The following is a 54,260-nucleotide window of genomic DNA, read 5'->3' on the forward strand; positions in this document are numbered from 1 at the left end:
ACAGCGCGTCCACGTACGGCGAGCGCAGCTGCACGGCCCGGCCGAGCACGCGGTGCCCGGCGAGCAGCCGCTCCTGGCCCGTGATCCGGACGATCCAGTCCTTGGTGAGCTCCATCTCCTCGAGCACGAGGTCGGCCAGGTCCTGCCGGTCCCCGAGCGCGAGGTAGCGCTTGGCGATCCGGACGTCGGTCTTCGCCAGCGACATCTCGACGTTGTCGATCATCGTGGCGAACAGCGGCCAGCGCTGGTACGCCTCGCGCAGCCGATCGAGGTCGCCGACGCTCGCGAGCGCGGTGCCCAGCCCGAACCAGCCGGTGAGGTTGATCCGCGCCTGCGTCCACGCGAACACCCACGGGATCGCCCGCAGGTCCTCGAGCGACTCCATCGACAGCCCGCGGCGGGCCGGGCGGGAGCCGATCGCGAGCCATCCCACCTCCTCCTGCGGGGTCACGGTCGCGAACCACTGCGGGAAGCCCTCGGCGCGCACCAGCTGGTAGAACCGCTCGCGCGAGGAGGCATCCATCCGCTCCGCCACGTCGGCGAAGTCGCGAGCGGCACCGGAGTTGCGCTCCGAGATCGTCGGGGTGGCCTGGAGCAGCGTCGCCGCGGCCACCTGCTCGATGTGGCGGGAGGCGATCACCGGGTCGCCGTAGCGGGCGAAGATCACCTCGCCCTGCTCGGTCAGCTTGAAGCGGCCGTCGACCGAGCCCGGAGGCTGCGCCAGCACCGCGCGGTTGGCCGGGCCGCCGCCGCGCCCCAGGGCTCCGCCGCGACCGTGGAAGAGCGTGAGCGTGATGTCGTTGCGCTCGGCCCACTCCGCGATCCGGCTCTGTGCGTCGTACAGGGCGAGCGTGGCCGAGACCGGCCCGACGTCCTTGCTGGAGTCGGAGTAGCCCAGCATCACCTCGAGGCGGCGGTCGGTGGCAGCGAGCCGCTTCTGCACCTGCGGCAGCTCGAGCATGCCGTCGAGGATCGTGACGGAGTTCTGCAGGTCCTCGAAGGTCTCGAAGAGCGGGATCGCGTCGATGACCGGGGCGTCGTCGGCGGACCCGAGCGCCACCTCGGCGAGCCGGAACACGTTCGCGAGGTCCTGGGCCTCCTGCGTGAAGGAGACGATGTAGCGGCGCGCACCCTTGACGCCGTAGCGGCGCTGCACGGTCGCGATGGCGCGGAAGGTCTCGAGGACCTCCTCGCTCATCTCCGAGAGCGGGCCGCCGCCGTCGACCTCGGCGAGTGTCTTGGCGTGGACGGCGGAGTGCTGGCGCACCTCGAGCTCGGCGAGGTGGAAGCCGAAGGTCTCCACCTGCCAGATCAGCGACTGGATGTCGCCGTAGGCCTTGCGCGGGTCGCTGGTGGCGAGCGCGCCCTGCACGACCCGCAGGTCCGCGAGCAGCTCCTCGACGTCCGGGTAGGCCAGGTCGGCGTCCCGACGGCGGGTCGCACCGATGCGCTCGGCGATCGTCAGCATGACGCGCCGGTAGGGCTCGTCGGGAGAGCGCCCGGCGATGTCCGCGGTCAGGGCCTCGGCCAGGCGTCGCTGACGCGCCCACAGCGCGTCGAGCTCGGGCGAGGGCGGTGTGGTGGCGGCCTCGAGGGTGAGCCCACGACCGATCCGGACCGCCGCCCGCTCGAGGCCGAGCAGCACGTGCTCGGAGGCGATGCCTGCGGCCGCCCGGGTGATCGAGGCGGTCACGTTGGGGTTGCCGTCGCGGTCGGCACCGATCCACGAGCCGAGCCGCACGAACGGCGGCACCACCGGCGGGCGCGGCTGCGAGGGGTCGTCGGCGAGCAGGTCGTCGAACGCCCGGTAGACCTTGGGCAGCACCGTGAACAGGGTCTCGTCGAAGACGCCCATGGCGGTGCGTACCTCGTCCAGCGGCGTGGGCTTGTCGAGCCGCAGCGGCGAGGTGCGCCAGAGCGTGTCGATCTCGGACAGCAGGTCGCGGCGGTTCTCCTCCATCGCCCGCCGGGTCATCCGCGGGTCGTCGCGCTGGGCGACGAGATCGCTGATGCGTCGGATGCAGGCGGCGACGGCCCGACGGCGTGCCTCGGTGGGGTGCGCGGTCAGGACCGGACGGAACTCCAGCCCGGCGATGCGACGGCGCGTCTCCTCCTCACCCAGCTCCTCGCGCAGCTGCGCGACCGCACCGGCGAGCGAGTCCTCGGGTCCGCGCGAGGAACCGCCGGCGGCCTCGCTCTCGCGCTCACGGAGCACGCGGATGCGGTGGAACTCCTCGGCCAGGTTGACCAGGTGGAAGTAGCAGGTGAAGGCGCGGGAAAGCAGCTCGGCGCGGTCCAGGCTCAGCTGGTCGACGAACGCGACCGCCGCGTCGAACGCCTCGGTGCCGGACTCGGTGTAGGCGCGGATCGTCAGCTCGCGCAGCCGCTCGACGTCGGCGAGCAGGTCCTCGCCACCGCTCTCGGCGATGACGGTGCCCAGCAGCTCACCGAGCAGCCGGACGTCGTGACGCAGGGCATCGGGCATCTCCGACACCGCTCCGGTGCGCGAGCCGGTGGCGATGCCGTTCGCTGCCGTGTCGAGGTTCTCGGTGGGCTCAGCCATGACCGCGAGAGTAGCGAGCGGACGGCGTCACGGGTGCCCGCGGTCACGGAACGGACGGCTCCCGAGCCGCCATCCGTGGCCGGGACGACCGGGACGACGCGGATCTCCGCTCGCTTCCCGCGCTCCCGCTGTGAGCCTGACCACAGCGCCGCGCCGGCCGCGGGCCGCGCGCACCGACCTCAGAGCGCGAACGTCACCCCGGGCTGAGCCACGTCGACAGGGCCGCCGTAGGCGGTGCAGGCCTCGGCGCGCACCTTCTCCCGGGAGGTCCACGGCGGGATGTGGGTCAGCACGAGGCGCTCGACGGCGGCCTCGGTCGCCAGTGCTCCGGCGCGCCGGCCGGTCAGGTGGATGCCGCGCACCTCGTCGCGGCCCTCCTCGAACGCCGCCTCGGACAGCAGCAGGTCGGCACCGGCCGCGGCGGCCGTGACGCCCTCGCAGCTGTCGGTGTCGCCGGTGTAGACCAGGGTGCGGGTGCCGCTGCCATCCTCCGCCGGGCCGGTGATCCGGAACGCGAACGCGGGCAGCGGGTGCAGCACCGCGAACGGCTCGATCTGCAGCGACCCGATCCGGATCGGCTCACGGGCGGCCACGGTGTGCGTCTCGTAGGCGCACAGGCCCTCCTCGGGCTCACCGACCAGGTCCACCAGCCGCTGCCCGGTCCCCTCCGGGCCCCAGAGCGGCATCCGCGGGTGGGGGGCGCCCGGTCCGTAGCGCAGGTAGACGTCGAGCGAGGCCAGGTCCACCACGTGGTCGGCGTGCAGGTGCGAGAGCAGCACCGCGTCCAGGTCCTCCGGCTGGGCGTACCGGAGCAGCTGCCCGAACGCACCGGAGCCGAGGTCGAGCAGCACCGAGGTGGTGCGCCCGCCCTCGTCGGCCTGCACGAGGTAGCAGGAGGAGGCGGAGTCGGGCCCGGAGACCGATCCCGAGCAGCCGACGACGACGAGGCGCACCTAGAGGACCACCTTCGGGATCTCACCGGTGACGTCCGCCGCGCTGCGGGCACCGACCTCGGGGCCGAGGAACCGGCGCGCGAGCTTGTCGAAGGCCTTGGGGTCACCGGTGGCGAGGAACGAGTACGTCGGGGCTGCGTGCGGGTCGGCTGCGAGGTGGTGCGCCACCAGGGTGCGATAGACGTCCTTGGCGGTCTCCTCGGCGCTGCTCACCAGCGTGACGGCGTCGCCGGTCACGTAGGAGATGACGCCGGTGAGCAGCGGGTAGTGGGTGCACCCGAGCACCAGTGTGTCGACATCGGCCGCGACGACCGGCGCCAGGTAGCTGCGCGCCAGGTCGATCAGCTCGTCGCCGGACGTCTCACCCCGCTCGACGTACTCGACGAACCGCGGGCACGCCGTCGTCGTGAGCGCGAGGTGCGGGGCTGCGGCGAAGGCGTCGTCGTAGGCGAGGGAGCTGATGGTGGCCTGCGTCCCGATCACGCCGACCCGCCCCGAGCGGGTGGCGGCGACCGCGCGCCGCACCGCGGGCAGGATCACCTCGACCACGGGCACGCCCTGCGCGACCGTGTAGCGCTCGCGGGCGTCCCGCAGCACCGCCGCGGACGCGGAGTTGCACGCGATGACCAGCATCTTCACGCCCTGGGCGACCAGATCGTCCATGACGCGGAGCGCGTGGGCGCGCACCTGCGCGAGCGGCTGCGGCCCGTACGGGGAGTTGGCGGTGTCACCGATGTAGAGGATCGACTCGTTGGGCAGCTGGTCGATCACGGCGCGCGCGACGGTCAGACCCCCTACCCCGGAGTCGAAGATCCCGATCGGCGCATCACTCACGGACGCCGACGTTACCGCCGCCCACCGTCATCACCGATGCCAGATCACCGGGATGTGGCGCGTTTCACCGGCTGCCGGGCCTCGCGGTCAGAGCGCCTTCAGCATCGCCGACATCAACGACTCCTGCAGCCACGTCAGGGCCATGTACAGGCTCGCGAGCGCGGCGCGGACCTCGTCGACCTCGCCGGAGCGACGACGACGGGTCGCGGCCTGGTAGACCGCGTCGGCGTCGTCGTCGGTCTGGATCTCGAGCCGCTCGGCGAGCACGAGCCGCACGTCGGTGAGGGCGGCGGCGAAGTCCATCGCCCGCTCGGGCAGCACCTCGAGCCGCTCGCCGGGGGCCAGCAGCGCCCCCCAGACCATCCGCAGCCGCTCGACCTTGGCGGCCCGGAGGTCGCCCTCGGTCAGGCGACGGAACTCCGCGGCGACGTCCTCGTCCTCGGACGCGCTCGGCAGCAGCCGTGCCAGCGCCGGGTCGCTCGGCTCGGCGACGCCGTCGGCGGACCAGGCCAGCCCGGCGAGCGGGTCGTCGTCGTCAGCGGGCCGCTCGATGTCGAGCCGCGTCCCCAGCAGCAGGGCCGTGTCGGCGACCACGCGGGACAGGATGGTCCGCTCGGTCCGGTCGAGCTGCGCCACGTAGACACCGCGCTTGCGCGCGAAGCCCTTCATGCGTCCTCCTGCTGCATGGTGGCCCACAGTCCGAAGGAGTGCATGGCCTGGACGTCGACCTCCATCTTCTCCCGTGACCCGGACGAGACGGCGGACCGGCCCTCCTGGTGGACCTGCATCATCAGCGTGTTCGCGGTGCGCTCGTCGTAGCCGAAGTAGGTCTGGAACACGTAGCTGACATAGCTCATCAGATTGACCGGGTCGTTCCAGACGACGGTGACCCAGGGCCGGGCCGCGTCGACGACGACGTCGGTCTCCTCCCGCTGCTCGACGTCGGGGTGCGCACTCACCGCACCAGGTTAGGCGAGCACGATAGAAAGACCTCATGACCTCCCCCGTGCAGCGCAGCACGACCTGGCCCACGTTGCTGCTCGCGGCCGGCGTCTGGGTGCTCCTGGACCTGATCCGTGCGTGGTCGCCGACCCTGATCACGATCGTCGGCCAGGCTGCCTCGACTCCCCCGGAGAACATCGGGGCGTTCGCCCTCGGCTGCGCGCTGGTCCCCGTGGCGCTCGTGCTGGCGGTGCGACGGCGTCCGACGGCGGGTGCGCGGCTCACGTGGGTCGCGCTGGCCGTGGCGGTGGTGGCGCGGGTCGCGCTGCAGGTCAGCGAGGGCGGCTACCCGCACCTGGTGCTCGCCACCGCCGGTGTCGTGGCAGCGATGACGTGGCTGGCGCTGGCGCTGACGCGGCACGCCCAGGTCGCGGTGGTCGGCCTGGTCACCGGTGTCGCGGTGTCCGTGCTCACCCATGCGGCGCTCGGGACCTGGGGAGCGGTCTGGCGCACCGACGTCTGGGCGTGGCTGCTGCTCGCCGCCCAGGTCGGCCTCGTGGTGCTCACCGTGGTCCGTGCCGGGCGCGGCGCCGTCCACGATCCTGCGGGCGCCGCCGGCCCGGCACTCCCCCGACGCCTGGCCTGGACGATCTGGCCGGGGCTGTTCGTCGCGGGCGTGGTGGTCGCGAACGCGGGCAGGGCGTCCGCCGCCGCCGACTGGCTCGGGCTGGGCCTGCTCGCGGCCGGCGCCGCCGCGGCGGTCATCGCGGCCCGCGCCCGCGTCTCCCGCCGGTCCACGGCGATCGCCGGTCTCGCGCTGGTCGCCGTCGTGGTGTGCGCCCTCGTGGTGGTCACCGACGGGTTGACGCCGGCCTGGGTGACGCTCGGCTACCTCGTCGGGATGCCGGCGCTCGCGCACCTGTGGGCCGCCGCCGACGGCGGTCGTGCGGGTTCTCCTGCGACCGTCGCGATCGGCGGGGTCGTCTGGGTGGTGCTCCTGTTCGCCTACTACGCGGGGTACGACCTGGGTTACCGCGCCGACGTGGCGGTGATCGCCGTCGCGGTCCTGATCGCGGTCCTCGCCCTGCTCGGCGGTGCGCAGCGACCGGGACGAGCGCCGCTCGGGCGATCCGCCGTGGCGGCCTCGGCGGGCTCGCTGTCCTCGCGGGGGTGGTGGCGGCCGTCGGCCCGTCGGTGACCATCCGGCCCGTGGCGACGTCGACACCCGTACCCGGCACCACCACGGTCGCCGCATACAACCTGCGCATGGGCTACGGCATCGACGGCCGCTTCAGCACGCTGGAGGTGGCTCGCGTGCTCGCGCGGTCGCAGGTCGCACTGATCAGCGAGGTCGACCGCGGCTGGTACCTCAACGGCGGTCAGGACCAGCTCGCGATCCTCGAGCGGCTGCTCGGACGCACCGCGTGGTTCGGCGCCGCCGCCGACCCGGTCTGGGGTGACGCCGTGCTCATCGACGCCGACCGCGTCAGCATCGAGCGGCACCCGTTGCCCTCGCACGGAGCGGTGACCGGCGCCGGTGCGGTGGTCGTGCAGGGCGAGGTCAGCCCGATCACCTACGTCTCCACCCACCTGCAGCCCACGTCCGGCGACGGCGTCACCGCCCAGGCCGCCGACCTCGCCGCGATCCTGGAGCAGGTGGTCGCCGGCGGCGGACCCGTGGTGCTCGGCGGGGACTTCAACATGCTGGAGGGCAGCGAGGCGTACGAGACGATCGCCGCGACCGGGCTGGTCGACGCCGATCCGGGCGGCGCCCTGACGTCCCCCGCCGACGAGCCCTCGCAGCGCATCGACTACGTCTTCGTGACCCCGGACCTGGCGGTGCTCGACGTCGAGGTCACGTCGACGCTCGCCTCCGACCACCTGCCGGTGCTGGTCACGCTGGAGACGGGTTAGCCCACCGCTCCCCATGCCGGCACGAGCAGGAGCCGGGTCGGCGTGCAGTCGTCGGCGGTGACGACCACGTCGGCACCGGCGTCTCCCATGTCGAGCACCAGCGCCTCCAGCGAGCCGTCCAGGTCGCAGCTCGGACCGAGCTTCTCGCTGAGCGCGGCGCGGCCGGCGTCGGTGAGCTGCAGCGTCGCCTCCTCCGGTGCCGTGAGCACCGCCGGGGAGGCCGCGCTCCCGGCCGCACCGCCCTCCGGCGGGTTCGCCGCCCACGCCACCATGCTGATCCCGATGGCGGCCACGGCCGCACCGGCGACGAGCGTGGTGCGACTCCGGCGCCACTGCTGCGCCAACGCCTGGTACGCCGTGACGTCGAGGAGCGTGCCGACGAGACCGTCGAGGTGCGTGACGTCGGCATCGGCGATCTGTGCGGCTGTGCGGAGCGCCTGGTCGTCCGGGTCGGCGTAATGCTCCCGGAACGCCTGTGCACGGGCGGCGATCGCGTCCCGGTAGTCCGCAGCCAGTGCCGCGGCGTCAGCCCGGCCGGCCAGCAGGTACGGGTCGGCCAGGGCATCCTCGACCCCCGGCGGAGGCTTCGCGCCCGTGAGCGCGTGCAGCCCCACCGCCGGCGCCGTGAGGGCCGCGATCGTGGACCACAGCACCGCACCGACACCGGCGAGCGCGAGCAGGCCGCCGACGACAACGACCCAGAACCGCGTGCTCCCGAGCGCGAGGCTGCCGATGCTGCTGAGCTGGGTCCCCGCGACCAGCACAGCGGCGACGGCGCCGACGCTCGCCGTCAACCACTTCGCGGACTCCCTGATCCGGTCGCGGGCGCCGCTCAGGTCGTTGCGGGTCTCAGCCATCGACGTCGTCGGGGAGCACATGGACCTTCAGGTGCGTCGCCTGCGAGTCTGTGAGCCCGGCGATCAGCGCGTCGAGGCGGAGGCGGTCGCTCGGGCCCGACGGCAGGTGCACGCGCAGGTCGGCGCCGTTCTCGACGCCGTCGAGCAGGGCGCGCAGCTCGGCGTCGTCGAGGTCGCGGACACGCAGGTCGCGATAGGTCGAACCGGTCTGGGTGGGGACGAGGACGTCCGGCGCCTGAGGCGGCCGCGGCGCCGGTTCCGCGCCTGCGGGCTTGCCGCCATGGATGACCAGGCGGATCCCGAGCAGCTCGGTCTCGAAGGGGTCCTCACCGCCGGTGTAGACGTGGATCTCCGTGCTCACCGCAGCTCCGATCACGCGCAGGGGTGGCGCTCAGGGTAGTGGTGGCGGACACGCCGCGGTAGAGCCTGCCGATAGCGTGTGCGGCATGTCGACGGCGCTGCTCACCGACCGTTACGAGCTCACCATGCTGCAGGCCTCGTTGGCCGATGGCACCGCCCACCGCCGGTGCGTGTTCGAGGTGTTCACCCGGCGGCTGCCGCCTGGCCGGCGCTACGGCGTGGTGGCCGGGATCGGGCGGGTGCTGGAAGCGATCCGCGACTTCCGCTTCGGGGAGCCGGAGCTGGCGTACCTGCAGGAGAACGGCGTCGTCGACGACGTCACGCTCGAGTACCTGGCCAACTACCGCTTCACCGGTGACGTCTACGGCTACGCCGAGGGTGAGGTGTTCTTCCCCGGCTCACCGATCCTCGTGGTCGAGTCGACGTTCGCCGAGGGCATCCTGCTCGAGACCGTGGTGCTGAGCATCCTCAACTACGACTCGGCTGTCGCCTCGGCGGCCTCGCGCATGACCTCCGCGGCAGGCAGCCGGCCGTGCCTGGAGATGGGCTCGCGGCGGGCGCACGAGCATGCCGCGGTCGCCGCGGCCCGCGCCGCGATGGTTGGCGGGTTCGCGGGCACCTCCAACCTCGAGGCGGGCCGCTCGTACGGGCTGCCGACGATCGGCACCGCGGCGCACTCCTTCACGTTGCTGCACGACGACGAGGAGGCCGCGTTCGCCTCCCAGGTCGCCGCCTACGGTCCCGACACCACGCTGCTGGTCGACACCTACGACATCGCGACCGGCGTGCGGCGCGCGATCGAGGCGGCCGGCACCGGGCTCGACTCGATCCGTCTCGACTCCGGCGACCTCGGTGTGGTCGCCCGTGAGGTCCGCGACCAGCTCGACGCGCTCGGCGCGGCCGGGACCAGGATCGTGGTGTCCTCCGACCTGGACGAGTACGCGATCGCCTCGCTCGCGATCGCGCCGGTCGACTCCTACGGGGTGGGCACCTCCGTGGTCACCGGCTCGGGCGCCCCGACGTGCGGCATGGTCTACAAGCTCGTCGAGCGCGAAGGATCCGACGGCACCATGACCGGGGTCGTCAAGGCCTCGACCTCGAAGGCCTCGGTCGCCGGTCGCAAGAGCGCGGCGCGGCGGCTCGACGCCGCGGGCCGGGCCGTCGAGGAGGTCGTGCTCGCCGGCGCCGACGCCGCCTGGACCCCGGAGGAGGACGACCTGCGCATGCTGCACGTCCCGCTGGTGCGGGCGGGTCAGGTCGACCAGCGCTACCTGGGCGCGGACGGCGTCACGCTGGCCGCCGAGCGCCACGCCACCTCGCGCGGCGAGCTCGGGCCCTCCGCCCGCCGGCTCTCCTCCGGCGACCCGGCGCTGCCGACCACGCACGTCCGGCTCTGACACACGGCGTCCCCGCTCCGCTGCCACGCACCGACGTCATACGCTCGGCGGCAACGGTCCCACCCCACGCATGACGCAAGCCGGAGGAGGTGTGCTGCTGGTGTCCACCACCTGCGTGTTCTGCCGCATCGTCGCGGGCGAGGAGCAGGCGTACGAGGTGCTGCGGACCGACACCGTGGTCGCGTTCCTCGACATCCGGCCGGTCTTCCACGGGCACACCCTGGTGATCCCCACCGAGCACGTCGACACACTGACCGACCTGCCGGCCGACCGGCTCGGCGACTACTTCGGGACCGTGCAGCTGCTCAGCCGCGTGATCCCTGACGCCCTCGGCTCCCAGGGCACCTGGGTGTCGATCAACAACGTCGTCAGCCAGTCGGTGCCGCACCTGCACACGCACGTGGTGCCGCGGACCAAGGGCGACGGGCTGCGTGGGTTCTTCTGGCCCCGCACGAGATACGCCGAGGGCGAGGCGAGCGCGACAGCCGAGCGCATCCGCTCCACCGTCGAACGGTCGGGCTGAGCTCGCTCCGCGTCGCCGCGCAGCCCCGCGAGGTCAGCTCTTCCCGATGAACCAGGCGCGGACCTTCTCGATCCGCTTCTCGATCTGCTCCGAGGTGGCGGTCGCGACCTCGCCGCCGCCGCTGTGCTGCCGCAGCCGGGTGTGCAGCACGCCGTGCGGCGTGCTCGAGCGGCGCGCCCACGCCGAGACGAGCTGGTTGAGCTCCTTCCGGAGCTCGGTCAGGCGGCGGTGGTCGACGACGGCGGTCCCGTCCGTACCGTTCTTGCGCGGGGCTCTCGCGACGTGCTCGGCCTGGTGCTGGCGCAGCAGCGTGGCGACCTGGTCGGCGTCGAGCAGCCCGGGCAGCCCGAGGAAGTCGAGCTCCTCGTCGGAGCCCACGTCGCCCCCGACGCCGAACTCACCGCCGTCGTAGAGGACCTTGTCGAAGCTGGCGTTCGCCTCGAGCGCCTCGAAGCCGGAGAGCATGCCGTCGCTGGCCGATTCCTCCCGGTTCGCCTGCTCCAGCGCCGCGTCGTCGAGCAGCACCTCCCCCGGCTCGTCGCTGGTCTTGCGGTCGAGCGCGTGGTCGCGCTCGGCCTCCAGCTCACCGGCCAGCCCCAGCAGCACCGGGACCGACGGCAGGAAGATCGAGGCCGTCTCACCGCGACGGCGGGCACGGACGAACCGGCCGATCGCCTGCGCGAAGAACAACGGCGTCGCCGCAGCCGTGGCGTAGACGCCGACCGCAAGCCGCGGCACGTCTACGCCCTCCGAGACCATCCGCACCGCCACCATCCAGCGCTGCTCGCCCTCGCCGAAGGTCTCGATGCGCTGGGAGGCGCCCGCGTCGTCGGAGAGCACCACCACGGGCGGCTCCCCGGTGATCGCGCGGAGCTGGGCGGCGTAGGCCCGTGCGGTGTCCTGATCGGTGGCGATGACGAGCCCGCCGGCGTCGGGGACGCTGCGTCGCACCTCGGACAGCCGCGTGTCCGCGGCCTTGAGGACCGAGCGGATCCACTCGCCGTCAGGGTTGAGCGCGGTGCGCCAGGCCTGCGCGATGGCGTCCTTGGTCATCGGGGTGCCGAGGCGTGCGCTGACCTCGTCGCCCGCGCGGGTGCGCCACCGCATCTGCCCGGTGTAGGCGAGGAAGATGACGGGCCGCACGACGCCGTCGCGCAGCGCGTCGCCGTAGCCGTAGGAGTGGTCGGCGCGGGAGCGCCGGATGCCCTCGGCGTCGCGCTCGTAGGTGACGAACGGGATCGCGGCGGTGTCGGAGCGGAACGGCGTGCCGGTCAGCGCCAGCCGACGGGTGGCCGGCTCGAAGGCCTCGCGCACCGCGTCCCCCCAGGACAGCGCGTCGCCGCCGTGGTGCACCTCGTCGAGGATCACCAGCGTGGGCGCGGCCTCTGTGCGGGCTCGGTGCAGCGCCGGGTTGGCGGCGACCTGCGCGTAGGTGAGGGCGACGCCGTCGAAGTGCGCGCCGTGGCGGCCCTGGGCGTTGCGGAAGGTGGGATCGATGCTGATGCCGACCTTCGCGGCGGCGTCGGCCCACTGGGTCTTGAGATGCTCGGTGGGCGCGACCACGGCGATCCGCCGCACCACGCCGGTCTCGAGGAGCTCGGTGGCCACGCGCAGCGCGAACGTGGTCTTGCCGGCGCCGGGCGTCGCGACCGCCAGGAAGTCGCGCGGCGCGCGGCTGAGATAGCTCTCGAGCGCGGCGGCCTGCCAGGCGCGCAGCCGCCCGGCGGTGCCCCACGCCGCACGCGCCGGGTACGCCGGCGAGAGCTGGGTCGCGGCCGCCGCCGAGGGGTGCTGCGGGTGCTGCGGCGGGTTCGTCTGCTCGTGCGGGCGCACGCCGACGGAGGCATCCCCCGCCTCGTGCCGCCCGGCCTCGGGCGGCGGCGTCACCGGCGCGAGCCGAACCCGAACAGACCGGAGAAGCCGGACCGACCCGACCCACCGCCGTCGGAACCCTTGCCACCGGAGGAGTCCCCGCCGCCGTTCATCGATGCGTAGATCTCCTTGCACACCGGGCACACGGGGAACTTGCTCGGGTCGCGCGTCGGCGTCCAGACCTTGCCGCACAGCGCCACCACCGGACCTCCGGAGACCGCTGCCGCGGTGATCTTCTCCTTCTTGACGTAGTGCGCGTACCGCTCGGCGTCGCCCGGAGCGGCCTCCTCGCGCGTCTCGGGCCGCTCCAGCACTCCGGTGGACCCGGCGGTGGAGAGCCGGTCCGGTTCAGGGGCGCTGGGAGGGAGCGGTTCGGACATGCTGCCAGTGTACGAACCTCGCGGGGCGGTTGCGACCCGCCTGCGCGGCAGCTGTGCAGACAGCAAAGGCCCGGGAGCGGTGCTCCCGGGCCTTGGTGTCAGCGGCGATGCTGCCGCTGGTGCTCAGCTGATCAGCTGGTGACAGCCTTCTTGAGGGCCGAGCCGGCCGAGACCTTGACGCCGAAGCCCGCGGGGATCTTGATCTCCTCGCCGGTGCGGGGGTTGCGGCCGGTGCGAGCCTTGCGCTCGACGCGCTCCACGGAGAGCAGACCCGTGACCTTGACGGCCTCGCCCTTGCCCAGGGAGTCCACGAGCACCTCCTGCAGCGCGGACAGAGCCTTGTCGGCGTCGGTCTTGGTGAGGCTCGCCTTCTCGGCGATCGCGGCCACGAGGTCAGTGCGGTTGACGGACACGTTGTCCCCTTCTCTTCAGTTGATCGCTCCCCGATCGGGAAGCGCCGGAGCCGACATTACGGCGAACCGGCGTCAACGCCACCTTCTGAAGGCGTGTTTTCGGCATAGTTCCGCGGATTTGCGTGACCATTGATCCCATCTGTCACATGAGTAACACCGGTCACGCAGGGGTACCACGGCGACTCAACGGGCCTGCTCGCTCGGCATCAGCCGGCGATGGCTCCAGCCGTGGCGCTCACGGAGGTACTCGATGCGGACGTGCCGGCGGTCATGGGTCGCCTGCAGGAACTCGAGGCGGCGCGGCTGCAGGGCCCACACCTGCCAGTCGGGGTTGTCGGTGCCGTCGTAGCTGGGACGCTCGCGCCAGTCGGCCTGGCTGGTGGCCTCGTCGAGCGCGATCGCGTCGCCGTCGATCTCGACCTGCCGACCCAGCGGACGCCAGAAGAACAGCAACGTCGCGACCGGGCGCGCCGCCAGATGTGCGGCCTTGCGCGAGGTGCGCGAGCTCGAGAAGTGGATGCCGCGCTCGTCGACGTCCTTGACGATCAGGGTGCGGCTGGCGGGGCGCCCGTCCGTGTCCACGGTGGTGACCGTCATCGCCGTCGGCTGCCGCTCGCCGGAGTCGATCGCGTCGGTGAGCCAGGTCAGGAACAGCTCCTGGGGGTCCGCGGGGACGCTGGCCGGGTCCAGGACCGGCAGCTCCGCGGGGAAGGTCGGCAGGGCTCGGAGGGTGTCGCGCAGCATGTCCTCATCCCACCACCTGCAGGGGGCCGCGACCAGGGACGCGGCTACCGTGGCACCCATGACGTTCCTCAGCGAGGACCTGCTCGGCCAGATCCACGACCGCGCTCCCGGTCACGACCGGGACAACACCTTTCCCACCGAGGACCTGGAGGCGTTGACCGCCGCCGGTTATCTGGCCGCGCACGCTCCCGCCGAGCTCGGCGGCGCCGGGCTGAGCCTGCTCGAGCTGGTCACGGAGCAGTCGCGGCTGGCGGCCGCGTCGCCCGCCACCGCGCTGGCGATCAACATGCACCAGGTGTGGTGCGGCGTCGCCCGGGTGCTGCACGAGCGCGGCGACGACTCGCTGGACTTCCTGCTCCGCGAGGCGGCCGCCGGCGAGCTGTTCGCGTTCGGGATCTCCGAGCGCGGCAACGACCTCGTGCTGTTCGGCTCGGCCACCGACGCCAGGCCCGACGGCGAGGGCGGCTACCGCTACCACGGCACCAAGATCTTCACCTCGCTCGCACCCGCCTGGACGCGGCTCGGCGTCCACGGCCTGGACGCCGGCGACCCCGACGACCCACGCATCGTGTACGGCTTCGTCACCCGCGAGGGCACCGAGACCAAGGACGACTGGGACACCCTCGGCATGCGCGCCACGCAGTCCCGGACCACGGTGCTCGACGGCGCCCACGCCCCTGCGGACCGCGTCGTGCGGCGCCTGCCACCCGGCCCGAACCCGGACCCGTTCGTGTTCGGGATCTTCGCCTGCTTCGAGCTGCTGCTCTCGAGCGTGTACGTGGGGATCGGCCAGCGGGCGCTCGAGCTGGCCGTCGAGACCGTGCGGACCAGGACGTCGATGAAGACCGGCCAGGTGTACGCGCACGACCCCGACATCCGCTGGCGTCTCGCGAGCGCGGCGATGGCCCTGGAGACGGCGACCACCCAGCTGCACGCGGTCGCCGCCGACGTCGACGCCCAGGCTGACCACGGGCCTGCCTGGTTCGCCAAGCTCGCCGGCACCAAGGTGCTCGCCACCGAGACGGCGAAGGACGTCGTCGAGGCCGCGATCCGCGTCAGTGGAGGTGGTTCCTACTTCACCAGGAACGAGCTCAGCCGCCTCTACCGCGACGTGCTCGCCGGGCTGTTCCACCCCAGCGACGACGAGTCCGCGCACAGCACCGTCGCCTCCGCACTGCTCGGGCCGCTCCCCTGACTCCCGCACCGTGGCCGGGCGGCCGCCCGGAGACCCGCGCACCCCACCTGCCTGCGACGCCCAGTTCGGCGGTAAGAACCCGCCGGCGGGTGACATGGGGAGGTCGTGCTCACCCTTCCTGACGACAGACCTGGAGCAGCCGTGACCGATGCCGCGGCCGAGGCGCGCTTCAGCCACCTGTTCGCCGTCGCCTACGACGACCTGTGCCGATTCGTCCGACGCCGCATCACCGATGGCGACGACGTCGTCGCCGACACCTTCCTCATCGCCTGGCGGCGTCTTCCCGACGTACCGCAGGACGACGGCGAGGCTCGCGCCTGGTTGTTCGGCACCGCTCGCAAGCTGATGGCGAACCGGCGTCGCAAGGATGCACGGATGGTCACCTGGGCGGGTATCGACCAGGCCACCCTTGAGGGCGAGCCACGGGCGGACCCGAGCTCCGCCGTCGACGCCCGTATCGATCTGGGGCGGGCGTTCGCCCGGCTGGCCGGCAGCGACCAGGAGTGCCTGGCGCTGGTCGCGTGGGACGGCCTGACCCTCGCGCAGGCGGCGGAGGTGCTCGGCATCTCCGCGAACGCGTTCGGGGTGCGGCTGCATCGTGCCCGGCGGCGGCTGCGGGCCGCGCTCGCCGAGCCCCAGTCCCTCACCACACTCGCTGCGCACGTGACGAGCACGCAGCCCCGGACCGACGGGAGCCCCTCATGAACGACACCCTCGACGACGACCTGCGCGCACTCGCCCCCCTCGACCCGGCGGGAGCCCCCGACCCGGACGCGCACCGCAGCGGAAACGCACAGGAGCTCCTGCGGCAGATCACCGCCGAGCCCACCGCTCCGGCGACGGCGACCCCGCTGCCGCGCCGCCGTGGGTGGCCCGTCCTGGCGGCGGCAGCGGCTGCCGTGACGGTCGGGCTGGTGCTGACGCCCAACCTCTGGGGCGGCGATGCCTACGGGAGCTGGACCGACGTCCCCGCGGCAGCGAGCGCCGGGGACATCGCCGCCGCGGAGTCCTTCTGCCGCGACTGGTGGATGGAGAGCAACGAGGGTGCCCCTGTGGAGGGGATGCCCGGCGTGGCGGCGATCGAGCAGGTCGACCTGGTGCTCGCCGAGCGGCGCGGCGAGTTCACCTACACCGTGCTCTCGGGCGCAGGCTGGTCGATGGACTGCCTCGTGCACGACGGCGGGCTGCTGCCGTGGGGGGGTCACGGGTCCGCGGGATCGCTGGGCCCGGCTGTCGCCACCGCAGACGTCCCCGTCGACGGCATCGCCGGCGGCGCCATGGGCGCGATGAGCGGGAGCCGGATCGACGGCCTGGTGCTGATGATGTACGGGCAGGTCGGTACGCAAGTGCGCGACGTCGTCGCCCACGTGCCCGACGTCGGGTCGGTCCAGGCGACCGTCACCGACGGGTTCTTCGCGGTGTGGGCACCTGGCCTGAGCGAGGACGGCTTCAGCGCCGGCGTCAGCCTGACCCTGTACCTCGACGACGGCCGCCAGGTCGATCTCACCGCTGAGCAGGTGCTGCAGAGCTCGGTCGCCTGACCCGGTGCTACCAGCGGTGGGCGACGTCGATGACGAGGCGGGTGTGGTCGCCGGGGCCGTCGAGGACGAACACCCGGAACGGGAGCCGCGCCCTGACCCCGAGCGCGATCGTCGTCTGCCCCTCGAAGGAGCCTGCGAGCGCGACCTGGTCGAACGTGCGGAACCCGCCGACGTCCACGACCCGGCTCGTACTGGCGGGCCGGAAGGTGACGTGCCCGGCGTCGTCGACGATGGGGACCCGGACCACGACCTGCAGGTCGGCGCCACCCGCGACCGGGACCGCGAACCCGGAGCCGTCGGCGTAGACCATCGGGACGTAGCGCACGTCGTAGCCGTCGATCTCGCCGCGGACGTCGAGAACGAGCCGGTCGTAGCAGGCATGCTGCCCGGCGCGGGCGTCGAGCAGCGAGGCCTGGTAGCCGTAGCCGGGGTCGGTCTTGGCGAGCGAACCCCAGAAGATGCCGCAGTACGGTGCGGCGTGAGCCGGTGCCGCACCGGCGGGTGTGCGATCAGCACGACGCCGAGCAGCAGGCCGAGAACCCAGGCGACGGTGCGCTTCATGACCCTCCCCTTCCCTCTTGTCGGCCGGCCGGGCGACCGACACGCGACGCCGGGACCGGCGCTCGCAACCGGAAGGAGCAGCTCGGTCATCGCGTGATACACGAGCGCGAGGGGCTGGCGTCCACAAGAAGAACGGCCAGCGCGCTCACGTCGCAACGGCAGGTACCGTGAGCAGGTCCGGGTCCGCCCCTGCGTGGCCGCGCCCAGACCAGCGAACCTGACCAGCAGAGCACGGGGTGACCCCGCCGTGCCGAGGAGTGAATGTGCCCAGCCTCAAGGCGACCGACCTGTACCTCACCTACGGTGACGGCTACATCTTCGACGGACTGAGCATCGAGCTCTCGTCGGGCGCCGCGCCGGTCGGGCTGATCGGCCCCTCCGGCGTGGGCAAGACCAGCCTGATCGCAGCACTGGCCGGTCAGCTGAAGGTGCCGCGGGGCACCGTGACCTTCGACGGGCGCCCGGTCGCCCGCCTGCGTCTGAAGAGCAAGGCGGAGTTCAACGCCCGGGTGCGCGCGGTCTCGCAGTACTCCATGACGGTCTCCGACCCGCGCCTGACGGCGGAGCGCCGGATCCGCGAGGCGATGAAGATCGCCCGCCGCGGTGGCCGCAGTCATGCCACCCCGGTCGAGGAGATGTTCGCGGCCGTCGGTCTCGACGACGACGCAGGCCGTCGCCCCATGCTCACCCTCTCGGGCGGGGAGCGTCAGCGCGTCGCCCTGGCGGCCGCCCTCGCGACCCGACCGGAGATCCTGCTGCTCGACGAGCCGCTGACGGCGCTCGACCCCCACAGCCGCGGCGCGATGGCCCGCCACCTCGGCGACCTGATCGCCTCGCTCGGGGTCGGGGTGCTGCTGGCGTCGCACGACCTGGAGCTCGTCGAGCGTCTGTGCCCGACCGTCCACGCGATGGCCGACGGCACGATCGTGGCATCCGGCCCGTTGAGCACGATCCTCGACGACCCGGAGCACGAGTCGCTCAAGGAGCTCGCGGCGGCGGCACCGCTCGCCGTGCAGCGCTTCCGCTGATTCCCCCGACCTGAGGTCGCCGCGCCCGTCGCGGCACCCGAACCACCACCGAGGAGCATCCGTGCCCGAGCTCGACACCCGCCTGCGCCCGACCTTCGAGGAGGTGCTGCGACGCAACCCCGGCGAGCAGGAGTTCCACCAGGCCGTCCACGAGGTGCTCAGCAGCCTCGGCCCGGTGGTCAGCAAGCACCCCCAGTACACCGACGGCGGGATCATCCGCCGTCTGTGCGAACCGGAGCGGCAGATCATCTTCCGGGTGCCGTGGGTCGACGACCAGGGCACCGTGCAGATCAACCGGGGCCTCCGCGTCGAGTTCAACTCGGCCCTCGGGCCCTACAAGGGCGGGCTGCGCTTCCACCCGAGCGTCTACCTCGGCATCGTCAAGTTCCTCGGGTTCGAGCAGATCTTCAAGAACTCCCTGACCGGGATGCCCATCGGTGGCGGCAAGGGTGGCTCCGACTTCGACCCCAAGGGCCGCAGCGACGCGGAGGTGATGCGGTTCTGCCAGTCCTTCATGACGGAGCTCTACCGTCACATCGGCGAGTACACCGACGTCCCGGCTGGTGACATCGGCGTGGGCGGCCGCGAGATCGGTTACTTGTTCGGCCAGTACAAGCGGATCACCAACCGGTACGAGTCCGGCGTGCTGACCGGCAAGGGGCTGAGCTGGGGCGGGTCGCAGGTCCGCCCCGAGGCCACCGGGTACGGTCTGGTGTTCTTCGTGGAGGAGATGCTGCGCAGCCGCGGCGAGGACTTCGAGGGCGCGCGCGTGGTGGTGTCGGGCTCGGGCAACGTGGCCCACCACGCGATCGCCAAGGTCCACGAGCTGGGCGGCACCGTGGTGGCCTGCTCGGACTCGAGCGGTTACGTGGTCGACGAGCGCGGCATCGACCTGGAGCTGTTGAACGAGGTCAAGCAGGTGCGCCGGGCACGGCTGCACGAGTACGCCGAGAGCGCCGGCAGCGGCGCCCGGTACGTCGAGGGCGGCTCGGTGTGGGAGGTCCCGTGCCGGATCGCCCTGCCGTGCGCGACCCAGAACGAGCTCGACGAGCAGCACGCTCGCACCCTGCTGAGCAACGGCGTCACGATCGTCGCCGAGGGCGCGAACATGCCGACCACCCCCGAGGCCGTACGACTGCTGACCGAGGCCGGTGTCGGCTTCGGCCCCGGCAAGGCGGCGAACGCCGGAGGTGTCGCGACGAGCGCCCTGGAGATGCAGCAGAACGCCTCGCGCGACTCCTGGACGTTCGAGCACACCCAGGACCGCCTCGCACAGATCATGCGCGGCATCCACGCCAGCTGCCTCACGACCGCCGACGAGTACGGCAGCCCTGGCGACTACGTCACCGGAGCGAACATCGCTGGCTTCACCAAGGTCGCCGATGCGATGCTGTCCCTCGGGGTCGTCTGAGCGCAGCCGACCCGACCCGACCCGGGGAGGATCGGCGATGCCGGACGAGGCGAACGCGCCGTCGTCGGCCCTTGCCGCACTGGTGCGTTGGGAGTTCAGTGGTGGGACGTGGGCGATCCTGCGCCACTCCCCTGCCGGCGAGCTCACGATCTCGCTGCGCACCTGCACGGCAGGCGAGGAGGTCGAGCAGCTGACCACCGGCGATCCTGAGGTGCTGACCTACGTCGACGACCGCGCCCGCAGCGACGACTGAGAACGGCACGGCGGATCCCGGCGTCAGGACCGCGGCCTGGGGAGAGCACCGCGCCCGGCGCCGGTGTCAGTCGCCGCGGGTCCGCACCGCCACGGTGAGAAGGACCGCGGCGTCCTCCAGCGCGTCGAGCCGGTGTCGCACGGGCGGGATGACCAGGTAGCCGCCGGGGCCGCTCTCCCAGGTCACCTCACCTCCGGTCAGCACGACGCGGCCGACCAGGACCTGCAGCGTCGCCTCGCCCGGGCTCTCGTGCTCGGCCAGCTCGCCGCCCTCGGCGAGCGCGACCATGGTCTGGCGCAGGTGGTGGTCACGGCCGCCGTGGATGGTGCGGCCGCTGCGGCGGGCGGTGCTGGCACGCGCCTCGTCGATCATGTCGTGGGCCAGGGCGGTGAGATCGAACGCGTCCATGGGGTTCCTCTCCTCGTTCCGGCTGAGCCAAGCACAGATCGGGCCCGACGTCGTGGTGCCCGAGCAGGCGGCCGGCTCGCCGCGGACACCGGGGAGCGCCGCCCGGGTATGCGACGGGCTATAGTGTTACTAGTACGTCTACCTGAGGGAACGACGCGCTCGGGCGCCGGCCCGGGCGACGAGACGGAGGAACGCGTGGACCTCGAGGAATCGAGCCAGGACGGCAGGCGCCGAGGTGGTGCGGCGACGCGTGAGCGCATTCTCGACGCCGCAGCCGAGCTGTTCTACGCCGCCGGCATCCGCAGCACGAGCGCGGATCGCATCATCGAGTCGGTGGGCATCACGAAGGTCACCTTCTACCGCCACTTCCGTACGAAGGACGAGCTCGTCGTGGCCTACCTCGAGCGGCGGGCGGCCTGGGAACGCGGTGCCGTCGCGCAGGCCCGCGAGGGGCACGACGCAGTCGAGGCGCTCCGTGCGATCGCCTCGGGTATCGGCGAGGCGAGCTGCCGGCCCGGCTTTCGCGGTTGCCCGTTCATCAACGCCGCGGCCGAGTACCCCGACACCGAGCACCCGGTCCGGCTGGTCGTGGACTCGCACCGCCGCTGGACGCACGACGCCTTCCTCGACCTCGCCGCCAAGGCCGGCGTCGCGGATGCGCCCGCGGTTGCCGGGCAGCTGATGATGCTGCGCGACGGTGCGATGGTCAGCGGATACCTCGGCGACCCCGAGGCGGTCGCCGAGGCGCTGGCCGGCGCCTACCTGGCGGTGATTCAGGCGGGGCACCGGCCCGACGAGGGCGGGCGGCGCGGCTAGCCGTCCGCCTCGTCGCGGCCGCTCAGAGCAGGCCGTTCTCCTCCAGCCACGACGTGGCGATCTCCGGCGTCGAGACCTGCTCGACCGTGCTCTGCACGTTCAGGCCGACGAGCGCCTCGGCCGTGAGCGCGGCGCTGATGGGATCGATGACCTCAGCGATCTCCTCGGCGATGTCGCTCGAGGCGATCGGGACGATGTTCGAGGACAGGATCAGGTTCTCCGGGTCCTCGAGCGCCACGATCTCGCCGGTGTCGAACGCGGGGTCGGCCGAGTAGATGTCGGCGACCTGGATCTCGCCGGCCAGCAGCGAGTCCAGCGTGGTGGGGCCGGTCGCGGAGAAGGTCAGCTCGACGCCGTAGACCTCTGCCGCGGCCGCCGGTCCGTACGGTCGCTCCTCGAACTCGGGCGCGGCGCCGATCACGAGCTCGCCCTCGACGCCGGCCAGGTCACCGATCGTGACGAGGCCGTTCTCCTCGGCGAAGGAGGACAGCACGGTGTAGGTGTCCTGATCGGACGCCTCCGCGTAGTCGAGCGCGGTGAGCCCCTCGGGCAGCACCTCCTGCAGCGCGGCGAAGACGTCCTCCGGGCTGGTCGCGGTGGTCTCCGGGTCGAGGAACTCCAGCAGGTTGCCCGTGTACTCGGGGAACAGGTCGATCGCCCCCGACTCGATCTCCGGCATGTACGCGTCGCGCTGCCCGATGCTGAACTGGCGCTCCACGGAGTGCCCCGCGGCCTCCAGCGCCTGCGCGTAGATCTCCGCGACGATCTCGTTCGAGTAGTAGGCCTGCGAGCCGATGACGATGGTCTCGCTCCCGCCGTCGGACGTCTCGTCCGACGGGGTCTCGAGCGGGTTGTCGCTCGAGCATCCTGCGAGCGCCAGGGCCGCGGCAAGCGCGACCCCGGCGGTCAGGGTGCGGCGCGTGGGGCGTGCGATGGACATGGTGTTCCTCTCGGTGGGGTTCAGCTGGATGCGGGAACGGATGCGGTGGATCGGTCGCGGGAGGAGGTCCGCAGGCCGGTGGGCACGGCCATGCGCTGGGCGAGGGCCAGCAGCAGGTCGACCAGGAGGGCGAGGAGCGCGACGAGGATCGCACCGCCGAGCACCTGCTCGAAGCGGCGCAGCGGGATCCCCTGGATGATCGGCCAGCCCAGCCCGCCGAGGTTCACGTAGGCCGCGATGGTGACGGTGGCGATCACCTGCAGCGTCGCCGCGCGGATCCCGCCGACGAGCAGCGGCAGCCCGAGCCGCATCTCGACCTTCCAGAACACCTGCCACTCGGTCATCCCCATGGCCCGGGCGGCGTCGATCACGTGGCGGTCGACCGCCTCGATCCCGGTGTAGGCGCCGGCCAGCAGCGACGGGATCGCCAGCAGCACGAAGGTGACGACGGCGGCCTCGGGGATCCGCAGCACCCCGAGCACGAGCACGAGCAGCACCATCAGGCCGAACGACGGCACGGCGCGCGCAGCGCCCGAGATGCCGACGGCGACCTCGCGGCCGCGACCGGTGTGCCCGATCGCCCAGCCGGCGGGCACCGCGATCGCCGCGGCGATCAGGACGGAGATCACCGTGTAGAGCAGGTGCTGCCCGAGCAGGGTCGGCAGCGCATACGTGCCCTCCATGCGCTCGGGCGCGAACAACCAGGCGAAGGCCTGGGCGAACAGGTTCATGCGGCCGCCCGCACCGGCAGCCGCACGCGGCGTGCGGTGGCGTTCGTGCTCGCCCTCGTCCATGGCATGATCGCGCGCCCGGCGAGCATCAGCAGCAGGTCGATCACCAGCGCGATCACGACGACGGCGAGCACCCCCGCGAGCACCTCGGCCACGATGCGGCGCTGCAGCCCGTTCTCGAACAGGTACCCGAGGTTCGTGACGCCGATGAGGATGCCGACCGTGGCCAGCGAGATCGTGCTCACCGCGGCGACCCGCAGCCCGGCCAGGATCACCGGGCCGGCGAGCGGCAGGTCCACCGTCCAGAAGCGGCGGAAGCCGCCGTAGCCCATCGCCGTGGCCGCCTGCCGCACGGCGGCGTCGACCGAGTCGAGACCGTCGGCGACCGAACGCACCAGGATCGCGACGGCGTAGATGGTCAGCGCGACCACGAGGTTCGTCTCGCTGATCGCCGAGTACCCCAGCACCGCGGGCATGAGGATCAGCAGCGCGAGCGAGGGGATCGTGTACAGCAGCCCGGTCAGCACGATCACCGGACCGCGCACCAGCCGGTACCGCCACGCGACCCACCCCAGCGGCAGCGCGATCAACGACCCGAGCAGGATCGCGATCACGCACTGACGCAGGTGCACGACCGCCAGCTGCAGGATGAGGTCGACGTTGTCGAGGACCCAGCTCATCTCACCCGCCGTCCTCGACGAGCGCCCCCTGCGTACGGCCCTCGGAGTCGACCAGGACCCGACCGTGCGGTGTCTCCTTGATCCTCAGCGCGCGCCGTCCGCGCTCCACCCCGATGAACGCCGAGACGAACTCGTCGGCAGGGTTGTCGATGATCTCGCTGGGGCTGCCGACCTGGATCACGCGTGCGCCCTTGTCGAGGATCACCACCTGGTCCCCCAGCAGGAACGCCTCGTCGATGTCGTGCGTGACGAACACGACGGTCTTGTCCAGGTCCCGTTGCAACCGGATGAGCTCCTGCTGGAGGTCGGCACGCACGATCGGGTCGACGGCGCCGAACGGCTCGTCCATGAGCAGGATGTTGGGATCGGCGGCCAGCCCTCGAGCCACGCCGACGCGCTGCTGCTGCCCGCCCGAGAGCTGGCTCGGATAACGGTCGGCGAGCGCCAGGTCGAGCCCGACGACCTCCAGCAGCTCGCGCGCACGCTCGTGCGCGGCACGCTTCTGGACGCCGACCAGCCGCAGCACGGTGGCCACGTTGTCGATCACGGTGAAGTGCGGCATCAGCCCGGAGTTCTGCATGACATAGCCGATGCTGCGGCGCAGCGCGACCGGGTCCTTGCCGAGCACGCTCTCGCCGTCGATCTCCACCTCGCCGCTGCTCGGCTCGACCATGCGGTTGATCATCCGGAGCAGCGTCGTCTTGCCGCACCCGGACGACCCGACGAACACCGTCGTCTGGCGCGAGGGCAGCACGAGGCTGAAGTCGTCGACCGCGACGGTGCCGTCCGGGAAGCGTTTGGCGACAGAACGGAACTCGATCATCGGCTGGTCTCCGGTCGGTCGGGTCCGGGGCGGGCTATGGGCTGACCTCCACCGCGGGGTCGAAGGCTACGTGACCCGAGATGTCCTTGCCGAGCCGCTCGAACGCCGTCGGATAGGGGTTCGGGTAGCCCCATGCGTGGTCGGGGTACACCTCGCCGTCGACCCGGAGGGAGTAGTACTGCGCCTCACCCTTCCACGGGCACGTGTACGGGGTCGAGCTCTCGACGAGCGTGTCGGGTGTGACGGAGGTGAGCGGGAAGTACCAGTTGCCCTCGATCGAGATCAGATCGTGCTCCTCGGCCTGGGCGATGACGGTTCCTGCGAGTACAGCCTTCATGACGTGTCTCCTCGAACGAGATTCGTGCGGTACGGGTCCCCGACCCGGAGGTCGGGTCATGCGGTGTCGCGGCCGGCGGCCTCCAGCAGTCGTAGCCAGATCTCGCTGACCGTCGGGTAGGCGGGCACCGCGTGCCAGAGCCGGGCGAGGGGGACCTCCCCCACGACCGCGAAGGTCGCCGCATGCAGCAGGTCGGCGACGTCGGGTCCGACGAACGTGACGCCGAGGAGGACGTCTCGCTCGGTGTCGATCACCATGCGGGCCTGACCCTGGTAGTCGTCCTGGCGCAGGCCGGCGCCCGCGACCGTGCTCATGTCCTGGTCGATCACCCGGGTCCGGTACCCCGCATCGGCCGCTGCCTTCGCGGTGAGGCCGACCGAGGCCACCTCCGGGTCGGCGAAGACGACCTGCGGCACGGTGGCGTGGTCGGCTGTGGCGACGTGACGACCCCAGTCCGCCTCGTGCACCTGCTCGCCGCGGGCGCGTGCGGCGATCACGTCACCGGCGGCCCGAGCCTGATACTTGCCCTGGTGGGTGAGCAGCGCCCGGCCGTTCACGTCGCCGACGGCGTACAGCCAGTCGATCCCTGGAACGCGCAGCGTGTCATCGGTCCGGATGTACTCCCCCGGCGTGAGCCCCACGATCTCCAGCCCGAGATCGGCGCTGCGGGGTGTGCGGCCGGTGGCGACGAGCACCTCCTGCGCGATCACCTCGGAGCCGTCGACGAGCGTGAGCCTGACCTCGCTGCCCTCGCGCCGGGCGCTGGTCGCGTCGGTGTTCGTGCGCACATCGACACCGGCCTCGCGCAGCGTCGCCTCAACCCGCTCGCCCGCGAACGGCTCCATGGTGCCGAGCAGACCGTGGCGAGCGATCATGGTCACGGTGGCGCCCAGCGCCGCGTAGGCGGTCGCCATCTCGACCCCGACGACGCCACCCCCGATGATGGCCAGCGACTCCGGGATCTCCTGGGCGCTCGTGGCCTCGCGGCTCGTCCAGGGCGAGACCTCGTGGATCCCGGCGATCGGCGGCATCGCCGCGTCCGTGCCGGTGCTGACCGCGACGGCGTGGCGCGCCCGCAGCACCCGCGTCGTGCCGTCCTCGGCCGTGACCGTGACCTCCCGAACGCCGGTGAGCCGCCCGTGCCCGCGGGCGAGGGCGATCCCGGCGGAGTCGAGCCAGCCGACCTGTCCGGCGTCGGACCAGTCGCTGGTGAAGGAGTTGCGGCGGGCGAGCACCGCGCCCACGTCGAGCGTTCCGGTGACGGCCTCCGCAGCGCCCGCGACGTGCTGCGCCGCGCGCAACGCCTGGGCCGGGCGCAGCAGCGCCTTCGACGGCATGCACGCCCAGTACGTGCACTCCCCACCGACGAGCTCGCTCTCCACGATGATCGCGGTCAGACCGCCCTGGACGGCGCGGTCCGCGACGTTCTCCCCGACGGGGCCGGCACCGATCACGATCACGTCATAGTCGTCAGTGGACATCGGTACGCCTTCGTTAGCCGGGACGGAGCTCCTCACCCGCCAACGCGCATCGCCCGCGAAGTTGTTCCCGGCGGTCGAACATCCGCGGCGGTGGCGCCGTCATCCGCCGTGCCCCGCATGTGCTCTCGGGTTAGGGTCGAGACGACCCCGACACCGAGGAGGAGAACCGATCATGGGACAGCTCGACAACGCGAAGGTGGCGTTCCTGCTCACCGACGGCTTCGAGGACTCCGAGCTCACCAGCCCGTGGCAGGCGGTGGTGGAGGAGGGCGCGACCGCCACGCTCGTCAGCCCGAAGGAGGGCAGCGTCGAAGGGAAGAACGGCCACACGCAGGCCGTCGACCTCAGCACCGGTGCGGCCGATGCCGGCGACTTCGACGCGCTCGTGCTTCCCGGAGGTGTCGTGAACGCCGACCACCTCCGCATGGACGCCGCCGCCGTCGCTCTCGCCGGGGCGTTCTTCGACCAGCACAAGCCGGTCGCGGTCATCTGCCACGGGGCCTGGATCCTCACCGACGCGGACGCGCTCCGCGGCCGCCGCATCACCAGCTACCCGAGCCTGCGCACCGACCTGCAGAACGCCGGAGCCGAGTGGGTCGACGAGGAGGTGGTCGTCGATCAGGGTCTGGTCTCCAGCCGCACCCCTGACGACCTGCCCGCCTTCAACGCCAAGCTGGTCGAGGAGGTCGCCGAGGGCCGCCACGCCGGGCAGTCGCGCTGATCGGGACCTGACCAGCGGGATCACCGCTGGCCAGGTGGACGAGAATCGGCTCGGTGGTGCAGACTGCTCCTGTAAGCGCTCGAGACCGTGGCGCGGACGTCGAGGAGGACGCGAGTCCTCAAAGGACGGACGATGCTCTCGATCAACTCGGCTGACGTCGGCGCGGGCGGTGCCACCGCCCGACCACGGCGCACGCACCCGACACCGCTGCCGCGACCACGCGGACCCATCTCCGGCGCGCTGCGCACGCTCCTGACCGGGCCCCCCACACGCGACGCCGACATCCTGGCCAGCAGCCACATCACCGAGCTCTGGTCGCCCGCCAAGGACGCGCCGTGGTGGCGCTCCGGTGAGGACGCCGCGCTCGCACTCGTCTACCTCGCCGAGCTGCGCCGCCGCGGTCTCGAGGGGGTCGACGACGGCTGGGACGGACACCCGTTGCTCGCCACCGCGCGGTGGACCCTGAGCGGGCCGGTTCGGCGGGGGCTGGAGCGACTGGCGGACGCGGACGAGCCCCACCCGCGCGCGACGGGCTACGCGGTCGTCAGGCAGGTGATCGCCATGGCTGCCCGGGCGTCCGCTCCCTCGCAGTCCGCCCTTGCCTGCGGCTTCGGTGAGGGTGTTCTCGAGATCGAGGTGGCGCTCACGGCGGTGCAGCGGCTGCGCGAGCGAGACGCGCGCGCCAGCCTGCTGCCCTCGCTGGCCGGGGCGCCACGGCGCCTGCTCGCGCGAACCGTGGCGGTGGCACCCTCGGACGACGACGTCGACGACGAGCGCGAGGCGCTCGCGGCGGTGCTGCGCGGTCTCGACCTCGCGGACAGCACCGGCGCCAACCTCGACGCTCTGCCCGGCCCCGCGCTCTGGCGGATCGCCGTGCTCGACCACCTGGTGTCGCACCGCTCGTCGCGAGCTGCGGCGCTCGGGTGGCTCGCCGCGGCCGACGCGCTCGCAGCCGCCGGCCGGTTCGTGACCGGCGACGCCCTGCGCACGCACGGCCTCCCCGCGGCCACGGCCGAGGCCTGGGACGCCTGCGTCATCGGGCACATGTCGACGCTGGAGGCGGCCGAGCACCTCGTCGACGCCGAGCCGCAGCTGGCCACCGACGTGCTGCTCGGCGCGCGTGCCTGCGTCACCGCCGCCACCGCCGTCCAGGGCGCCGTGGAGGAGGTTCGACGGCTCCGCCGGCAACCGCCCACCGGGCTCACGATCGACATCCCTGTTGTCACTGACGTCACCGGCGTCGGTGACCTCACGCACCAGCCCACCCCTACGGAAGGACTGACATGAGCACCGACAGCTCGCGACCCACCAACGTTCCGGCCCAGACCCAGGAGTGGCCAGGCCGCACCCAGGACATGGACCCGGTCCCCGACCACGGCGAGACCAGCTGGACCGGGCGAGGCCGCATGGAGGGCAAGCGTGCTCTGATCAGCGGTGGTGACTCCGGCATCGGCCGGGCCGCGGCGATCGCCTTCGCCAAGGAGGGCGCCGACGTCGCCATCGCGTTCCTCCCGGAGGAGGAGCAGGACGCAGCCGAGGTCGAGCGGGCGGTCACCGAGGCCGGTCGCCGGTGCGTGCTGCTCCCCACCGACCAGCGCAGCGAGGAGGCCAACGTCAAGCTGGTCGAGGATGCGGTGGCCGCGCTCGGTGGCCTCGACACCGTGGTGTCGAACGCCGCCTTCCAGATGGGGACGAACGGCGGCATCGAGGCGTTCAGCGCGGAACAGCTCGAGCGGGTCTACGCCACGAACGTCTTCGCGACGTTCTGGCTCATCAAGGCCGCGGTGAAGCACCTCAAGCCGGGCTCGAGCATCGCGATCACCACCTCGATCCAGGCCTTCGAGCCCAGCGAGCCGCTGCTCGACTACGCGTCGACGAAGGCGGCGCTCAACAACCTCATGGTCAACCTGGCCTCGGACCTCGGGTCGAAGGGCATCCGCGTCAACGCCGTCGCCCCCGGACCGATCTGGACCCCGCTGATCCCCTCGACGTTCGGCGAGGAGAAGGTGGAGGGCTTCGGCGCCGACACCCCGCTGGGGCGGCCGGGCCAGCCGATCGAGGTCGCCGCCGCGTTCGTGTTCCTCGCCTCCGACGAGGCGAGCTACGTGAGCGGCACCGTGCTCGGGGTCACCGGCGGGCGCCCGGTGTTCTGACGCTGTCCTGACTGGTCCGCGAGCAGGTACGTCACGACAAGAAGGAGATGACATGCCACGCAAGGACACGCCGTCGTCGATCAAGAACCCCGACATGTACGAAGGGCTCCGTGACGACGGCGCATCGAAGGAGAAGGCGGCACGGATCTCGAACGCCGCCGCAGCTGAGGGCAAGGGCGCGGTCGGTCACCGCGGCGGCACGGCGGAGAACTACGAGGACCGCACCGTCGACGAGCTGCGCGACCGGGCCAAGGAGCTGGGCCTGTCCGGCTACTCGGGCAAGAAGAAGGACGAGCTCATCGACATGCTTCGCAACCACTAGCCGGGCGTAGCGACCGGCACGAGCTGAGGAGGACCACCGTGTCACAGGAGAACACGCACGACGACGGGCGCGAGCCAGAGGCCGAGCCGTCACAGCCCGAGCATCCCAGCCAGGCCGAGGGCGAGGACCCGGACGAGCCGAGCACGCACATCGACCCTCCGGCGCACGGGCACCCGTCCCAGGCCGAGGGTGAGGACGGCAGCGCCTAGCTCGACCCGCGCGGGCGCACCCACGCCTGCGCCCGCGAGTGCGGCAGCTGGGCGGGGCCGGCGAGGCCGGGTCCCGGCAAGGGCCGGGTCCCGGCAGAGGCCGGCGGATCAGCGGCGGCCGCCCGGCTCCTGGCCGCTGGTCACCCTGACGGCGTCGGCGACGACGTCGGCCAGGTTTCCCGTGCGCTCCCAGGTCTGCCGCTGGCGGTCGGCGCCGGTGCCGCGCGAGCGCAGCAGGTCCAGCGCCTCGGTCACGGCGAGCTCGTCGCCGCACTCGCGCAGAGCCGGCTGCACGTGCTCGAGCAGCTCCTGCACCACCTCGTGCGCGGGGCGCGGCGTGGCGGTCGCCGGGTCCAGCAGGTTCCCACCGAGGCCGGCGCGGGAGGCCTGCCAGTTCGCCAGCCGGAGCAGTGACACGGGCACCGGCGGCGCAGCCTTGCCCTCGGCCCACTCGGCGGCAGCCGTCATGACCATGGCGCGCGCGAGGCCCGCGATGAGCACGGCGTCAGCCGGGTCCAGGCAGACGTCGGCGACGCGCAGCTCGACGGTCGGGTACCGCTGCGAGACGCGGGCGTCGGCGTAGATCATGCCGACGTCGAGCACGGTGTCCGTGGCCACCATGCTGGCGACGAGCTCGTCGTAGGCACGCGCAGAGCCGAAGAGCTCGGTCGGACCCGCGGTGGGCCAGCGCGCCTGCGCCTGGGTGCGGAACGAGGCATACGCGGTGTCCTTGCCCTGCCAGAACGGGGAGTTGGCGCTCAACGCGATCAGGATCGGCAGCCAGGGCCTGATCCGGTCGACGACCGCCACCGCCTCCTCCCGCGACTGGATCGAGACGTGCACGTGGCAGCCGCACGTGAGGTTCTCCGCGGTGGTGATGCCGAACCGCTCCGTCATCGTGTGGAACCGCTCGTTGTCCGTGGTTCGCGGTTCGACCGGGACCGGCGACGTGCCCAGGGCCGCCACCTGTGCGCCGTTGCGCCGGGCAGCCTCGATCGCCGTGCGGCGCTGAGCGCGCAGGTCCTCAGCGAGCGCGGCGAGGTCGGTGTGCGGTGCCGTACCCGTCTCGATCTGCTGACGCTGCAGCTCCTTCTCGAGCGCACCCGCGGACTCGTCGTCCGCGCTGGCTTCTGCGGTTCGTAGCACCTGGCTCGCGAGCGACAGCGCGCGCCCGCTGCCGCTCTCGACGATCAGCAGCTCTTCCTCGACTCCCAGGCTCCGCATCGCGCCAGTCTGCAGCACCGACTCACGACCAGCGAAACCGGGGCTCAAGACCGGACGGCGCCGCCGAGAACCGGCCTAGCCGGGAACGCTGCTCGGGTCGTTTCCTGGCGCCACCGTGTTCTTGGCGCGGATCTTGCCGTCCTCGCCGTGGATGACGAGCTCGCCGCCGCCGGTGGCGGCGCACCGGTCCCGCGCCGCCGCGATCGCATCCGCCTGGGTGGTGTGCGTCGATCTCCGATCGGAGCTCTTGTCCCCGGTCGCGATCCACCGACCGCTGCCATCGGGATGGACAAACTGATCGGCCATCTCACGTCCTTCTCGCGCTGGGCATGTCCCCTCCCGGTACCCCGGACCGCCGCATGACAAACGTACGGGCGTGCGGATCCGACCGACGCGAGCGGCCACCGCGTGCACCCGGCTCGACACCAGGACACGTCTCCTCAGGGCCTGAAGACGGCCTTCACCATGCCGTCGCCCTTGTCCTGGAACGTCTTGTACGCCTGCGGCGCCTCCTCGAGCGGGAGGTGGTGCGTGGCGAAGGACTCCACGCCCAGGACGTCCTCGTCCTGCTGGAGCAGCGCGAAGATGTCGTCGCTCCAGCGCCGGACGTTCGCCTGTCCCATGCGCAGCTGCACCTGCTTGTCGAAGAGCTGCATCATCGGCATCGGGTCGGCGGCACCGCCGTACACGCCCACCAGCGAGATGGTGCCACCTCGTCGGACGCACTCGATGGCCTGGTACAGGGCCTCCAGCCGGTCGACACCGGCGTTCTGCATGATTGCGGCCCGCGCAGCCTTGGGAAGGATCCCCAGCGACTTCTGCATCACCTCGGCGACCGGCGAGCCGTGCGCCTCCATGCCGACGGCGTCGATCACCGCATCCGCACCGCGGCCGCTGGTGAGCTCACGGATCTTCTCCGGAAGGTTGTCGGAGCCGAGCTCGTCGATGTTGATCGTGGCCGCACCGCGCCGCGCCGTGCGCTCGAGCCGCTCCGGGACGCGGTCGACGACGATGACCTCGCAGCCGCGGTGCAGAGCCACCCGCGCGGCCATGTCACCGATCGGGCCCGCGCCGAGCACGAGCACCGAGTCGCCGGCGGCGACGTCTGCGTACTCGACCCCCTGCCACGCCGTCGGCAGCACGTCCGAGAGGTAGAGGAACCGGTCGTCCGGCGGCCCTTCGGGGACGACGATCGGCAACGTGTCCGCGAACGGGACCCGCATCGCCTCCGCCTGCCCACCCGGGACCTGGCCGTAGAGCTTGCTGTAGCCGAAGAGGCTGGCCCCTGTGCCCTGCTCGCGGTTCTGCGTGGTCTCGCACTGGCTGTGCAGGCCGCGTGAGCACATCCAGCACGTCCCGCAGCTGATGTTGAAGGGCACCACCACCCGGTCGCCGACTCGCAGCTGGTGCACATCGGCGCCGACCTGCTCGACGATCCCCATCGGCTCGTGCCCGACGACGTCGCCCGGGGTCATGAACGGCGTGAAGGGGTCGTACAGGTGCAGATCGGAGCCGCACAGCCCGGTCGAGGTGATCCGGACGACGGCGTCGGTCGGCTCCTCGATCCGCGGGTCCGGCACGTCGACCACCTGCATGTCGCGTCGTCCTTGCCAGGTCACGGCTCTCATGTGTTCTCCTCGTCTCGGTCCGGCATGTGTCGCTTCGGAAACCCTGACGGCGGGAGCTCAGTCCGCCTGAAACCCTGCAGCCCTGTGCGTGCCGTCGCAGAAGGGCTTGATGGTGGACAGGCCGCAACGGCACAGGGCGATGGTGCGGCGCTTGCGCTCGATCGGTTCGCCGTCGGCGGAGACCAGGTCGATGTCACCACGCACCACGAGCGGTCCGTCGGGGTAGGACGTGATGGTCGCCCGCTGCTCACGCATCAACGGCTCCTGAGCGAGGAGCGGCCGTCCGCCCAGGCGTCCAGCATCTCTTGCGCCAGCCACCCGTCCACGGTCAGGCATGCAGCAGCACCGAACATGATGTCGGGGAGCAGGTCGGGCCGGTCCTCCGCAAGGGCACCGGCGAGGTCGCGAGCCGCGATCTGCTCGTGGACCGCATCGGCCTCGACGTGCTCGTCGAAGTAGTCGGTGACGTCCTCACCGAACCCGAGACGGCGCAGCCCTTCGGCGTAGAAGCGGTTGGGGATCGACGACGTCATCTCGAACGCGGCGAGGTGCCCGACGATCGCGCCGACGAGCCGCCGGTTGAGCCCGAACATCGACATCATGTTGAGCGAGGCGAGCGTCAGCGCCGGGACGTCGTCGACGTACGCGCCGTAGGTGTCCTCGAGCCCGGCGCCTCGCATCGCGGCCGCGAAGATGGTCGCGTGGACACGGTCGGGTCGGCCACCGCCGTACTCGTCCGCCTGGATCTCGACCAGGGCCGCCTTGGCGCGACCGTGAAGACGCGGGATGGCCCAGGAGTGCGGATCCGCCTCCCGCAGCGTGTAGATCGACCGCTGCATGAGGAGCTCGCGGACCTGCTCCGCGGTGGCCTTCTTCGCCACGAACCTCGACAGGCTCGGTCCCGAGACGTCGTCGGTCAGGGCGAACAGCGCGCGGGCGACGGCGTCGACGGTCGCCTCCGGCAGCTCTGGCGCGGGCACCGCGCTGCGGAGGGCGTGCTCGAAGGCGCTCTCGAGGCGGCGGCGGACGCCGATCAGCTCCCCGTCCCACTCGAGGTCGGCGTCGAGCTGCGCGAGCGAACCGTAGGAGGAGGCGTAGAGGATGAACAAGGCGAGCTGGACGTCGTCGTCCCTGACGATGTCCACGGCCTGGTCGAGCGCATGGGTGGCGACGGCCATGAGGTCGGTGGCTCCGCCGTCACCCGACAGTCGCCCGATCACCTTCTCGCTCAAGGGTCCGCGGGGGGCTGGCAGAGTGCGACCGCGGGGGTGCGCCGCTAGCGTCAAGAACGTCTCCGATCGATGAGAAACACCAGTTACATGCGGGCCGGGCGCAGCTCAGTCGCCCGGCCACTCCCCTGTCCACCGTTCGAAGGCGCGTGCGCCGGCGCGAGAGACGACCGCTCGGACGGCGGCGAAGATGGCACCCTGCACCAGCGCACCGACGACCACCTCTTTCCAGCTGTACTCGGACTGCAGGGCTTGGGGTGGGTCGTCGTGGTCACCTGGCAGAGCGCGCTTCCACACCTGCTGGAAGATCTGTCCGGCGACCAGGCCCGCCACCAGGCTGGCCACGAGCCCGAACGGCTGGTAGAGAAGCTTCGCTGACGTGTTCGAGGGCTTCTCATGACGTCTGGGCATCGGTCTTCCTCATCTCGCTCGGTTCCGGTCCTCGACGGCGCGTGCCGCGCGCAGGCCCGGGATACCGGTACCCAGACGGACGTCTGTTCACACATCCCTGAGCCCGTACGGCCCCAGGTGCATGAGGGGCTGCACCCTGGGGCACCGGTGGGGACGGCGGTCTCGCAGCGGGCGGGACCCGATGCCTCGAGGAGGACCCCATGGGTATGGACGACAAGGTGAAGAACGCCACCCAGGAGGCGGTCGGCAAGGCCAAGAAGGGGGTCGGCGACGCCACCGACAACCGTGACTTGCAGGCCGAGGGCGCCGGCGAGGAAGCGGGTGCCAAGGTCAAGAAGGCGGCGGAGGACGTCAAGGACGGCGCGCGCGACGCGGCCGACGACATCCGCGACGCCACTCGCTGACGCGGCCGGCCCCGCCGCGCGAGGAGCGGCGCCAGCCTCACCGAGCGGCCGGCACGGTCGAGCTACGGCTGGTGGTCAGCCCCTCGCGCAGGTGGGCAAAGATGCGGGTGAGCCAACGGCTCACCTGCATCTGGGTCACCCCGAACTCCTCGCCGATCTCGCGTTGCGTTCGATACTCGACGAACCGCAGGTGCAGCACGCGGCGGTCACGCTCGCTCAGCTGCTGGAGCAGCGGCGCGAGCAGCGCACGGTCCTCTGCGGAGGCGAGGTGGTCCACGGGATCGGGAACGAGATCGCCCAGCGTCCGGCCGCCCCCGTCCGCGAGTGGTTGGTCCAGGGACAGCGGGCGGCATCCCCGGACGGCCTGCACGGCCTCGGCGTGCTCGTCGCGACCGATCCCCAGGTGTTCGTAGATCTCCTGAGAGCTGGGCACCCGCTCAGCGCCGAGCTCGCCGGCCGCGAGCCCGATCCGGTGCTCGAGCTCCTGGAGCCGTCGCGGCGGGCGGACGACCCAGCTGAGGTCCCGGAAGTACCGCAGCACCTCGCCGCGGATCGTCGGCACGGCATAGCTCAGCAGATCGTGGTGCAGACTGGGATCGAAGCGATGAACCGCCTTGATGAGCCCTTCGCAGGCGACCTGCTCGAGATCCTCCAACGCGATACCGCGGTTGCGATAGCGCGCAGCGACCGCTCGCGCGACGCGGATGTTGAGACGGATGATCTCCCGCTGCATCTCTTGCTGCTCGCGCGGATCGGTCGCCCGATAGGCACGCCACGCCAGCTGCGATGTGAGGTCGGATCGTTCGCCGTGAGAGAGACGGTGCTCGGCTGAAACCAGGCTGTGGGTCGACGTGACCATGGGGCCGACTGCTTCCTCGTTGGCAGTGGCCCGCCATGGGTTTCAGCGGGGTGATACGGATCACTCTACCGCGCCGGCGGAGCCAGCGACGCCAGTTGCACTCGTCGGACGGCGGACCGAGGGACCGTTCAACGGCAAGGGGCTTGAAGCCGATCACCGCGACTCGACTGGTTCGCGATAGCCTTCACCCTTGCATCGTGACCGCTCCTGACCCTGGCGGCTCTCGGTCGCCCCTGACCCTGGCGACGCTCAACGATCTCAGCGTGGAGCCGCCAGGTGGATCATGGAGACGACGTCGCCCGCAGCGGGCGTCGAACAGGTACGGTCACCGTGCTGGCCACCGGCGCAGGTGCGCGGCTGGTGCTGACCGGTGAGGTCGACATCGGCATGAACGCCGAGCTGCACGCCGCCGTGACAGAGCTGGAACAGCTCGGGATGCCGGTCGAGGTGCACACCCGGGACGTGACCTACATCGACACCTCGGTCATGGCCATCCTGGCTCGGCTGGCGTCACGGAACGACCAACGGATCACCCTGGTCGATCCGCCCGCCCTGGTGCAATTCCTGCTGCTTGTCGCGCAGCTGGAGGATGTCGTCGACATCGTCACGCGCCGCGGCACGCCGTCCCGGACGGGCGACGGGCTCGACACGGAGCAGGTTCGCCGTGCGAGTCGTTGCACGTGCTCGTTCTGCAGCTCGCAGCCGAGACGCGCAGCATCGACGCCTCCCTCGCTGTCGTGAACGCGCCCGCCCGAGCCGGCTGATCGCGGCGGTCACAGCCGAAGGCCGAGGTGCACGATGCCGTGCGCGACATCGATGACCTTGACGTTGTGCGTACGTGCATGGCTGCGGATGCGCTCGAACGCGACAACCACGTCCGTCCCATGAGCCTCCGCCAAGATCCCCTTCGCCTGCTCGATCAGGACCCGGCTCTCGAGCGCACGGCGTAGCTGGGCGTTCACGAGCGACTGCTCGTCCAGCGACTCGGACTGCATCAAGAAGCTGGTGGCGAGGTTGGCCAGCAGCTGCGCGGCGACCAGGTCGTCCGGCTCCCACTCGCGCACCTCAGCGTGGTAAAGGTTGAGCGCCCCGACGACCCGGCCGCTGAGCGCCATCGGCAACCCCACGACCGCTCGCATCCCGAGGCGATGCGCCACACGCCGGTACTCGGGCCAGCGGGTCTCGGCCTCGAGATCCGCGACCGCGACGATGCCCCCGGTGCTGTAAGCCTCGGCGCCGGGGCCGACCTGCGTCACCTCCTGATGGCGCTCGAGGTCTTCCAGGTGCGCGGGGATCGTGGTGACGGCGCGTAGCCTGCCTTCCTCCGCGACTGTGACGCCGCTCCCCGTCAAGAACAACAGCTCGGTCAGGCGGAGGGCGAGATCTTGGAGCACGTCGTGGACGTCGTAGTCGCTGACGAGCTTCTCGGTGAACGCCAACGTCGTCGCGACGAAGGAACGTTGGTCATACATGGCGGCGATTCCTGTCCCTTCGCGTGACCGACAGCACTTCCCGTGGCGTCACCAGCGTGCGGCACCGAGGTTGGCTCAAGTCTATGCGTTGAGGCGCCGACGAGGCCGACCCAGCCGGTCGCGTGCGTACCCGGCCCTCTCACCACGACGACACCCGCCCGGAGTAGCCAAGGGCATCGAGTGCACTCATCAGAGCCCCTCGGGGCCCATGAGTCACAGCTGTCGCTCCATGATCCGCCGCGCAGGCGCAAGAGTGCTCTGGGCACGAGCCTCCCGCTGTCGCGCCTAGGATGGGGGAAAGACGTCAGGCGAGAGGCCTGGGGCATGAAGGGGTCTTACCCGATGAGTGACAGCACGCTGGCGCGTGAGCTTGCGCTCCTGGTGGAGCGTCTCCACCAGGCGCCCGACTCCGGTCAGACGGCTGCGGAGGTCGTCGACTATGCCCGCCAGCAGCTCGGGGCCGACCACGCAGGCATCACCCTGATCAAGGGCGGCGGCCAGCTCCAGACCGTGGTGCCGACCGACCCGATCGTCGAAGAGCTGGACCGCCTGCAGAACCAGCTGGGTGAAGGCCCGTGCCATGACAGTGCTTACGAAGGTGAGACCTTCGTCTCTCAGGACCTGGCGGCAGATTCCCGCTGGCCGTTGTGGGCTCCCCGAGCGGTGTCCCTCGGCATCGGTAGTGCTCTCGGTGCTGCACTGGTCGACAAGACGGGTGAACGCAGGCTCGGATCGCTGAACCTCTTCTGGCAGCAGCCTCGGGTCTTCTCCTCCGACGAGCTCGCCTTCGCACATCTCCTGACGCGCCATGCTGCGCTCGCCTTGGTGGCTTCACTGACCGTCGAAGGTCTCAATCTCGCGCTGGACGGCCGCAAGCGGATCGGGCAGGCGCAGGGCATCCTGATGGAGCGGCATGGCCTCGACGAAGATCAGGCCTTCGCGGTGCTGAAGCGGTACTCCCAGGACCACAACATCAAGTTGCGTGAGCTCGCCGAGCAGCTCGTGCAAGACAGACAGCTGCCACGCAACGGCAGCGTGTCGCGTCGTCACAACGGCTCGATCGATCGCGATGAGTCCGCGGGGGCCGAACCCGTAGCGCTGTGAGCGTCGTCGTCGCGCGCTGAGGACCGTCCCGGACACGGCGTAGATCACAACGCTGTGCAGGGTCGGCCGACCAAACGGTGAGGCGTCGAGCGTCCCGGCGCCGTTCATACGCGCTCCCATCCGCAGCGCAGCGTCAGACAGCTCCGCCAGGGTCGATATGTCCTGTGCATGCATTTCCGGTCCATGGGGAACCGGGGCAGGCACCCTTGAACGCACCTGGCTGCCATCACCCTGGGGCCGGCACCAACGTCGAGAGCGCGCTACAGATGACCACGTCGTTGGCACGCGCACCGGGTACGGACGGCGCTCAACGAGACCCCACCCACCTCCTCAAGATCACAGATCGGACTACCCATGCGCGTCATCCCCAGCAAGACCCACACCATCATCGGCGTCCTCGTCGGCATCATCCTGATCGTCGCCCCCTGGCTGCTCGGTTTCAGCGACGAGCCGACGGCGACGCGGGTCGCCATCATCGTCGGCGCCTTCATCCTGGTCAACGAGCTCATCACCACCAGCCCCGCCAGCCCGCTGAAGCTGATCCCGATGCGCGTGCACCTCGTGCTCGACGTCCTGACCGGCATCTTCCTGGCGGCCTCACCCTGGCTGTTCGGGTTCGCCGACGAGGAGACCAACGCGTGGCTCCCCCACCTCGTCGTCGGCATCCTCGTGGCCGGGTACGCCCTGATGACCAACCCGACGGACGCCCGCGACCGCCGCGACGACACCACCACAGCTGCCGCCAGGCGGTGAGCGCCACGCAGGCGCCGTCCCCGGTCCCGACGGCGACCTGACAGGCGCTCCCGCCTGGATGGGCGCGGTCGGCCGGTCTCGATCCGAGGCCGGCCGGCCGCGCCCGGGGCACACCGAAGAAGGAGACACCGATGCCGCTGATGGACACGTCCGCGATCCCCGAGGGGCTGACGACCGTGAGCGACGGCGTCGAGATGATCAGCCACGGCGGCGTCAACTGCTACCTCGTCGACACCGGCGCCGGGCCGGTCCTGGTCGACGGCGGGCTGCCGGGAACCTGGACGCTGTTGCAGCAGGCGCTGGCGGCCCGCGGCCTCACCCCGGCCGACCTCCGTGGCGTGTATCTGACGCATGCGCACTTCGACCACGTCGGGATGTGCCGCCGGCTGCTGGAGGATCACCACACACGGACGCACGTCCATCCGCGCGATGCGCCGCTGGCGCGTCACCCCTACCGGTACGCGCACCAGTCGCCCCGACTCCGCTACCCGTTCCGCTACCCCCGGGCGATCCCCGGTCTGGTCCGGATGACGCTGGCGGGAGGGCTGGCCGTCAAGGGCATCTCGGCGGTCCCCGACGTGCAGCCCGACGAGGTGCTACCCGACACCGGTGGCCTCGTGCCGGTCTTCACGCCCGGCCACACCTATGGGCACTGCGCGCTGCTGCTGCCCGATCGCCACATCCTGTTCTCGGGCGACGCGCTCGTCACCTACGACCCCTACACCGCCCTGACCGGTCCTCGCGTGGTCGCCCGCGCGGCCACGGCCGACGTCACCGCAGCCCTCGCGTCGTTGGACGCGATCGAGGAGACCGGAGCGGCGCTGGTGCTGCCCGGCCACGGCGCACCGTTCCGCAGCGGCGCCGAGGAGGCCGTCGCTGCGGCCCGCAGCGTCGGCGTCGCCTGAAGGGTTTCTCACCCCGCGCCTCGACGGGCGTGTCACAGCATGGCGAGGATCTCGTCGGCGATGGCGTCGATCGGGTCCTGGTCCGGGTCGATGTGCTCGACGGCGCGCAAGCCGATCAGACCCTGCAACGGACAGGCGAGCTATGAATCGGCGAACGCTCGCGGGTCCGTGGGATCCGCTGTCGGGATCGACGGGATCGTGCCGTCGGCCCACGGGGTCAGGGCATGCGGTGAGCGGCGCAGCTCGAGCCTGAGCTGCAGCGCAGCGCCCAGTGCGGGGTCCGCATAACCCTGGAGGCGGGCCCGGTACACCTCCTTGGACCGGCTGTCCGCTCGCATGGGTGCACCTCTTTCGCACTCCCGTACGGCTCTGTGCAGCCGGACCGTTGAGTCGGAGTTGACTGGGTGTTCAGCACCCGAGACAGCGAATCTGGGGTGTCGGAGACCGATCCTCACGGGGTCGCCGGACGGTGCCGCACCATCGAGAAGCCATCGCCACCGGTGACGGCGCTGAGTACGCTGTGCTCGGGATCGCCGATATCGGCACCGACGACGTTGTGGGTGCCCGAGTCATCGACCTCGCTCACCGGATCACTATCTGAGGGGTCGGTACATGGCCATCTTCGGCGGACGTCGTCGCAACGACAACCCGAACCTTCCGCCTGGTCAGCACCTGACCGAGTCCTTCCCCGTGCTGTCGGCCGGCCCCACGCCGTCGATCAGCGCAGACGACTGGGAGTTCTCCATCCGCACCGAGGGCGGCGACATCCACCGGTGGAGCTGGCAGGAGCTCCTCGCTCTCCCGGCCGAGGACGTCACGGTCGACATCCATTGCGTCACGAGCTGGTCCAAGCTGGGCACCGGGTGGAGAGGCGTGTCGCTGGACACCCTGTTCGCCGACGTCGACACGGGCCTGGACTACGTCATGGCGCACTCCTACGGCGGCTACACCACCAACCTCCCGCTCGAGGAGGTTCTCGAGGGGCGGGCATGGATCGCTTACGAGTACGACGGCGAACCGCTCGACCCGGAGCACGGCGGCCCCGCACGGCTGCTGGTGCCGCACCTGTATTTCTGGAAGAGCGCCAAGTGGGTCCGCGGCCTGGTCATGCAGGACGACGACTACCCGGGCTTCTGGGAGGAGAACGGCTACCACCTGCACGGGGACCCGTGGCGGGAGGAGCGCTACGCGTGAGGAGGCCACCTGTCGGCTGGTTCACCGGCAGCCTGGTCCGGGCCACCTCCCTGACTGACTCGGCGCGAAGCCTTACCTTCTCGGTGCCCGGTTGGCCGGGCAACCTCGCTGGGCAGCATGTCGACCTGCGGCTGACCGCATCCGACGGCTACCAGGCCACCCGCTCCTACTCGATCGCCAGCGTCGGACCCGACACCGACGTCGAGCTCGCCGTCGAGCGGCTGCCGGACGGCGAGGTCTCCCCCTTCCTCGTGGACGACCTCGAGGTCGGCGACAGCGTGGAGCTCCGCGGACCGCTCGGTGGCTGGTTCGTGTGGCGACCCGAACACCCCGAACCCGTGCAGCTGATCGCCGGCGGCTCCGGCGTCGTCCCGTTGCTCGCGATGACACGCGCACACACCGACGCGCGCAGCACCGTGCCGATGCAGCTGCTGTACTCGCTGCGCACGCCGGAAGACGCGCTGTACCGGGACGAGCTTCAGCAGCGGTCCTCGACCACTCCCACCACCTGGCACTACACCCGCACGGTGCCTCCGGGGTGGACCCGAGCAGCCGGACGCCTCACGCCGGACGACCTCCGGAGCGCGACGCTGCCTCCCGAGCGGGGACCGCTCACCTTCGTCTGCGGACCGACCGGGTTCGTGGAGACGGTCGCCCGCGGCCTCATCGACCTCGGCCACCAGCCCGACAGCATCCGCACCGAGCGTTTCGGAGGCATCTGATGCAGCACCTCGACGGCAACGTCCTCGCAGGTCCGGCCTCCGAGCTCTTTCCCTCCGAGCCGACGACGACGCGAGGCCAGTGCCTGTCGTGCTCGGACATCGCCACCCTGGCCCAGGCGATGGTCTACGGCGCCCCGATGGGGTACGTCGTCCGCTGCCGTGGCTGCGACGGCGTCCTCGTGGTGATCACCGAGCATGACGGGCAGACGACCGTGAACATGCATAGCCTTCGCCTGCTGTCCGAACTCTGACCGACCGGGAGACTGCGACGTTGCGCGCGTCGTGGGCGCCCGGTGCTCGCCGAGCTCGGTGGCGGTCTCGGCGGGATGCCTCAGTCCGGGAGCGAGGTGTGCTCACCCACGTGCGCGCGCGGCGCAGGGATGAGAGCCGCGACCACGGCACAGAGGACAGCGGCCACGAGGCAGAGCAGCAGGGCGGTCGCGAACCCGGAGCTGCTGGGACCGCTGGCCGCCCCGCCCGCCGTGGAGGCGCCTGCCAGCACGGCGCCGACCACCGCGGCGGCCGTACTCGTGCCGAGCGAGCGCATCAAGGTGTTGAGACCGTTCGCGGCACCGGTCTCGTGCGCGGGCACCGCTCGCATGATGAGCGTCGGCATGGCGGCGTAACCGAGCCCGATCCCGACCCCGATCGCGATGTTGATCGCGAGGATGTGCCCCGCGCGCAGGTCGAGCGCGACGGCGACGGCGTAGCTCAGGGCAATCACCGCGCCACCGGCGACGAAGAGCGCCTTGGGCCCGGTTCGTCGCTCGATGCGGCCGGCCAGCGGTGAGACCGCGAGCATCGCCAGCCCGGCGGGCATCATGATCATGCTCGCCGCGAGGATGTCGAGGCCCAGACCGCCGAGCTCGGCCGGCAGCTCCAACAGCTGCGGGAACACGATGTTGGACCCGAACAACGCGAAACCCATCGCGACCGAGGCCAGGTTGGTCAGCAGCACCGGCGCCCGCGCGCTGACGCGCAGGTCGACCAAGGGGTTGGTCACGCGCATCTCGTAGATGCCCCAGCCGAGCAGGACCACGACGCCGCCGCCGAGCAGACCCAGGGTGGCCGGGGAGAGCCACCCCCCAGTCGCTCCCCCGCGAGATCGCCAGCAGCACGCCGGTGAGCCCGACGGCCAGCCCCACGGCGCCGACCAGGTCGAGCCGCCCACCGGTGCGCATGGTGCTGGGCGGCACCAGTGCGAGCATCAGGACCAGTGAGACGAGTCCGAGCAGCGTCGCCAGGACGAAGACCGCGTGCCACTCGAAGTAGCGCACGACGAGCGCGCTCACCGGGAGCCCGATGGCGCCGCCCACGCCGAGGGTGGCGCTGACCAGTGCGATCGCCGCTCCCAGGCGCTGCTGATGCAGGACGTCCCGCAGGATCGAGATCCCCAGCGGAATCACACCCATGCCGGCGCCCTGCAGCCCGCGGCCGAGGATGAGCAGCCCGATCCCTGGCGACAGCGCGCTGAGGAGAGCCCCGCCTGCGAGCAGCGCCAGCAGGACGACGGCGACGCGTCGCTTGCCGTACATGTCGCCGAGCTTTCCCGAGATCGGCGTGCAGATCGCCGACACCAGCAGCGTGATCGTGATGACCCACGCGGTGTCGTCGCGCGGTGCGTCGAGGAGCTCCGGGAGCTCCGCCTGGATCGGGATGAGGATGGTCTGGGTGAAGGACGCGCTCATCCCCGCGAACGCCAGCGCGGCGATGACGGGTCCCTCGCGGTGGCCGCGACGCAAGCGCGCGCGCTCATCGCGCTTCACGGACGGGCTCGGGCGGGAAGGCTCGGGTCGAGGTGGGGCGCGCGACTCATCGGGAACGACGCTAGCCGACGGCGAGGGCGAGGCGCGGCCCTGCTCAGCGATCACACGGACACGCTGCCGACGGTCAGCACGGCCGGTGCGCGACCCGCGCCCCCACCGCGCGCGGGCGGCTGAGACGGGGCCCCGCCGTCACCGGATCGTGAACCTCGCCGTCAGCAGGGCCTCGTCCCGTGACGACGGACCGACGAGGACGTCGACGTCACCCGGCTCGACGACTCGTCGGCCCTCGGCGTCCACGATCGTGCAGTCCGCGACCGGCAGCGGCAGACGCACACGTGCTGACGCGCCCGGCTCCAGCAGCACCTGCTGGTAGCCCTTCAGCTCCTTGTCGGCCCAGCTCGCGCTGGTGACGTCGTCGCGCACGTACAGCTGCACGGTCTCGCGCACCGGGCGGTGACCGGTGTTGGCGACCGTCACCTCGGCGACGACCACCTGATCGGGTCGCACCGAGGTCGAGGACAGCGTCAGGTCCGAGTACTCGACGGCAGAGTAGGCGCGTCCCTGACCGAACACCCACGCTGGAGACTGCGTGAGGTCGGCGTAGCGGTCACCGTGCTGGCCGCGGATCTGGTTGTAGTACGTCGGTTGCTGCCCGACATGACGGGCGAACGAGATCGGGAGACGCCCACTGGGCTCGACCTGCCCGAGCACGATCTCGGCGATCGCACGTCCGCCCTGCATGCCCGGGTTGGCCGCCCAGAGCACCGCTGCAGCGCCCACCACGCTCGATGGAAGGACGAGCGGCTTCGAGGCCAGCAGCACCACGATCACCGGCGTCCCGGTTGCGATCAGGGCGTCGAGCAGCGCGATCTGTCCCCCGATGAGCTCCAGCGTCGCCGTCGACCGTCCCTCACCGACCAGCTCGATGTGATCCCCGACGACCGCCACGACGGCGTCGGCCTGCTCCGCCTCGGCGACCGCCTCGGCGATCAGCGCATCGTCCGGGTCGCAGGCCCGGACGACGGGTGGCCGCGGCTGCCCGTCGGGGAAGGTCGCTCCGCGCGAGCTCGGCTCGAGGTCGAGGATGTCGGCGCCACGGGAGTAGGTGATCGTCGAGCCCGCGGGTGCGTGCTCCCGCAGCCCGTCGAGCACGGTCACGATCAGCTCTCGCGGCTGCCCGTCGATCCAGCCCGCCTGTCCGGAGCCACCGGCCCAGTCCCCCAGCTGGTACTGGGCGTCGTCGGCGAGCGGACCGGCCACGCTGATCCGCAGCGGCCTGCTCGCCGCGCCGGCCGCGCCGGGGGCGACTCCGAGCGGCAACGTCCCGTCGTTCTCGAGGAGCACGATCGAGCGTCGCGCCGTCTCGAGGTTGAGGTCGGTGTGGGCGGACTGCCCGACGACGCTCTCACGACCCCCGTCCGGCAGGCGTGGGTCCTCGAAGAGTCCGAGGTCGAACTTGATCGTCAGGATCCGGGCGACGGCGTCGTCGAAGGCGTCGTCCGTGAGCAGTCCCGTCTCGACCGCCTCGAGCGCGCCCTCGAAGAATCGGGGCGTCGTCATGATCATGTCGTTGCCGGCCCTCGTGGCCGCCACCGCGGCACGGGCGTAGTCGGGCTGCACCCGCTGCTCCCAGACCATCCGCCCGACGTTGTCCCAGTCCGTCACGAGCATGCCGGTGTAGCCCCACTCGTCCTTCAGGACCTCGGTGAGCAGCCAGTCGTTGACGACGATCGGGACGCCGTCGGTGGTCTGGTACCCGAGCATGAAGGTGCGGCACCCTTCACGTGCCACCCGCTCGAACGGCGGCAGGAACCAGGACCGCAGCTTGCGGCGCGACAGATCGGCCTCGCTGGCGTCGCGACCGCCCTGGGTCTCGGAGTAGCCGGCGAAGTGCTTGGCGGTCGCGAGGATCGCCGTGCGATCGGCCATCCCCTCCCCCTGGTACCCGCGCACCATCGCGCTGGCGAGCTCGCCGATGAGGTGCGGGTCCTCGCCGAACGTCTCGTCGACGCGCCCCCACCTCAGGTCACGTGCGATGCACAGCACCGGCGAGAACGTCCAGTGGATGCCGGTCGCGGCCACCTCGACCGCCGTCGCACGTGCGACGCGCTCGAGCAGCCCTGGGTCCCACGACGCGGCCATGCCCAGCTGGGTGGGGAAGATCGTCGCACCGGGCCAGAACGAGTGGCCGTGGATGCAGTCCTCGGCCACCAGCAGCGGGATCCGTAGCCTGGTCTGTGCGGTCAGCCGGTTGGCCTCCACGATGCGCTCGGGCGAGGTGTGCAGGATCGAGCCGGCGTGGCGCACCTGCACGGCCTCGGCGAGGTCGTCCCGCGCATCCAGCTGGAGCATCTGCCCGACCTTCTCGGCGATGCTCATCCGCGACACCAGATCCGCGACCCGGTCCGCCGTCGGCAGGGCGGGGTCGCGGAACGGCTCGCTCACTCGGTGCCCTTGTCAGCGGGCGCCGGGGTGGGGTGCGCAGCCAGACCGTCCATCTCGGGTCGGACGGCGGTGACGGGCTCGTTGACGTCGAGCCCCTTCTTCTTCATCGCCCGCGCACGTTCGCCCGCGGAACGCAGCCGTGGGTTGACGTACTCGTCGATGCCGAAGTTGATCAACGAGAGCGCGACCCCGATGATCGCGATGCACAGACCCGGGGGCAGGTACCACCACCACTGGTTCTGCTGGAAGGCGCCCTGGGCCGAGGCCCAGTTGAGGATCGTGCCCCAGTTGTAGGTGGTCACCGGGATCACCCCGATGTAGGACAGCGTGGTCAGCCCGAGGATGGCGGCGGTCACGGTGCCCACGAAGCTGGCCGCGATCAAGGCCATCAGGTTGGGCAGCATCTCGATCGTGATGATGCGGCGCAACGGTTCCCCGTTCGCGCGCGCGGCCTGGATGAAGTCACGGTTCCGCAGTGACATCGTCTGGGCACGGAGCACGCGCGCGCCCCACGCCCAGCCGATGAGGCCGAGAACCGCCGCGATCACCCACAGCGGCGGGTCCTCGAACATCGCCGCCACGATGATGATGAGGGGCAGACCCGGGATCACCAGGAACACGTTGGTCAGCGCGGACAGCCCCTCGCTCTTCCAGCCGCTGACGTAGCCGGAGATCACCCCGACGGTGATGGCGATCGTGGTCGCGATGAGCGCCGCGAGGAAGCCGACGACGACGACGCCCCGGGTCCCGTGGATCACCTGGCTCAGCACGTCCTCCCCGATGTGCGTCGTGCCGAGCCAGTGCTCAGCCGACGGTGGTTGGAACCGGGCGGTGTTGTCGACCTGGGTGGGCGAGAACGGCGCAAGGACGTCGGCGAAGATCGCGATCAGCACGAAGAAGGCGAGGATCGCCAGGCCGGCGACCGACTTGCGGTTGCGGAACATCGCGAACGCGGACCCGAGCTTGCTCAGGAACACCCGTCCGCCCGACTCCCTCCCGACAGCAGCGGCGGGGACGTTCGTGGCGGGACGGGAGCCGTCGGTGCCGCGGTCGGCGCCCGTACGAGCGCCGGTTGCCTGCGTCTTGGTCTTGGTGCTCATCTCTCAGACCCCCGCCTGACGTGTCCGTGGATCGAGGAACGCGTAGACGATGTCGGCGAGGATGTTCGCGACGAGCACCGAGATGGTGATCACCAGGAACACGCCTTGCATCAGCGCGTAGTCCTTCGCGTTGGTCGCATCGAGCAGGAGCTTGCCGATGCCCGGATAGCTGAAGACCATCTCCATCACGATCGAGCCGCCCACGATGAAGCCGATCGACAGCGCGAAGCTCTGGATCTGCGGCAGCACGGCGTTGCGCGCGGCGTACCCCCAGAGCACCCGCTGGTTCGGCATGCCCTTGGCCTGCGCCACCGTGATGTAATCCTCGTCCAGGACCGTCAGCATCATGTTGCGCATGCCCAGCATCCAGCCGCCGAGCGAGGCGACCACGATCGTGGCTATCGGGAGCGCACCGTGGTGGAGGACCTGACCGATGAACTCGGCGTTCCACCCCGGCCGCATCCCGACCCCGTAGGCCTTGCCGATCGGAAACCAGCCGAGATTCACCGAGAACACGGCGATCGCGAGCAACCCGAGCCAGAAGTAAGGGATGGTGCTCAGGAACGTGGTGATCGGGATGAGCGCGTCGGCCCTGCTGCCGCGCCGCCAGCCGACGACGGCGCCGCCCACGGTTCCGATCGCGAAGGAGAAGATCGTCGCGACACCCACCAGCCCGATCGTCCACGGCAGCGCCCCGCTGACGACCTCGGTCACCGGGCGGAGCCCGTGGAGCAGCGAGATCCCGAGGTCCCCCTGCGCCAGCAGCACCCAGTAGTCGAGGTACTGCTCGAGCAGGCTCTTGTCGCTGTCGAGGCCGAGCAGGGTCCGCAGCGCATCGGCTGCCTCGGGGCTCACGTTGCGGTTGCGCGAGAGGTACTGCGAGACCGCGTCGCCCTTCATCATGCGCCGAAGGAAGAAGTTGATCGTGATCGCGGCCCACAAGGTGAAGAGGTAGAACGCGGCCCGCCGCCCGAGGTACCGCCACGGGACTCGAGCGCGGCCGCCGTCGGCGCTGGTCGCGGTGGTACCGACCTCGAGCGCATCGGTGTCGAGCTCGGCGAGCTGGGGTTGGACGCCGGTCACTGCGCACCTCCGAGGTTGCCGGCGGCCGAGGCGAAGTGCCGCTCCGGGTCGGGAGACGCCGCACGCAGCTCGCGCGTGTACGGGTTCTGGGGGTCGAGGATGACGTCGTCGGCCGGCCCTTGCTCCACGATGCGCCCCTGGTTGAGGACGATGATCTCGTCGCTGAAGTGGCGCGCGGTGGCGAGGTCGTGGGTGATGTACAGGACTCCGAGGCCTTCCTCGCGCTGCAGGTCAGCGAGCAGGTTCAGCACCCCGAGCCGGATGGAGACATCGAGCATCGACACCGGCTCGTCGGCCACGAGCAGCGTCGGGCGGGACGCCAGCGCACGGGCGATCGCCACGCGCTGCCGCTGACCACCGGACAGCTCGTGCGGTCGTCGGTCGATCACCGCGTCCGGGACCAGGCGGACGCGCTCGAGCAGCCGTCTGACCTCGCCGTCGACCTGATCGTTCGCCGCGAGACCGCCCAGCCGCAGCGGACGTTCGATGTGGTAGCGGATCGAGTGGTAGGGGTTCAACGAGGCGAACGGGTCCTGGAAAACCATGCGCAGCTGCTGCCGGTAGGACCGCAGCGCCTTCCCGCGACGTGGGATCGGTGCGCCGTCGAGCAGCACCTCGCCGCTGGTCGGCGTCTCCAGCTGGATGAGGATCTTGGCGATCGTCGACTTCCCGCTGCCGGACTGGCCGACGAGCCCGATGGTGCGCCCCGACCGGAGCGTGAAGCTCACGTCGTCGAGCGCCTTCATCTGGCCCGACCCTCGGACGTTGTACACCTTGGTGACTCCTCTGACCTCGAGGCGTGTCATCGCACCACCACCCCCCGTTCTCCGGTCAGCCTCGGGAACGAGGACAGCAACGTCCTGGTGTACGCGTCCTGCGGGTCCGTCCAGATCTGCTCGGCCCTGCCGACCTCGACGATCTCGCCCTCGCGCATGATCGCGATGCGGTCGGTGATCTCGAGCAGCAGCGGCAGGTCGTGGGTGATGAAGATGACCGAGAAGCCGAACTCGTGACGCAGCTGGGAGATCTGCCGGATGATCTCGCGCTGCACCAGGACGTCTAGCGCCGTGGTCGGCTCGTCCATCACCATCAGCTGAGGGCGCAGCGCCAGCGCCATCGCGATCATCACGCGTTGCCTCATCCCACCCGAGAGCTCGTGCGGGAACGATCGGGCACGCTGCGCCCCCACCCGGACGAGCTCCAGGAGATCGGCGACCTCGGAGCGTCGCTGCCTGGGGGTCATCTCGGGCCGGTGCACCTCGAACACGTCCTCGAGCTGCGACCCGATCTGCGCCACCGGGTTGAGGGAGTTCATCGCGCCCTGGAAGACCATCGAGATCTTGTCCCACCTGAAGCGGCGCATCTCCTCGGCTCCGAGGGCATTGATGTCGACGTCCTCGCCGGAGGCGTCGTGGAACATCACCGACCCGTTGGTGATGACCGCGGGCGCCTTCAGCAGCCGCTGCACGCCGTAGGCGAGCGTGGTCTTGCCGCAGCCGCTCTCGCCGGCGAGCCCGAGGATCTCACCGCGGGCGAGCTCGAGGGTGACGCCCTTGACGGCGTGCACCGGGGGGTCGACGTCGTAGGTGACCGAGAAGTCGTGGATGGACAGCAACGGTTCGCTCACGTCGGAGCTCGCTTTCGTCGTTCATGACGAGGAGGTGGATGCGCACGTGGCGCACCCACCTCCTCGTGCGATCAGCTGGCGGGCTCCAGATTGGTCAGGATCTGCACGATCGCCGGCTGCGTCGGGTCGGCGGAGGCGTACTGGTCCTCCTCCGTGGGGAACCCGACGTAGTTGCGGGTGTTGTACTCGCCCAGCAACGGGTGCGCACCCAGCGGGATCGCGGGGACGTTCTCGACGAACGCGGTCTGAAGCACCTCGAGGGCCTGCTGCCGGTCCTCGTCCGATGCCGCGTTCGCGTAGCCGTTCAGGGCCTCGGTCACGGCCGGGTCCTCGAAGCGGCCGAAGTTGAACTGCGCCCGGTCGTCGACGATCCACTTCGGGTCCATGGTCGAGGTGTAGAGGCCGTAGGCGTTGCCGGTGTCCTCGAGCCAGTGGATGATCGCCTGGAAGTCGCCCTCCTGGCGGGCCATGTCCCAGCCGCCCCAGTCGGGCTGGTCGACCCTGACCTCGATGCCCAGGGCCTCCTTCAGCTCCTCGGCGATGAGTGCCTGCTCGGTGTTCCAGTCGCTCCATCCGGCAGGCACCGAGATCGAGAACGAGACCGCCTCGCCGTCGGGGTCGATCAAAGACTCGTTCTCCCAGGTGTAGCCGGCATCGGTCAGGATCTGGCGTGCCTTGTCGACGTCGACGGCGTAGCTCTGGTCCGCGTACTGCGGCAAGATCTCGCCCTCGAGCAGAGTGCCGAGGCCCGTGACGCTCCAGATGGGCTCGCTCGCCCCTTCACGTGCGATGTCGACGTAGGCCTGACGGTCGATCACCCAGGCGAGCGCCTGCCGCATCGCCAGGTCGTTGAAGGGCTTGGTCTGCAGGTTGAAGAACACCGTGCCGGCACCCGCGGTCGAGGAGACCAGGAAGTGGTTGTTCTCGTCGGCGGCCAGATAGCTCGACTCGATCTGAGGGATGAAGGCCTGCGCCCAGTCGGCCTCGCCCGAGACCAGGGCCGTGGTGAGCGCGGCGTTGTCGCCGTAGGAGATGTAGTTCAGCTGCGGGACCGCCAGCTCCCCGCCCCAGTACGACTCGTTCGCGGTCAGCGTCACTGACTCGGTCGACCAGACGTCGAGCACGTACGGACCGGTGCCGACAGCCATACCTTCACCCGTCAGCGGGTCGGTGTTCGGGTCCTCGATGTTCTCCCAGATGTGCTGGGGAACGATCGGCGTGTGCAGCACGCGCGACTGGGCGGTGTACTTGGAGTCGGCGAACGACAGGGTGATCTCGTCGCCGTCGACCGACGCCCCCTCGTAGTTCAGGCCCGAGGTGTCGGTCAGCGTGCCGTTCAGGAACTGGTCGAACGTGAACACGATGTCGTCACCGGTGAACTCGGTGCCATCGCTCCACTGGACGCCGCTGCGCGGCACCACGGTGAGCTCGGTGTAGTCCTCGTTCCACTCGACGGACTCGGCGAGCCACGGAGTGGTCCCCAGGTCGCCCGTCGGGTTCACGAGCGCGAGCGGCTCGAAGATGACCTTGGCGTAGCCGTACTTCGAGGCCGAGGAGTCGCCCAGATAGGGGTTGTGCGACTCGGTCGTGATCGCGCCGTCGGGCTTCGCGATCGTGAGAGCGACACCGGGTGAGCTGGTGTCGCCGTCTCCGTCGCCACCACCCTCGCTCGGTGCGCAGCCCGCCACCACGGCGGCGCTGAGAGCGGCGATCGCACCTACGGCGATCAAGGACCTTCTGAGCTTCATTGCTTCTCCTCGAGTCGTCCTCTGTCGGCGGGGAGCACTTCGCTCCGCACGCCATGACCAGCAGGCTGCACCGCCTGCGGACCTGGCTAACTTACTTGTCAGTAAGTGCGCTAGATGGGAGGGTAGCGGCGGCACATCGGGTGCGCAACCAGGAGAGGACTTCTCGTGACACCGACGACCGCGAGCGCGCAACGAGCACGGCCCACCACGGCGCGGAAGCGGGAGGAAATCCTGAAGGCCGCGATCGAGACCTTCGGGTCTAAGGGCTCGACGAACGGCACACTGGCCGACATCGCCGAGCAGGTGGGCATGACCCACGCGGGCGTGCTGCACCACTTCGGTTCGAAGCAGAAGCTCCTGCTCGAGGTGCTGAGCTATCGCGACAAGACCGACGTCGAGGAGCTCACCGACCAGCACATCCCCGGTGGCCCCGAGCTGTTCCTGCACCTGGTCCGCACCGCGTTCGCCAACGCCCGGCGGCCCGGCATCGTCCAGGTCTTCACCGTGCTCTCCTCGGAGTCGGTCACCAACGGCCACGCCGCCCACAGCTACTTCCTCGAGCGTTATCAGGTGCTGCGCGCCGATGTGCGCGACGCCTTCGAGGTGCTGTGCGCCCAGGAGGGCGTGACCGATCGCGAGGCCATCGACAAGGCGTCGGCCTCGATCCTCGCCGTCATGGACGGCCTGCAGCTGCAGTGGCTGCTCGAGCCCACCGCCGTCGACCTCGGCGAAGCGAGCGAGTTCGCGATCACCGCCATCGTCCACGAGGTCCTGCGCCCGGGCCAGCCGTTGAGCAGCTACGCCCGTGGTGAGTCGTGACGCCGGGCTGATCCTGGCCTCCCCCTCATCCCCGCCGCCGTCGTCCGCGCACCACGAACCGGCATCGGTGCAACGGTCGTCGTTTCGTCCATGTCACGCCGCAGGATCGTTCTGAGGAGTGCTGGCGCTCGGCTCTACTGTGGCGAAGGTGGGCTCGGCGAGCGTCGGGCGCCGTCGGCACGCAGTCGCGCGTCGCCTCGCACCGACCCGGAGAGACATGTCGTCACCCGCTGCACCAGTCCCGTTCCTTCTTCGCCCGCACGACCACCGGCCACCGGTGATCGAGCCGAGGATGACCAATCTCGAGGATTGGCATGAGCGGCTCAGGATCACGAGTCGCTGGATTGAGGTGGACGGCACTCCGACCGTGCCGGTGACCGGTGAGGTGCACTTCAGTCGCGTGCCGCGCGATCGCTGGGAGGAAACCCTGCGCCTGCTCGTCTCCTCCGGCCTCACCTCGGTCTCCACGTACGTCTTCTGGGGCCATCACGAGCCGGTGAAGGGTGAGGTGAGCTTCGAGGGCGACCTGGACGTGGCCGCATTCCTCGACGTCGCTGACCGCGTGGGTATCGACGTCATCCTTCGCATCGGCCCGTGGTGCCACGGCGAGGTGCGCAACGGCGGACACCCCGACTGGGTCGTCGCCGAGCACGGCGACCGGGCGCGCACCGACGATGCCGGCTATCTCTCGTCGGTCGCGGGCTGGTACGCACGCATCGCCGAGCAGGTTGCCCGGTTCTGCGGGCCGACCGGGCGCATCGTCGGCATCCAGCTGGAGAACGAGCTCTACGACCAGCCCGACCACATCGCGACGCTGAAGCGCCTCGCCCGCGCGGCCGGCATGTCGGCGCCGCTCTGGACGGCAACCGGCTGGGGCGGCGCACTGCTGCCGCCGCACGAGGTGTTCCCGCTCTACAGCGGCTACGCCGACGGCTTCTGGGCCGGTCAGGGCTCGCGCTGGGACGACAGCTTTCGGGACCACTTCCGCTTCTCCCACCAGTGGGACGATCCGGGCGTCGGGGGCGACTTCCGCGAGGACGGGCTCGAGGTCGTCGTGCGTGAGGTCGACCCCGAGTTCCCGCCCTCGACCTGTGAGCTCGGGGGCGGCATGGCCACGGCCTACCACCGCCGTCCGATCGCGCGCGGCGCGGACATCGCCGCGATCGCGAACGTCAAGATCGGCAACGGGTCCGCCTGGCAGGGCTTCTACATGTACGCGGGCGGGATCAACCCGCGCGACCACGCGCAGGAGTCGCACGCGACGGGATATCCGAACGACCTGCCGCGGTTCGACTACGGCTTCCAGGCGGCCTTCGGAGCGACCGGCCGACCCGGCCCGAGCCTGGCGCCCCTTCGCGAGCACAACGCGTTCCTCGCGAGCTTCGGGCCCTGGCTGGCCGACACCTTCAGCACCCTGCCCGCGGATGCGCCTGTCGCGGTGCACGACCTCGACACCCTGCGCTGGGCGGTGCGCGGCGATGGCCGTAGCGGTGTGGTGTTCGTCAACACGCACCAGCCGCACGAGCCGCTGCACCCGGTCCCCGACGTGCAGTTCCGTCTCGCGCTCGACGACGGCGAGATCATCGTGCCCGACCGGCCGATCGATGTCCCGACGGGTGTCATCGCCCGCTGGCCGGTGCGTCTGGAGGTGGCGGACGTCCGCATCGAGTGGGCGACCGCTTCGCTCGTCGCGGTGGCCGCCGGCGACCTACCCACCCTCGTGCTGCGTGCCCACGACGGGATCATCCCCCGCATCGCGCTCGCGGCGGGCGCGACGGGGGTCGTCGACGGCACGGCGGTCGACCTCGACGTCCCGATCGATCTCGTGCCGGGCAGCCTGCTCGAGGTCGACGGCGCACTCCGTGTCCTCGTGATGGACGAGGACGCGATCGAGCGTCTGTGGTTCGTCGACGGCGACCTGCTCAGCTCCGACGCCCCGCTCTGGCGCGAGGGCGAGGATCTCGTCGCACGTTCCGCGAGCGCGCCGTCGCTGGAACGGTGGACCGGCCTGACGTTCGAGCCCGTCGCGCTCCAGACCGCATCGTCGCCCGGGATCACAGCTGTCGCCGTCGAGCAGAGGCGCGAAGGAAGCCCGCCGCGCACCCGTTATGGGTCCTTCATGGGCCGCTCCTCGGCACCCGACGACGCCCAGATCGCGGAAGTGGCGGCGCTGTTCCGCCTCGACCTTCCGGGCGACGCCGAGGAGTTGATGGCAGGCGACCGGGTCGAGCTCGAGATCGAGTGGGAGGGTGACGTCGCTCAGCTGCGTGCCGACGACGAGCTGATCGCCGACAAGTTCTGGGACGGCCTGAGCTGGTGCGTCGACATCACCAGGATCGACCCTGATGCCGAGCTGACGCTCCACGTCGCGCCGATCTCCGTCGAGAGCGCCGTCGACCTGGATG

62 protein-coding genes and 1 pseudogene (2 of these 63 running past the window's edge) are annotated in these 54,260 nt (G+C 71.0%); 26 read left to right on the forward strand and 37 right to left on the reverse strand.

All coding sequences use genetic code 11. The annotated features are described in order from the left end of the window. The 5 genes from GPA04_RS18800 to clpS form a co-directional block, all read right to left on the reverse strand. Nucleotides 1–2,563, reverse strand: partial view of a phosphoenolpyruvate carboxylase gene (locus GPA04_RS18800; protein WP_241680916.1) — the 5' portion only. 131 nt of this gene lie to the left of the window's left edge; the window shows 2,563 of its 2,694 coding nt (coding positions 1–2,563); the start codon lies at nt 2,561–2,563; its stop codon lies off the left edge, out of view. A 179-nt stretch (nt 2,564–2,742) separates the two neighbouring features. Then, the gene (locus tag GPA04_RS18805) at nt 2,743–3,516 is read right to left on the reverse strand and encodes an MBL fold metallo-hydrolase (protein WP_156225750.1); all 774 of its coding nucleotides are present in this window, start codon (nt 3,514–3,516) and stop codon (nt 2,743–2,745) included. Continuing rightward, entirely contained in the window at nt 3,517–4,350 is an 834-nt protein-coding gene (gene murI, locus GPA04_RS18810; protein ID WP_156225751.1) for a glutamate racemase, read from the reverse strand. An 87-nt stretch (nt 4,351–4,437) separates the two neighbouring features. Next, on the reverse strand, nt 4,438–5,019 hold the full coding sequence (locus GPA04_RS18815; RefSeq protein ID WP_156225752.1) for a DUF2017 domain-containing protein: 582 nt from the start codon (nt 5,017–5,019) through the stop codon (nt 4,438–4,440). Further along, nucleotides 5,016–5,309, reverse strand: coding sequence for an ATP-dependent Clp protease adapter ClpS (gene clpS / locus GPA04_RS18820; RefSeq protein WP_156225753.1), 294 nt, complete (start codon nt 5,307–5,309; stop codon nt 5,016–5,018). Before clpS ends, GPA04_RS18815 begins: the two co-directional genes overlap by 4 nt. A gap of 35 nt (nt 5,310–5,344) precedes the next feature. On the opposite strand from clpS, the gene GPA04_RS18825 reads away from it, so the two are divergent. Together GPA04_RS18825 and GPA04_RS18830 are read left to right on the forward strand one after the other, a co-directional pair. Continuing rightward, entirely contained in the window at nt 5,345–6,490 is a 1,146-nt protein-coding gene (locus GPA04_RS18825; protein ID WP_156225754.1) for a hypothetical protein, read from the forward strand. Nucleotides 6,491–6,501: 11 nt separating this feature from the next. After that, the gene (locus GPA04_RS18830) at nt 6,502–7,206 is read left to right on the forward strand and encodes an endonuclease/exonuclease/phosphatase family protein (RefSeq protein WP_156225755.1); all 705 of its coding nucleotides are present in this window, start codon (nt 6,502–6,504) and stop codon (nt 7,204–7,206) included. Here the strand turns inward: GPA04_RS18830 and GPA04_RS18835 are convergent. Both GPA04_RS18835 and GPA04_RS18840 read right to left on the reverse strand, forming a co-directional pair. Continuing rightward, on the reverse strand, nt 7,203–8,063 hold the full coding sequence (locus GPA04_RS18835; RefSeq protein ID WP_156225756.1) for a hypothetical protein: 861 nt from the start codon (nt 8,061–8,063) through the stop codon (nt 7,203–7,205). The two genes, GPA04_RS18830 and GPA04_RS18835, sit on opposite strands and share 4 nt — an antisense overlap. Then, nucleotides 8,056–8,424: a hypothetical protein gene (locus GPA04_RS18840; protein ID WP_156225757.1), complete on the reverse strand. Its 369-nt coding sequence runs from the start codon at nt 8,422–8,424 to the stop codon at nt 8,056–8,058. The genes GPA04_RS18835 and GPA04_RS18840 overlap by 8 nt, the downstream gene beginning before the upstream one ends. A gap of 85 nt (nt 8,425–8,509) precedes the next feature. Between GPA04_RS18840 and GPA04_RS18845 the strand changes: the two genes are divergently transcribed. Together GPA04_RS18845 and GPA04_RS18850 are read left to right on the forward strand one after the other, a co-directional pair. Further along, complete coding sequence (locus GPA04_RS18845; protein WP_156225758.1) at nt 8,510–9,820, forward strand: nicotinate phosphoribosyltransferase; 1,311 nt, start codon at nt 8,510–8,512, stop codon at nt 9,818–9,820. A 100-nt stretch (nt 9,821–9,920) separates the two neighbouring features. Beyond that, a complete protein-coding gene (locus GPA04_RS18850; RefSeq protein ID WP_241680917.1) occupies nt 9,921–10,343 on the forward strand; it encodes an HIT family protein in 423 nt (140 codons plus the stop codon). Nucleotides 10,344–10,376: 33 nt separating this feature from the next. On the opposite strand, the gene GPA04_RS18855 is transcribed toward GPA04_RS18850, so the two are convergent. The 4 genes from GPA04_RS18855 to GPA04_RS18870 all read right to left on the reverse strand — a co-directional run bounded on the left by GPA04_RS18855 (nt 10,377) and on the right by GPA04_RS18870 (nt 13,752). Further along, nucleotides 10,377–12,176 carry a DEAD/DEAH box helicase gene (locus GPA04_RS18855; RefSeq protein WP_156225818.1) on the reverse strand — a complete coding sequence of 600 codons (1,800 nt, stop codon included), beginning with the start codon at nt 12,174–12,176 and terminating at the stop codon, nt 10,377–10,379. 50 nt (nt 12,177–12,226) lie between these two features. After that, nucleotides 12,227–12,595: a DUF3039 domain-containing protein gene (locus tag GPA04_RS18860; RefSeq protein WP_156225760.1), complete on the reverse strand. Its 369-nt coding sequence runs from the start codon at nt 12,593–12,595 to the stop codon at nt 12,227–12,229. A 131-nt stretch (nt 12,596–12,726) separates the two neighbouring features. Continuing rightward, a complete protein-coding gene (locus GPA04_RS18865; protein WP_156225761.1) occupies nt 12,727–13,008 on the reverse strand; it encodes an HU family DNA-binding protein in 282 nt (93 codons plus the stop codon). 183 nt (nt 13,009–13,191) lie between these two features. Then, nucleotides 13,192–13,752, reverse strand: coding sequence for a pyridoxine/pyridoxamine 5'-phosphate oxidase (locus GPA04_RS18870; RefSeq protein ID WP_156225762.1), 561 nt, complete (start codon nt 13,750–13,752; stop codon nt 13,192–13,194). Nucleotides 13,753–13,810: 58 nt separating this feature from the next. On the opposite strand from GPA04_RS18870, the gene GPA04_RS18875 reads away from it, so the two are divergent. From GPA04_RS18875 to GPA04_RS18885, 3 genes are all read left to right on the forward strand, one after another. Then, entirely contained in the window at nt 13,811–14,947 is a 1,137-nt protein-coding gene (locus tag GPA04_RS18875; protein ID WP_156225763.1) for an acyl-CoA dehydrogenase family protein, read from the forward strand. A 141-nt stretch (nt 14,948–15,088) separates the two neighbouring features. Continuing rightward, nucleotides 15,089–15,652, forward strand: coding sequence for an RNA polymerase sigma factor (locus GPA04_RS18880; protein ID WP_156225764.1), 564 nt, complete (start codon nt 15,089–15,091; stop codon nt 15,650–15,652). Next, nucleotides 15,649–16,488 (forward strand): hypothetical protein, encoded by an 840-nt coding sequence (locus tag GPA04_RS18885; RefSeq protein ID WP_156225765.1) that lies wholly within the window; start codon nt 15,649–15,651, stop codon nt 16,486–16,488. The genes GPA04_RS18880 and GPA04_RS18885 overlap by 4 nt, the downstream gene beginning before the upstream one ends. A 7-nt stretch (nt 16,489–16,495) precedes the next feature. Here GPA04_RS18885 and GPA04_RS18890 read toward each other — a convergent pair whose 3' ends face one another. Further along, nucleotides 16,496–17,092, reverse strand: coding sequence for an AMIN-like domain-containing (lipo)protein (locus GPA04_RS18890; RefSeq protein ID WP_241680918.1), 597 nt, complete (start codon nt 17,090–17,092; stop codon nt 16,496–16,498). 220 nt (nt 17,093–17,312) lie between these two features. On the opposite strand from GPA04_RS18890, the gene GPA04_RS18895 reads away from it, so the two are divergent. The 3 genes from GPA04_RS18895 (at nt 17,313) to GPA04_RS18905 (ending at nt 19,741) form a co-directional block, all read left to right on the forward strand. After that, nucleotides 17,313–18,077, forward strand: a complete 765-nt coding sequence (locus GPA04_RS18895; protein ID WP_241680919.1) for an ABC transporter ATP-binding protein — start codon at nt 17,313–17,315, stop codon at nt 18,075–18,077. Between the two features lie 61 nt (nt 18,078–18,138). Beyond that, nucleotides 18,139–19,488 (forward strand): NADP-specific glutamate dehydrogenase, encoded by a 1,350-nt coding sequence (gene gdhA, locus GPA04_RS18900; protein ID WP_156225767.1) that lies wholly within the window; start codon nt 18,139–18,141, stop codon nt 19,486–19,488. A gap of 37 nt (nt 19,489–19,525) precedes the next feature. After that, entirely contained in the window at nt 19,526–19,741 is a 216-nt protein-coding gene (locus GPA04_RS18905; protein WP_156225768.1) for a hypothetical protein, read from the forward strand. 66 nt (nt 19,742–19,807) lie between these two features. On the opposite strand, the gene GPA04_RS18910 is transcribed toward GPA04_RS18905, so the two are convergent. Beyond that, entirely contained in the window at nt 19,808–20,149 is a 342-nt protein-coding gene (locus GPA04_RS18910; protein ID WP_156225769.1) for a cupin domain-containing protein, read from the reverse strand. A gap of 195 nt (nt 20,150–20,344) precedes the next feature. Between GPA04_RS18910 and GPA04_RS18915 the strand changes: the two genes are divergently transcribed. Then, nucleotides 20,345–20,965 (forward strand): TetR/AcrR family transcriptional regulator, encoded by a 621-nt coding sequence (locus GPA04_RS18915; protein ID WP_241680920.1) that lies wholly within the window; start codon nt 20,345–20,347, stop codon nt 20,963–20,965. A 22-nt stretch (nt 20,966–20,987) separates the two neighbouring features. Here GPA04_RS18915 and GPA04_RS18920 read toward each other — a convergent pair whose 3' ends face one another. Genes GPA04_RS18920 through GPA04_RS18945 form a run of 6 tightly spaced genes read right to left on the reverse strand, consistent with a single transcriptional unit; the run spans nt 20,988 to nt 25,957 of the window. Then, a complete protein-coding gene (locus GPA04_RS18920; protein WP_156225771.1) occupies nt 20,988–21,905 on the reverse strand; it encodes an ABC transporter substrate-binding protein in 918 nt (305 codons plus the stop codon). Nucleotides 21,906–21,925: 20 nt separating this feature from the next. Next, nucleotides 21,926–22,636 (reverse strand): ABC transporter permease, encoded by a 711-nt coding sequence (locus GPA04_RS18925; RefSeq protein ID WP_156225772.1) that lies wholly within the window; start codon nt 22,634–22,636, stop codon nt 21,926–21,928. Continuing rightward, nucleotides 22,633–23,316: an ABC transporter permease gene (locus tag GPA04_RS18930; RefSeq protein ID WP_156225773.1), complete on the reverse strand. Its 684-nt coding sequence runs from the start codon at nt 23,314–23,316 to the stop codon at nt 22,633–22,635. Before GPA04_RS18930 ends, GPA04_RS18925 begins: the two co-directional genes overlap by 4 nt. Nucleotide 23,317: 1 nt before the next feature. Beyond that, nucleotides 23,318–24,139 (reverse strand): ABC transporter ATP-binding protein, encoded by an 822-nt coding sequence (locus GPA04_RS18935; RefSeq protein WP_156225774.1) that lies wholly within the window; start codon nt 24,137–24,139, stop codon nt 23,318–23,320. A 34-nt stretch (nt 24,140–24,173) separates the two neighbouring features. Further along, the gene (locus tag GPA04_RS18940) at nt 24,174–24,536 is read right to left on the reverse strand and encodes a DUF427 domain-containing protein (protein ID WP_494546207.1); all 363 of its coding nucleotides are present in this window, start codon (nt 24,534–24,536) and stop codon (nt 24,174–24,176) included. After that, a complete protein-coding gene (locus GPA04_RS18945; RefSeq protein WP_156225776.1) occupies nt 24,533–25,957 on the reverse strand; it encodes a dihydrolipoyl dehydrogenase family protein in 1,425 nt (474 codons plus the stop codon). The genes GPA04_RS18940 and GPA04_RS18945 overlap by 4 nt, the downstream gene beginning before the upstream one ends. 172 nt (nt 25,958–26,129) lie before the next feature. On the opposite strand from GPA04_RS18945, the gene GPA04_RS18950 reads away from it, so the two are divergent. The 5 genes from GPA04_RS18950 (at nt 26,130) to GPA04_RS18970 (ending at nt 29,362) form a co-directional block, all read left to right on the forward strand. After that, a complete protein-coding gene (locus GPA04_RS18950) occupies nt 26,130–26,678 on the forward strand; it encodes a type 1 glutamine amidotransferase domain-containing protein (RefSeq protein WP_156225777.1) in 549 nt (182 codons plus the stop codon). A 132-nt stretch (nt 26,679–26,810) separates the two neighbouring features. Continuing rightward, on the forward strand, nt 26,811–27,965 hold the full coding sequence (locus GPA04_RS18955; RefSeq protein ID WP_156225778.1) for a hypothetical protein: 1,155 nt from the start codon (nt 26,811–26,813) through the stop codon (nt 27,963–27,965). Further along, nucleotides 27,962–28,831, forward strand: a complete 870-nt coding sequence (locus GPA04_RS18960) for an SDR family oxidoreductase (RefSeq protein WP_156225779.1) — start codon at nt 27,962–27,964, stop codon at nt 28,829–28,831. The genes GPA04_RS18955 and GPA04_RS18960 overlap by 4 nt, the downstream gene beginning before the upstream one ends. A 52-nt stretch (nt 28,832–28,883) precedes the next feature. After that, nucleotides 28,884–29,153 carry a DUF7218 family protein gene (locus tag GPA04_RS18965; protein WP_156225780.1) on the forward strand — a complete coding sequence of 90 codons (270 nt, stop codon included), beginning with the start codon at nt 28,884–28,886 and terminating at the stop codon, nt 29,151–29,153. 38 nt (nt 29,154–29,191) lie between these two features. Further along, the gene (locus GPA04_RS18970) at nt 29,192–29,362 is read left to right on the forward strand and encodes a hypothetical protein (protein WP_156225781.1); all 171 of its coding nucleotides are present in this window, start codon (nt 29,192–29,194) and stop codon (nt 29,360–29,362) included. Nucleotides 29,363–29,470: 108 nt separating this feature from the next. Here the strand turns inward: GPA04_RS18970 and GPA04_RS18975 are convergent, their stop codons facing one another. From GPA04_RS18975 to GPA04_RS19000, 6 genes are all read right to left on the reverse strand, one after another. Next, nucleotides 29,471–30,586 (reverse strand): carboxylate-amine ligase, encoded by a 1,116-nt coding sequence (locus GPA04_RS18975; protein ID WP_156225782.1) that lies wholly within the window; start codon nt 30,584–30,586, stop codon nt 29,471–29,473. Nucleotides 30,587–30,661: 75 nt separating this feature from the next. After that, the gene (locus tag GPA04_RS18980; RefSeq protein ID WP_156225783.1) at nt 30,662–30,892 is read right to left on the reverse strand and encodes a DUF2188 domain-containing protein; all 231 of its coding nucleotides are present in this window, start codon (nt 30,890–30,892) and stop codon (nt 30,662–30,664) included. Nucleotides 30,893–31,026: 134 nt separating this feature from the next. Next, entirely contained in the window at nt 31,027–32,214 is a 1,188-nt protein-coding gene (locus tag GPA04_RS18985; RefSeq protein WP_156225784.1) for a zinc-dependent alcohol dehydrogenase, read from the reverse strand. 57 nt (nt 32,215–32,271) lie between these two features. Then, nucleotides 32,272–32,469, reverse strand: a complete 198-nt coding sequence (locus GPA04_RS18990) for a CDGSH iron-sulfur domain-containing protein (protein WP_156225785.1) — start codon at nt 32,467–32,469, stop codon at nt 32,272–32,274. Next, nucleotides 32,469–33,446, reverse strand: a complete 978-nt coding sequence (locus GPA04_RS18995) for an iron-containing redox enzyme family protein (RefSeq protein WP_436277928.1) — start codon at nt 33,444–33,446, stop codon at nt 32,469–32,471. Before GPA04_RS18995 ends, GPA04_RS18990 begins: the two co-directional genes overlap by 1 nt. 105 nt (nt 33,447–33,551) lie before the next feature. Next, nucleotides 33,552–33,854 carry a DUF4235 domain-containing protein gene (locus GPA04_RS19000; RefSeq protein ID WP_156225786.1) on the reverse strand — a complete coding sequence of 101 codons (303 nt, stop codon included), beginning with the start codon at nt 33,852–33,854 and terminating at the stop codon, nt 33,552–33,554. A 200-nt stretch (nt 33,855–34,054) separates the two neighbouring features. Between GPA04_RS19000 and GPA04_RS19005 the strand changes: the two genes are divergently transcribed. After that, nucleotides 34,055–34,258 carry a CsbD family protein gene (locus GPA04_RS19005; RefSeq protein ID WP_156225787.1) on the forward strand — a complete coding sequence of 68 codons (204 nt, stop codon included), beginning with the start codon at nt 34,055–34,057 and terminating at the stop codon, nt 34,256–34,258. A 37-nt stretch (nt 34,259–34,295) separates the two neighbouring features. Here the strand turns inward: GPA04_RS19005 and GPA04_RS19010 are convergent, their stop codons facing one another. After that, nucleotides 34,296–34,991, reverse strand: coding sequence for a sigma-70 family RNA polymerase sigma factor (locus GPA04_RS19010; RefSeq protein ID WP_206674281.1), 696 nt, complete (start codon nt 34,989–34,991; stop codon nt 34,296–34,298). Nucleotides 34,992–35,393: 402 nt separating this feature from the next. Between GPA04_RS19010 and GPA04_RS19015 the strand changes: the two genes are divergently transcribed. Continuing rightward, nucleotides 35,394–35,858 carry an STAS domain-containing protein gene (locus GPA04_RS19015; RefSeq protein ID WP_156225789.1) on the forward strand — a complete coding sequence of 155 codons (465 nt, stop codon included), beginning with the start codon at nt 35,394–35,396 and terminating at the stop codon, nt 35,856–35,858. A gap of 32 nt (nt 35,859–35,890) precedes the next feature. Here GPA04_RS19015 and GPA04_RS19020 read toward each other — a convergent pair whose 3' ends face one another. Continuing rightward, on the reverse strand, nt 35,891–36,589 hold the full coding sequence (locus tag GPA04_RS19020) for a GAF and ANTAR domain-containing protein (RefSeq protein ID WP_156225790.1): 699 nt from the start codon (nt 36,587–36,589) through the stop codon (nt 35,891–35,893). Between the two features lie 342 nt (nt 36,590–36,931). On the opposite strand from GPA04_RS19020, the gene GPA04_RS19025 reads away from it, so the two are divergent. The 3 genes from GPA04_RS19025 to GPA04_RS19035 all read left to right on the forward strand — a co-directional run bounded on the left by GPA04_RS19025 (nt 36,932) and on the right by GPA04_RS19035 (nt 39,351). Beyond that, nucleotides 36,932–37,693: a GAF and ANTAR domain-containing protein gene (locus tag GPA04_RS19025; RefSeq protein WP_162458665.1), complete on the forward strand. Its 762-nt coding sequence runs from the start codon at nt 36,932–36,934 to the stop codon at nt 37,691–37,693. Nucleotides 37,694–38,047: 354 nt separating this feature from the next. Then, nucleotides 38,048–38,446 (forward strand): SPW repeat protein, encoded by a 399-nt coding sequence (locus GPA04_RS19030; RefSeq protein ID WP_156225792.1) that lies wholly within the window; start codon nt 38,048–38,050, stop codon nt 38,444–38,446. 131 nt (nt 38,447–38,577) lie between these two features. After that, on the forward strand, nt 38,578–39,351 hold the full coding sequence (locus GPA04_RS19035) for an MBL fold metallo-hydrolase (RefSeq protein ID WP_241680921.1): 774 nt from the start codon (nt 38,578–38,580) through the stop codon (nt 39,349–39,351). Between the two features lie 140 nt (nt 39,352–39,491). Here GPA04_RS19035 and GPA04_RS19040 read toward each other — a convergent pair whose 3' ends face one another. Both GPA04_RS19040 and GPA04_RS21460 read right to left on the reverse strand, forming a co-directional pair. Beyond that, nucleotides 39,492–39,689 (reverse strand): hypothetical protein, encoded by a 198-nt coding sequence (locus tag GPA04_RS19040; protein ID WP_156225793.1) that lies wholly within the window; start codon nt 39,687–39,689, stop codon nt 39,492–39,494. A 113-nt stretch (nt 39,690–39,802) separates the two neighbouring features. Beyond that, the gene (locus GPA04_RS21460; protein WP_277754329.1) at nt 39,803–39,937 is read right to left on the reverse strand and encodes a hypothetical protein; all 135 of its coding nucleotides are present in this window, start codon (nt 39,935–39,937) and stop codon (nt 39,803–39,805) included. A gap of 26 nt (nt 39,938–39,963) precedes the next feature. Between GPA04_RS21460 and GPA04_RS19045 the strand changes: the two genes are divergently transcribed. Genes GPA04_RS19045 through GPA04_RS19055 form a run of 3 tightly spaced genes read left to right on the forward strand, consistent with a single transcriptional unit; the run spans nt 39,964 to nt 41,518 of the window. Beyond that, on the forward strand, nt 39,964–40,545 hold the full coding sequence (locus GPA04_RS19045; RefSeq protein WP_156225794.1) for a sulfite oxidase-like oxidoreductase: 582 nt from the start codon (nt 39,964–39,966) through the stop codon (nt 40,543–40,545). Further along, entirely contained in the window at nt 40,542–41,267 is a 726-nt protein-coding gene (locus GPA04_RS19050; protein WP_206674282.1) for a ferredoxin reductase, read from the forward strand. The genes GPA04_RS19045 and GPA04_RS19050 overlap by 4 nt, the downstream gene beginning before the upstream one ends. Next, complete coding sequence (locus tag GPA04_RS19055) at nt 41,267–41,518, forward strand: DUF6510 family protein (protein ID WP_156225795.1); 252 nt, start codon at nt 41,267–41,269, stop codon at nt 41,516–41,518. The genes GPA04_RS19050 and GPA04_RS19055 overlap by 1 nt, the downstream gene beginning before the upstream one ends. Before the next feature lie 80 nt (nt 41,519–41,598). Here GPA04_RS19055 and GPA04_RS21555 read toward each other — a convergent pair whose 3' ends face one another. From GPA04_RS21555 to GPA04_RS19090, 8 genes and pseudogenes are all read right to left on the reverse strand, one after another. Next, nucleotides 41,599–42,438 carry an MFS transporter gene (locus GPA04_RS21555; RefSeq protein WP_366464993.1) on the reverse strand — a complete coding sequence of 280 codons (840 nt, stop codon included), beginning with the start codon at nt 42,436–42,438 and terminating at the stop codon, nt 41,599–41,601. 70 nt (nt 42,439–42,508) lie between these two features. Beyond that, a pseudogene (locus GPA04_RS21560) lies at nt 42,509–42,955 on the reverse strand (MFS transporter); the annotation flags it as partial. Between the two features lie 267 nt (nt 42,956–43,222). Next, nucleotides 43,223–45,478: an exo-beta-d-1,3/1,6-glucosidase gene (locus GPA04_RS19065; protein WP_241680922.1), complete on the reverse strand. Its 2,256-nt coding sequence runs from the start codon at nt 45,476–45,478 to the stop codon at nt 43,223–43,225. Further along, on the reverse strand, nt 45,475–46,422 hold the full coding sequence (locus GPA04_RS19070) for an ABC transporter permease (RefSeq protein WP_241680926.1): 948 nt from the start codon (nt 46,420–46,422) through the stop codon (nt 45,475–45,477). Before GPA04_RS19070 ends, GPA04_RS19065 begins: the two co-directional genes overlap by 4 nt. Nucleotides 46,423–46,581: 159 nt before the next feature. Then, on the reverse strand, nt 46,582–47,661 hold the full coding sequence (locus GPA04_RS19075) for an ABC transporter permease (protein WP_156225796.1): 1,080 nt from the start codon (nt 47,659–47,661) through the stop codon (nt 46,582–46,584). Further along, the gene (locus tag GPA04_RS19080; RefSeq protein WP_156225797.1) at nt 47,658–48,467 is read right to left on the reverse strand and encodes an ABC transporter ATP-binding protein; all 810 of its coding nucleotides are present in this window, start codon (nt 48,465–48,467) and stop codon (nt 47,658–47,660) included. The genes GPA04_RS19075 and GPA04_RS19080 overlap by 4 nt, the downstream gene beginning before the upstream one ends. Continuing rightward, a complete protein-coding gene (locus tag GPA04_RS19085) occupies nt 48,464–49,288 on the reverse strand; it encodes an ABC transporter ATP-binding protein (protein WP_156225798.1) in 825 nt (274 codons plus the stop codon). The genes GPA04_RS19080 and GPA04_RS19085 overlap by 4 nt, the downstream gene beginning before the upstream one ends. Before the next feature lie 71 nt (nt 49,289–49,359). Continuing rightward, nucleotides 49,360–51,036: an ABC transporter substrate-binding protein gene (locus GPA04_RS19090; RefSeq protein ID WP_156225799.1), complete on the reverse strand. Its 1,677-nt coding sequence runs from the start codon at nt 51,034–51,036 to the stop codon at nt 49,360–49,362. A gap of 165 nt (nt 51,037–51,201) precedes the next feature. On the opposite strand from GPA04_RS19090, the gene GPA04_RS19095 reads away from it, so the two are divergent. Next, on the forward strand, nt 51,202–51,855 hold the full coding sequence (locus tag GPA04_RS19095) for a TetR/AcrR family transcriptional regulator (protein ID WP_156225800.1): 654 nt from the start codon (nt 51,202–51,204) through the stop codon (nt 51,853–51,855). Nucleotides 51,856–52,147: 292 nt separating this feature from the next. Further along, a protein-coding gene (locus GPA04_RS19100; protein WP_436277929.1) for a beta-galactosidase crosses the window boundary here: on the forward strand, nt 52,148–54,260 show its 5' portion. The gene runs 95 nt beyond the window's last position; 2,113 of the gene's 2,208 nt are visible here — the first part of the coding sequence; it begins with the start codon at nt 52,148–52,150; its stop codon lies off the right edge, out of view.

Source organism: Pseudactinotalea suaedae (assembly GCF_009733815.1).
GTDB classification, from domain to species: Bacteria; Actinomycetota; Actinomycetes; order Actinomycetales; family Beutenbergiaceae; genus Pseudactinotalea; species Pseudactinotalea suaedae.

Bases quoted from the DNA above. Each gene is read 5' to 3' on its own strand.
- GPA04_RS18825 (WP_156225754.1), top strand. From the start codon at position 5,345: ATGACCTCCCCCGTGCAGCGCAGCACGACCTGGCCCACGTTGCTGCTC.
- GPA04_RS18935 (WP_156225774.1), bottom strand. From the start codon at position 24,139: ATGATCGAGTTCCGTTCTGTCGCCAAACGCTTCCCGGACGGCACCGTC.
- GPA04_RS18845 (WP_156225758.1), top strand. From the start codon at position 8,510: ATGTCGACGGCGCTGCTCACCGACCGTTACGAGCTCACCATGCTGCAG.
- GPA04_RS18860 (WP_156225760.1), bottom strand. From the start codon at position 12,595: ATGTCCGAACCGCTCCCTCCCAGCGCCCCTGAACCGGACCGGCTCTCC.
- GPA04_RS19040 (WP_156225793.1), bottom strand. From the start codon at position 39,689: ATGCGAGCGGACAGCCGGTCCAAGGAGGTGTACCGGGCCCGCCTCCAG.
- GPA04_RS18885 (WP_156225765.1), top strand. From the start codon at position 15,649: ATGAACGACACCCTCGACGACGACCTGCGCGCACTCGCCCCCCTCGAC.
- GPA04_RS18925 (WP_156225772.1), bottom strand. From the start codon at position 22,636: ATGAACCTGTTCGCCCAGGCCTTCGCCTGGTTGTTCGCGCCCGAGCGC.
- GPA04_RS18815 (WP_156225752.1), bottom strand. From the start codon at position 5,019: ATGAAGGGCTTCGCGCGCAAGCGCGGTGTCTACGTGGCGCAGCTCGAC.
- GPA04_RS18945 (WP_156225776.1), bottom strand. From the start codon at position 25,957: ATGTCCACTGACGACTATGACGTGATCGTGATCGGTGCCGGCCCCGTC.
- GPA04_RS18930 (WP_156225773.1), bottom strand. From the start codon at position 23,316: ATGAGCTGGGTCCTCGACAACGTCGACCTCATCCTGCAGCTGGCGGTC.
- GPA04_RS18955 (WP_156225778.1), top strand. From the start codon at position 26,811: ATGCTCTCGATCAACTCGGCTGACGTCGGCGCGGGCGGTGCCACCGCC.
- GPA04_RS19070 (WP_241680926.1), bottom strand. From the start codon at position 46,422: ATGTTCCGCAACCGCAAGTCGGTCGCCGGCCTGGCGATCCTCGCCTTC.
- GPA04_RS18870 (WP_156225762.1), bottom strand. From the start codon at position 13,752: ATGCTGCGCGACACCCTCCGAGCCCTGCCGACCTTCCCCGCGGAGCTG.
- GPA04_RS18980 (WP_156225783.1), bottom strand. From the start codon at position 30,892: ATGGCCGATCAGTTTGTCCATCCCGATGGCAGCGGTCGGTGGATCGCG.
- GPA04_RS18875 (WP_156225763.1), top strand. From the start codon at position 13,811: ATGACGTTCCTCAGCGAGGACCTGCTCGGCCAGATCCACGACCGCGCT.
- GPA04_RS18910 (WP_156225769.1), bottom strand. From the start codon at position 20,149: ATGGACGCGTTCGATCTCACCGCCCTGGCCCACGACATGATCGACGAG.
- GPA04_RS18985 (WP_156225784.1), bottom strand. From the start codon at position 32,214: ATGAGAGCCGTGACCTGGCAAGGACGACGCGACATGCAGGTGGTCGAC.
- GPA04_RS18990 (WP_156225785.1), bottom strand. From the start codon at position 32,469: ATGCGTGAGCAGCGGGCGACCATCACGTCCTACCCCGACGGACCGCTC.
- GPA04_RS19010 (WP_206674281.1), bottom strand. From the start codon at position 34,991: ATGCAGCGGGAGATCATCCGTCTCAACATCCGCGTCGCGCGAGCGGTC.
- GPA04_RS18965 (WP_156225780.1), top strand. From the start codon at position 28,884: ATGCCACGCAAGGACACGCCGTCGTCGATCAAGAACCCCGACATGTAC.
- GPA04_RS19090 (WP_156225799.1), bottom strand. From the start codon at position 51,036: ATGAAGCTCAGAAGGTCCTTGATCGCCGTAGGTGCGATCGCCGCTCTC.
- GPA04_RS18905 (WP_156225768.1), top strand. From the start codon at position 19,526: ATGCCGGACGAGGCGAACGCGCCGTCGTCGGCCCTTGCCGCACTGGTG.
- GPA04_RS18960 (WP_156225779.1), top strand. From the start codon at position 27,962: ATGAGCACCGACAGCTCGCGACCCACCAACGTTCCGGCCCAGACCCAG.
- GPA04_RS19025 (WP_162458665.1), top strand. From the start codon at position 36,932: ATGAGTGACAGCACGCTGGCGCGTGAGCTTGCGCTCCTGGTGGAGCGT.
- GPA04_RS19005 (WP_156225787.1), top strand. From the start codon at position 34,055: ATGGGTATGGACGACAAGGTGAAGAACGCCACCCAGGAGGCGGTCGGC.
- GPA04_RS19030 (WP_156225792.1), top strand. From the start codon at position 38,048: ATGCGCGTCATCCCCAGCAAGACCCACACCATCATCGGCGTCCTCGTC.
- GPA04_RS19020 (WP_156225790.1), bottom strand. From the start codon at position 36,589: ATGTATGACCAACGTTCCTTCGTCGCGACGACGTTGGCGTTCACCGAG.
- GPA04_RS19045 (WP_156225794.1), top strand. From the start codon at position 39,964: ATGGCCATCTTCGGCGGACGTCGTCGCAACGACAACCCGAACCTTCCG.
- GPA04_RS19055 (WP_156225795.1), top strand. From the start codon at position 41,267: ATGCAGCACCTCGACGGCAACGTCCTCGCAGGTCCGGCCTCCGAGCTC.
- GPA04_RS18835 (WP_156225756.1), bottom strand. From the start codon at position 8,063: ATGGCTGAGACCCGCAACGACCTGAGCGGCGCCCGCGACCGGATCAGG.
- GPA04_RS19035 (WP_241680921.1), top strand. From the start codon at position 38,578: ATGCCGCTGATGGACACGTCCGCGATCCCCGAGGGGCTGACGACCGTG.
- GPA04_RS18975 (WP_156225782.1), bottom strand. From the start codon at position 30,586: ATGCGGAGCCTGGGAGTCGAGGAAGAGCTGCTGATCGTCGAGAGCGGC.
- GPA04_RS19000 (WP_156225786.1), bottom strand. From the start codon at position 33,854: ATGCCCAGACGTCATGAGAAGCCCTCGAACACGTCAGCGAAGCTTCTC.
- GPA04_RS19080 (WP_156225797.1), bottom strand. From the start codon at position 48,467: ATGACACGCCTCGAGGTCAGAGGAGTCACCAAGGTGTACAACGTCCGA.
- GPA04_RS18940 (WP_494546207.1), bottom strand. From the start codon at position 24,536: ATGACCCGACCTCCGGGTCGGGGACCCGTACCGCACGAATCTCGTTCG.
- GPA04_RS18920 (WP_156225771.1), bottom strand. From the start codon at position 21,905: ATGTCCATCGCACGCCCCACGCGCCGCACCCTGACCGCCGGGGTCGCG.
- GPA04_RS18950 (WP_156225777.1), top strand. From the start codon at position 26,130: ATGGGACAGCTCGACAACGCGAAGGTGGCGTTCCTGCTCACCGACGGC.